Source organism: Halomarina salina (genome assembly GCF_023074835.1).
Classification (GTDB): Archaea; Halobacteriota; Halobacteria; order Halobacteriales; family Haloarculaceae; genus Halomarina; species Halomarina salina.
On the sequence record NZ_JALLGW010000006.1, the window covers coordinates 1 to 57185 of the forward strand.

53 protein-coding genes (1 of these 53 running past the window's edge) are annotated in these 57185 nt (G+C 68.8%); 28 read left to right on the forward strand and 25 right to left on the reverse strand.

Annotated elements, in window-relative coordinates; all coding sequences use genetic code 11:
- Positions 1–208: 208 nt before the first annotated feature.
- Positions 209–757, reverse strand: coding sequence for a DUF7344 domain-containing protein (locus MX571_RS21600; RefSeq protein WP_247421565.1), 549 nt, complete (start codon positions 755–757; stop codon positions 209–211).
- A 298-nt stretch (positions 758–1055) separates the two neighbouring features.
- Here MX571_RS21600 and MX571_RS21605 point away from each other — a divergent pair, with 298 nt between their 5' ends.
- From MX571_RS21605 to MX571_RS21635, 7 genes are all read left to right on the forward strand, one after another.
- The gene (locus MX571_RS21605; RefSeq protein WP_247421922.1) at positions 1056–1334 is read left to right on the forward strand and encodes a PadR family transcriptional regulator; all 279 of its coding nucleotides are present in this window, start codon (positions 1056–1058) and stop codon (positions 1332–1334) included.
- A gap of 89 nt (positions 1335–1423) precedes the next feature.
- A complete protein-coding gene (locus tag MX571_RS21610; protein WP_247421580.1) occupies positions 1424–2428 on the forward strand; it encodes a DUF8471 domain-containing protein in 1005 nt (334 codons plus the stop codon).
- Positions 2429–3261: 833 nt separating this feature from the next.
- Complete coding sequence (locus MX571_RS21615) at positions 3262–4302, forward strand: glycosyltransferase (RefSeq protein ID WP_247421583.1); 1041 nt, start codon at positions 3262–3264, stop codon at positions 4300–4302.
- A 142-nt stretch (positions 4303–4444) separates the two neighbouring features.
- Entirely contained in the window at positions 4445–6733 is a 2289-nt protein-coding gene (locus MX571_RS21620) for a hypothetical protein (RefSeq protein ID WP_247421586.1), read from the forward strand.
- A 107-nt stretch (positions 6734–6840) separates the two neighbouring features.
- The gene (locus MX571_RS21625; protein WP_247421589.1) at positions 6841–9870 is read left to right on the forward strand and encodes a right-handed parallel beta-helix repeat-containing protein; all 3030 of its coding nucleotides are present in this window, start codon (positions 6841–6843) and stop codon (positions 9868–9870) included.
- Positions 9871–10170: 300 nt separating this feature from the next.
- Positions 10171–11451 carry a nucleotide sugar dehydrogenase gene (locus MX571_RS21630; protein WP_247421593.1) on the forward strand — a complete coding sequence of 427 codons (1281 nt, stop codon included), beginning with the start codon at positions 10171–10173 and terminating at the stop codon, positions 11449–11451.
- A complete protein-coding gene (locus MX571_RS21635; RefSeq protein WP_247421596.1) occupies positions 11448–12527 on the forward strand; it encodes a DUF354 domain-containing protein in 1080 nt (359 codons plus the stop codon). Before MX571_RS21630 ends, MX571_RS21635 begins: the two co-directional genes overlap by 4 nt.
- A gap of 130 nt (positions 12528–12657) precedes the next feature.
- On the opposite strand, the gene MX571_RS21640 is transcribed toward MX571_RS21635, so the two are convergent.
- Positions 12658–13839 (reverse strand): low temperature requirement protein A, encoded by a 1182-nt coding sequence (locus MX571_RS21640; protein WP_247421599.1) that lies wholly within the window; start codon positions 13837–13839, stop codon positions 12658–12660.
- A 112-nt stretch (positions 13840–13951) separates the two neighbouring features.
- Between MX571_RS21640 and MX571_RS21645 the strand changes: the two genes are divergently transcribed.
- The gene (locus tag MX571_RS21645; RefSeq protein WP_247421601.1) at positions 13952–15148 is read left to right on the forward strand and encodes a hypothetical protein; all 1197 of its coding nucleotides are present in this window, start codon (positions 13952–13954) and stop codon (positions 15146–15148) included.
- Positions 15149–15221: 73 nt separating this feature from the next.
- Here the strand turns inward: MX571_RS21645 and MX571_RS21650 are convergent, their stop codons facing one another.
- A complete protein-coding gene (locus MX571_RS21650) occupies positions 15222–15851 on the reverse strand; it encodes a helix-turn-helix domain-containing protein (protein WP_247421602.1) in 630 nt (209 codons plus the stop codon).
- A 152-nt stretch (positions 15852–16003) separates the two neighbouring features.
- Entirely contained in the window at positions 16004–16957 is a 954-nt protein-coding gene (locus tag MX571_RS21655; protein WP_247421604.1) for a glycosyltransferase family 2 protein, read from the reverse strand.
- A 167-nt stretch (positions 16958–17124) separates the two neighbouring features.
- Here MX571_RS21655 and MX571_RS21660 point away from each other — a divergent pair, with 167 nt between their 5' ends.
- Together MX571_RS21660 and MX571_RS22870 are read left to right on the forward strand one after the other, a co-directional pair.
- Positions 17125–18663 carry a lipopolysaccharide biosynthesis protein gene (locus MX571_RS21660; RefSeq protein ID WP_247421606.1) on the forward strand — a complete coding sequence of 513 codons (1539 nt, stop codon included), beginning with the start codon at positions 17125–17127 and terminating at the stop codon, positions 18661–18663.
- Between the two features lie 3 nt (positions 18664–18666).
- Positions 18667–20178 carry a lipopolysaccharide biosynthesis protein gene (locus MX571_RS22870; RefSeq protein ID WP_247421609.1) on the forward strand — a complete coding sequence of 504 codons (1512 nt, stop codon included), beginning with the start codon at positions 18667–18669 and terminating at the stop codon, positions 20176–20178.
- A gap of 75 nt (positions 20179–20253) precedes the next feature.
- Here MX571_RS22870 and MX571_RS21670 read toward each other — a convergent pair whose 3' ends face one another.
- Complete coding sequence (locus MX571_RS21670) at positions 20254–20469, reverse strand: hypothetical protein (protein WP_247421612.1); 216 nt, start codon at positions 20467–20469, stop codon at positions 20254–20256.
- 231 nt (positions 20470–20700) lie between these two features.
- On the opposite strand from MX571_RS21670, the gene MX571_RS21675 reads away from it, so the two are divergent.
- The 6 genes from MX571_RS21675 to MX571_RS21700 all read left to right on the forward strand — a co-directional run bounded on the left by MX571_RS21675 (position 20701) and on the right by MX571_RS21700 (position 27424).
- Entirely contained in the window at positions 20701–21663 is a 963-nt protein-coding gene (locus MX571_RS21675; protein ID WP_247421615.1) for a sugar phosphate isomerase/epimerase family protein, read from the forward strand.
- 86 nt (positions 21664–21749) lie between these two features.
- Complete coding sequence (locus MX571_RS21680; RefSeq protein WP_247421617.1) at positions 21750–23270, forward strand: glycosyltransferase family 39 protein; 1521 nt, start codon at positions 21750–21752, stop codon at positions 23268–23270.
- A 179-nt stretch (positions 23271–23449) separates the two neighbouring features.
- The gene (locus MX571_RS21685) at positions 23450–24433 is read left to right on the forward strand and encodes a glycosyltransferase family 2 protein (protein WP_247421620.1); all 984 of its coding nucleotides are present in this window, start codon (positions 23450–23452) and stop codon (positions 24431–24433) included.
- A 69-nt stretch (positions 24434–24502) separates the two neighbouring features.
- Positions 24503–25576 carry a Gfo/Idh/MocA family protein gene (locus MX571_RS21690; protein WP_247421622.1) on the forward strand — a complete coding sequence of 358 codons (1074 nt, stop codon included), beginning with the start codon at positions 24503–24505 and terminating at the stop codon, positions 25574–25576.
- The gene (locus tag MX571_RS21695) at positions 25573–26439 is read left to right on the forward strand and encodes a DUF362 domain-containing protein (RefSeq protein ID WP_247421625.1); all 867 of its coding nucleotides are present in this window, start codon (positions 25573–25575) and stop codon (positions 26437–26439) included. Before MX571_RS21690 ends, MX571_RS21695 begins: the two co-directional genes overlap by 4 nt.
- Positions 26432–27424: an NAD-dependent epimerase/dehydratase family protein gene (locus tag MX571_RS21700; protein WP_247421628.1), complete on the forward strand. Its 993-nt coding sequence runs from the start codon at positions 26432–26434 to the stop codon at positions 27422–27424. The genes MX571_RS21695 and MX571_RS21700 overlap by 8 nt, the downstream gene beginning before the upstream one ends.
- 408 nt (positions 27425–27832) lie before the next feature.
- Here MX571_RS21700 and MX571_RS21705 read toward each other — a convergent pair whose 3' ends face one another.
- The 4 genes from MX571_RS21705 to MX571_RS21720 form a co-directional block, all read right to left on the reverse strand.
- Positions 27833–28318 carry an ArsR/SmtB family transcription factor gene (locus MX571_RS21705; protein ID WP_247421632.1) on the reverse strand — a complete coding sequence of 162 codons (486 nt, stop codon included), beginning with the start codon at positions 28316–28318 and terminating at the stop codon, positions 27833–27835.
- A 334-nt stretch (positions 28319–28652) separates the two neighbouring features.
- Positions 28653–30470, reverse strand: a complete 1818-nt coding sequence (glmS, locus tag MX571_RS21710; protein WP_247421635.1) for a glutamine--fructose-6-phosphate transaminase (isomerizing) — start codon at positions 30468–30470, stop codon at positions 28653–28655.
- A gap of 205 nt (positions 30471–30675) precedes the next feature.
- Positions 30676–31287 carry a DUF7344 domain-containing protein gene (locus tag MX571_RS21715; protein ID WP_247421651.1) on the reverse strand — a complete coding sequence of 204 codons (612 nt, stop codon included), beginning with the start codon at positions 31285–31287 and terminating at the stop codon, positions 30676–30678.
- Between the two features lie 399 nt (positions 31288–31686).
- Positions 31687–32607 carry an NAD-dependent epimerase/dehydratase family protein gene (locus tag MX571_RS21720; RefSeq protein WP_247421654.1) on the reverse strand — a complete coding sequence of 307 codons (921 nt, stop codon included), beginning with the start codon at positions 32605–32607 and terminating at the stop codon, positions 31687–31689.
- Positions 32608–32749: 142 nt separating this feature from the next.
- On the opposite strand from MX571_RS21720, the gene MX571_RS21725 reads away from it, so the two are divergent.
- Both MX571_RS21725 and MX571_RS21730 read left to right on the forward strand, forming a co-directional pair.
- Positions 32750–33943 (forward strand): FG-GAP repeat domain-containing protein, encoded by a 1194-nt coding sequence (locus MX571_RS21725; RefSeq protein ID WP_247421656.1) that lies wholly within the window; start codon positions 32750–32752, stop codon positions 33941–33943.
- Between the two features lie 139 nt (positions 33944–34082).
- Positions 34083–35891, forward strand: a complete 1809-nt coding sequence (locus MX571_RS21730; protein WP_247421658.1) for a right-handed parallel beta-helix repeat-containing protein — start codon at positions 34083–34085, stop codon at positions 35889–35891.
- A 57-nt stretch (positions 35892–35948) separates the two neighbouring features.
- On the opposite strand, the gene MX571_RS21735 is transcribed toward MX571_RS21730, so the two are convergent.
- The 6 genes from MX571_RS21735 to MX571_RS21760 form a co-directional block, all read right to left on the reverse strand.
- Entirely contained in the window at positions 35949–36104 is a 156-nt protein-coding gene (locus MX571_RS21735; RefSeq protein ID WP_247421660.1) for a hypothetical protein, read from the reverse strand.
- Positions 36105–36239: 135 nt separating this feature from the next.
- Entirely contained in the window at positions 36240–37073 is an 834-nt protein-coding gene (locus tag MX571_RS21740) for a YqcI/YcgG family protein (protein WP_247421664.1), read from the reverse strand.
- A gap of 254 nt (positions 37074–37327) precedes the next feature.
- Positions 37328–37666, reverse strand: a complete 339-nt coding sequence (locus tag MX571_RS21745) for a hypothetical protein (RefSeq protein ID WP_247421665.1) — start codon at positions 37664–37666, stop codon at positions 37328–37330.
- Between the two features lie 49 nt (positions 37667–37715).
- The gene (locus tag MX571_RS21750) at positions 37716–37898 is read right to left on the reverse strand and encodes a hypothetical protein (RefSeq protein ID WP_247421667.1); all 183 of its coding nucleotides are present in this window, start codon (positions 37896–37898) and stop codon (positions 37716–37718) included.
- Between the two features lie 100 nt (positions 37899–37998).
- Complete coding sequence (locus MX571_RS21755) at positions 37999–38205, reverse strand: hypothetical protein (protein WP_247421669.1); 207 nt, start codon at positions 38203–38205, stop codon at positions 37999–38001.
- Positions 38195–38401 carry a hypothetical protein gene (locus tag MX571_RS21760; RefSeq protein ID WP_247421670.1) on the reverse strand — a complete coding sequence of 69 codons (207 nt, stop codon included), beginning with the start codon at positions 38399–38401 and terminating at the stop codon, positions 38195–38197. Before MX571_RS21760 ends, MX571_RS21755 begins: the two co-directional genes overlap by 11 nt.
- 245 nt (positions 38402–38646) lie before the next feature.
- Between MX571_RS21760 and MX571_RS21765 the strand changes: the two genes are divergently transcribed.
- Positions 38647–39543, forward strand: a complete 897-nt coding sequence (locus tag MX571_RS21765) for a M48 family metallopeptidase (RefSeq protein WP_247421672.1) — start codon at positions 38647–38649, stop codon at positions 39541–39543.
- A 21-nt stretch (positions 39544–39564) separates the two neighbouring features.
- Here the strand turns inward: MX571_RS21765 and MX571_RS21770 are convergent, their stop codons facing one another.
- On the reverse strand, positions 39565–40146 hold the full coding sequence (locus MX571_RS21770; protein ID WP_247421673.1) for a DUF502 domain-containing protein: 582 nt from the start codon (positions 40144–40146) through the stop codon (positions 39565–39567).
- 99 nt (positions 40147–40245) lie between these two features.
- A complete protein-coding gene (locus tag MX571_RS21775) occupies positions 40246–41550 on the reverse strand; it encodes a 5'-deoxyadenosine deaminase (protein ID WP_247421675.1) in 1305 nt (434 codons plus the stop codon).
- Positions 41551–41722: 172 nt separating this feature from the next.
- On the opposite strand from MX571_RS21775, the gene MX571_RS21780 reads away from it, so the two are divergent.
- The 3 genes from MX571_RS21780 to MX571_RS21790 all read left to right on the forward strand — a co-directional run bounded on the left by MX571_RS21780 (position 41723) and on the right by MX571_RS21790 (position 44030).
- Complete coding sequence (locus MX571_RS21780; RefSeq protein ID WP_247421677.1) at positions 41723–42034, forward strand: hypothetical protein; 312 nt, start codon at positions 41723–41725, stop codon at positions 42032–42034.
- Between the two features lie 91 nt (positions 42035–42125).
- Positions 42126–43100, forward strand: a complete 975-nt coding sequence (locus MX571_RS21785; protein WP_247421680.1) for a mechanosensitive ion channel family protein — start codon at positions 42126–42128, stop codon at positions 43098–43100.
- A gap of 123 nt (positions 43101–43223) precedes the next feature.
- Positions 43224–44030 (forward strand): DUF8054 domain-containing protein, encoded by an 807-nt coding sequence (locus tag MX571_RS21790; protein ID WP_247421683.1) that lies wholly within the window; start codon positions 43224–43226, stop codon positions 44028–44030.
- Between the two features lie 57 nt (positions 44031–44087).
- Here the strand turns inward: MX571_RS21790 and MX571_RS21795 are convergent, their stop codons facing one another.
- Positions 44088–44333: an AbrB/MazE/SpoVT family DNA-binding domain-containing protein gene (locus MX571_RS21795; RefSeq protein ID WP_247421686.1), complete on the reverse strand. Its 246-nt coding sequence runs from the start codon at positions 44331–44333 to the stop codon at positions 44088–44090.
- A 127-nt stretch (positions 44334–44460) separates the two neighbouring features.
- Complete coding sequence (locus tag MX571_RS21800) at positions 44461–45858, reverse strand: hypothetical protein (RefSeq protein WP_247421689.1); 1398 nt, start codon at positions 45856–45858, stop codon at positions 44461–44463.
- Between the two features lie 204 nt (positions 45859–46062).
- Here MX571_RS21800 and MX571_RS21805 point away from each other — a divergent pair, with 204 nt between their 5' ends.
- The gene (locus tag MX571_RS21805; RefSeq protein ID WP_247421706.1) at positions 46063–46653 is read left to right on the forward strand and encodes a metal-dependent hydrolase; all 591 of its coding nucleotides are present in this window, start codon (positions 46063–46065) and stop codon (positions 46651–46653) included.
- A gap of 45 nt (positions 46654–46698) precedes the next feature.
- Here MX571_RS21805 and MX571_RS21810 read toward each other — a convergent pair whose 3' ends face one another.
- Positions 46699–46938 (reverse strand): hypothetical protein, encoded by a 240-nt coding sequence (locus tag MX571_RS21810; RefSeq protein ID WP_247421743.1) that lies wholly within the window; start codon positions 46936–46938, stop codon positions 46699–46701.
- Positions 46939–47175: 237 nt separating this feature from the next.
- On the opposite strand from MX571_RS21810, the gene MX571_RS21815 reads away from it, so the two are divergent.
- On the forward strand, positions 47176–48357 hold the full coding sequence (locus tag MX571_RS21815; RefSeq protein WP_247421747.1) for a tyrosine-type recombinase/integrase: 1182 nt from the start codon (positions 47176–47178) through the stop codon (positions 48355–48357).
- An 81-nt stretch (positions 48358–48438) separates the two neighbouring features.
- Here MX571_RS21815 and MX571_RS21820 read toward each other — a convergent pair whose 3' ends face one another.
- Complete coding sequence (locus MX571_RS21820) at positions 48439–49578, reverse strand: glycosyltransferase (protein ID WP_247421750.1); 1140 nt, start codon at positions 49576–49578, stop codon at positions 48439–48441.
- Between the two features lie 184 nt (positions 49579–49762).
- On the opposite strand from MX571_RS21820, the gene MX571_RS21825 reads away from it, so the two are divergent.
- Positions 49763–51031 (forward strand): glycosyltransferase family 4 protein, encoded by a 1269-nt coding sequence (locus MX571_RS21825; RefSeq protein ID WP_247421753.1) that lies wholly within the window; start codon positions 49763–49765, stop codon positions 51029–51031.
- A 116-nt stretch (positions 51032–51147) separates the two neighbouring features.
- Here the strand turns inward: MX571_RS21825 and MX571_RS21830 are convergent, their stop codons facing one another.
- Complete coding sequence (locus MX571_RS21830; RefSeq protein WP_247421757.1) at positions 51148–52068, reverse strand: glycosyltransferase family 2 protein; 921 nt, start codon at positions 52066–52068, stop codon at positions 51148–51150.
- A gap of 103 nt (positions 52069–52171) precedes the next feature.
- Here MX571_RS21830 and MX571_RS21835 point away from each other — a divergent pair, with 103 nt between their 5' ends.
- From MX571_RS21835 to MX571_RS21845, 3 genes are all read left to right on the forward strand, one after another.
- Positions 52172–53431, forward strand: coding sequence for a DegT/DnrJ/EryC1/StrS family aminotransferase (locus MX571_RS21835; RefSeq protein WP_247421760.1), 1260 nt, complete (start codon positions 52172–52174; stop codon positions 53429–53431).
- Complete coding sequence (locus tag MX571_RS22875) at positions 53428–54468, forward strand: Gfo/Idh/MocA family protein (protein ID WP_247421763.1); 1041 nt, start codon at positions 53428–53430, stop codon at positions 54466–54468. Before MX571_RS21835 ends, MX571_RS22875 begins: the two co-directional genes overlap by 4 nt.
- 87 nt (positions 54469–54555) lie before the next feature.
- Positions 54556–54714, forward strand: a complete 159-nt coding sequence (locus tag MX571_RS21845) for a DUF7563 family protein (RefSeq protein WP_247421766.1) — start codon at positions 54556–54558, stop codon at positions 54712–54714.
- Between the two features lie 30 nt (positions 54715–54744).
- Here the strand turns inward: MX571_RS21845 and MX571_RS21850 are convergent, their stop codons facing one another.
- The 3 genes from MX571_RS21850 to MX571_RS21860 form a co-directional block, all read right to left on the reverse strand.
- Positions 54745–55500, reverse strand: coding sequence for a nucleoside phosphorylase (locus tag MX571_RS21850; RefSeq protein ID WP_247421768.1), 756 nt, complete (start codon positions 55498–55500; stop codon positions 54745–54747).
- 209 nt (positions 55501–55709) lie between these two features.
- Complete coding sequence (locus MX571_RS21855) at positions 55710–56498, reverse strand: methionyl-tRNA formyltransferase (RefSeq protein ID WP_247421770.1); 789 nt, start codon at positions 56496–56498, stop codon at positions 55710–55712.
- A 79-nt stretch (positions 56499–56577) separates the two neighbouring features.
- On the reverse strand, positions 56578–57185 hold the final stretch of the coding sequence (locus tag MX571_RS21860; protein ID WP_247421772.1) for a class I SAM-dependent methyltransferase. 1297 nt of this gene lie beyond the right edge of the window; the window shows 608 of its 1905 coding nt (coding positions 1298–1905); the start codon falls outside the window, past its right edge — the gene reads right to left on this strand; the stop codon is at positions 56578–56580.

The following is a 57185-nucleotide window of genomic DNA, read 5'->3' on the forward strand; positions in this document are numbered from 1 at the left end:
GATAGCGTTCGACTGCTCGTCGCTACACTACGGCCGTCGCTATGCCGGGGTCGTCGATGCGCCACGCGCTCGAGCATCTCGCGTGGTGGATGCAGTCGCGTGGTGGATGCAGTCGCGTGGTGGATGCAGTCGCGTGGTGGATGCGGTCGTCGGCCCGACGGCTCTCGGGGGTCTCGACGTCGTCAGAGAAGCGGCCGGGGTACTCGAACTACTCGAGGTCCTCGAGTTCGAGGAGGTCGCGGTCGTCGCTCGACCGCCGGGTGACGAACTGGAAGCCGACCAGCGCGAGCAGTCCGAGCGCGATGACCACCGCGGCGATGGCCGACGGGACGAGGTTTATCGCGACGGCACCGAGGAGGACGACGGCGACGGCGCTCAACCCGACGTAGTACCAGGTGAAGTCGCGGGTCTCCTCTTCCTCGACGGGGAGATACCGGACGATCTCTCCGGCGCGCTCGGTCAGCGTGACGGTGCCGTCGTCGCGGTCGTAGTCAGCGATGTCGAAGTCGTCGAGCTTCGGCAGGTGCGTCTGGTAGAGCGAGACGTAGACGCGTCGCCGCGCGGTGTCGTCGAGGTCCTCGATGGGAATCTCGTTCTCCCAGGCGGCGATCTGTCCGGCGAGTTCGTCGATGGTCGCGGGCTCCGTGCGCGTGTACAGATAGTACAGGATGTAGCGACGGCGCGAGTTGCTCAGGATGTTGAACGCGTCGTCGAGCGCCAGTTCCGACTCCTCCGACATCAGCGTCTCTCGGTCCATCTGGCCCCGTACACGGAGCACCCCCCTCGTTCAGCTACGCTTACAGCACCGCCGCCTTGCGCGTACGGTGCCGTCGTCGTCGTCAACATGCTATTTACTCGGGTACGTAATCCCTTTGTTACGGACCAGCTATTAGACCCCGCAGGGACCCTGGAGCGGGTGCCTACTCCGATTCGTCCCGGTTAGCGTGACCCTCGCAGACGGTTGCACCGGTGAAACCATGCGGTGGGTCAGCGAACTGACGATTTACTTGGTGACTAACAAAATCGGTTATCCGATATTTTAACATGTCATGCAGATATTCGACCTGACGGGCTTTCAGCGTGACCTGCTGTACGTCATCGCTGGGCTGGACCAGGCCTCGGGCCAGTCCGTGAAAGAAGAGCTCGAAGCGCACACCGGTCGCGAGATCACCCACGGGCGACTCTACCCGAACCTCGACGTCCTCGTCAACCGCGAGCTCGTCGAGAAGGGACAGATCGACCGCAGAACGAACTACTACGCGGTCTCGGACTCTGGGATGGAGGCGCTCCAGAACCGCCGCGACTGGGAAGAGCAGTACCTCAGCTTCGACTGACGGCGCGATAGCAACCGTATAACAATGCGCCACAGCGGACTCGGTAGTATCATGACGTACCTTCCCCGCCGGAACGGAGGGCTGCCCCCGTGAGCGCACGCCGTTCGCGGGCGTCGGCGATTCCGTTCGACCTCATCCTCGTCCTGCTGTATCTGGGGCTGGTCTACGGACTCTTCACGTCGAATCTACTCGGTTCGCCGGGGAGCACGCTCCGCATCCTCGTCACACTCCCGTTGCTCGTGTTCGCTCCGGGGTACGCGCTCGGCGCGGCCGCGTTCCCCCACGCACCGTCCGGGGAGCGACGCGGCTCGCTGCTCGACCGGGTCCGGGAACGCCCCACCGGCATCGACACGACCGAGCGGGTCGCGCTCGGGTTCGGCCTCTCGCTGACGCTCCTCCCCATCGTCGGCGTCCTCGTCGCGTTCGAGACGGGGCCGTTCACCGCGGACACGTCCATCGTCGCGCTCTCGGGCGTCGCGGCGCTGTTCACCATCGTCGCGGCGATCCGACGCTGGCGGCTCTCGGCCGAGGAGCGCTACGGCCTCCCGTTCGGCGTCTGGGCCGACTCCATGGGTCGGTCACAGGAAGGGTCGGGGACCGACGTGCTCCTGTCGGTGGGGCTGGGTGTCTCGGTCGTCCTCGCGCTCGCCGCGGGCGGGTTCGCCATCGCCTCGCCCCTCGACGGCGAGCAGTTCAGCACGCTCGGGGCGGGTCACATCAACGACGAAGGCGAGTTCGTCCTCGGTCCCAGCGAGGAGCTCACCGAGAACATCACCGCCGGGGAGACCGTCGACTCGGCGTTCCTCGTCAAGAACGACGAGGAGCGGGCGACCGAGTACACCGTCGTCGTCCAGATCCACCGCGTCGACGACCAGGGGAACACGTTCCAGAGCAGCGAGATCAACCGCTACCGACAGACGATCGAACAGGGAGCGACGTGGATCAACCCCCACCAGGTGACGCCCCGTATCCAGGGGACGAACGTCCGCATCGTCTACCTCCTGTACGCCGGGCCGGTCCCGGCCGGTGCGAGCACCGCCAACGCGGACGAGTACGCGTTCCACGCGATAAACGTCACCGCGGGCGACGAGTAACGCGGCGCTCCCTCGTCTGCGTCCGTCCACAGTCCGCCACAGTTCGCTCCGCTTCGCTCGCACCGTTCTCGCGCCGACTCACTCCTGTTCAGTCGCTTCTAGCCGGTCGCTCCAGCGTTCATCGCTCCACGGACCCGGCGCTCCTGACCCCCTCGACGCGTTCCGTGAGCCGCCGCTGTGACCACCGCCGGCTGATACGTCCAGGTGGGCCTCCCTGCCGTTCCGTCTCCCCGTGGCCCCGTCCTCGCCGCTGCTCGACGCCGTGAGGGTCGACACGACGGACAGCCGCAACCCCGAGCGACCGCCGGGCGCTCGCTCCCTCGACCGACGACGGTACCGGACTCCCGTTGTACCGGACCGCTGTGGTACCGAGTCACTGTCTACCGTGCGAGCGTTACGACCACCCGACGACCGGTGGTCGAGGGGAACCGACGGCCGTTCCAGGGTGTGTCGACCCGTGGTCGCTCCCGTGTGCTCCGTAGTCGTCCGGAGATGGGGGGTCTGTGGACCGTTCACGGTGTCTGACGTGCGTCGGATAGTTTGGGGTTAACGGATGTTTGACGGTCTCTGTGGCCTACTTAGGCGGTGACCTGTCTCGGTTTACTACATCCCTATCCAGCGGCCGTCTTCGGCGGTTTCGACTGCAAGTTCCACATAACAAAGCGTCACACGAGGGTGTAGACTAGTAGCTGAACTCGGCGCCCCACGGGCGTCGAGGTCTACCACATCCATGCAGGACGCACACGAACTACGAGAGACGACGGGGAGCGACCGGCCACACGGCACTGTCGCCCACGACGAGCTTGCTGCCGTGCAGACGGCAGGTGGTGGCCGTGTACCGTAACCAGTCCATCGGGGTCGTCGTCCCCGCGTACAACGAGGCTGGTCTCGTCGGCGACGTCATCGAGACGATGCCGACGTTCGTCGACCGCGTGTACGCCATCGACGACCGCTCGACCGACGAGACGTGGGCCGAGATCCGCGCGGCCGCCGAGCGCGTCAACCGCCAGCGAGCGGGTAGCGGCGCGGACTCCGACCGAGAGTCGGAGTCCGAGGCGGCTACCCCCCTCGCCGACGGTGGCGTCGCACACGACGGTCCCGTGGTCCCCCTCCGGAACGACCGGAACATGGGGCGCGGCGCGAGCGTCAAACGCGGCTTCGAGCGCGCGCTCGCCGACGGCATCGACATCGTGGCGATGATGGACGGCGACGGCCAGATGGACCCGCAGGTGCTCGACCACCTCCTCGACCCCATCGTCGAGGACCGCGCCGACTACACGAAGGGCAACCGCCTGATGGCGGGTGGTGGCTGGGCCGGGATGTCCCGGTTCCGCCTGTTCGGGAACCACATGCTCTCGTTCCTCACCAAGTTCTCGACGGGCTACTGGGAGGTCGGCGACTCACAGAACGGCTACGCCGCCATCTCCAGCGACATGCTCCGCCGACTGGACATCGACGGGCTGTACGAGGACTACGGCTTCGAGAACGACATCCTCGCGAAGCTGAACCTGCTCGACGCGCGGGTCGCCGACGTCCCGCACCCGGCGGTGTACGGCAACGAGACGAGCACCATCCAGTACGAGACGTTCATCCCGCGCGTCTCGGTACTGCTCGCGTCGAACTTCGGCAGACGCGTCCGCTCGAAGTACCTCCAGGGAGGGTTCCACCCGGTCGTGCTCTGCTACCTGTTCGCCGTCGTGGCCCTCCTCGTCGGGCTGGTCGGTTCGGTTTACTCGTTCGTCGTCTGGGCGCAGGGGTCGCTCGGCCCCGCGCTCGTCTCCTCGGTCGTCTTCCTGGTCGGTGGCCTCCTGCTCGTCACCGCCCTCGCGGTCGACGTGCGCCTGAACTCCCACCTCGCGGTCGACGGGGAGTGACCGACCGGGACGACCCGTGCGTGCCGGTAGCACGGGTACACGGTCGGTACTGACGGACCGTAGACCGTAACGGCTGCGTAACAAAGCGACCACATCGTCTCTGACACCGATAGCAAATGACAGCGACCCTCCGGAGCGAACGATGAAGTACGAGGACTCGGCACGCCGACGCCGCTCGAAGCTGCTGCTCATCGTCGGCTTCCTCGGGCTCGCGCTCGCCATCGTCCGGGCGCACTTCGCTCCCGCAACCGGGTACGAGCTCTCCATCTACGGGGCGACGCCCGTCGAGGTCTGGATCGGCGTCGCGATAGCGCTGCTCGTCGCCGTCGCCGTCACCGCCCTCCGACCGAGAGGCTGGCTCGTCCCGACGAGTCTCGGCCTCGCCATCCTCGCCACGGCGACGGTCGTGTTCATGCCGACCATCCGGGGGTACTACGCCTACGGACGCGCCGACGAACTCACACACATGGGCTGGGCGCGTGGCATCATCAGCGGCGAGATGGGGGCGATGGACATCTTCTACCCCGGCGGTCACACCTCCGTCGGCCTCATCCACGCCGTCACCGGCATCTCCATCCCGCACTCGATGATGCTGCTCGTCCAGCTGCTCGCGCTCGTGTTCCTCGTCTTCCTCCCGTTGACGGTCCGGACGCTGGTCGACGACCGCGCCGGGACGGCCATCGCCACGTTCGCGGCGTGCATGTTCCTGCCCATCACGAACATCTCGACGTACCTCACGTTCCACCCGTACACGATGACGACGCTGTTCTTCCCCGTCATCCTCTTCTTGCTGTTCGAGTACCTCTCGCGGCGCTCGCGCGGCCTCGCGAACGGCGTGACGGCGACCGGGCTGTTGCTGTTCGTCGGGGCGGTCGGGTCCATCCTCTACCACGGCCAGGTGGCGCTCAACATCCTCATCCTGTTCGCGACCATCGCGCTCGCCCAGAAGTTCTACCAGTGGCTCCCCGGGGGGAGCACCTTCGCCGACGCGCGGTCGCTGGCCGTCCCGACAGTGCTGTTCGGCGCGTTCTACGTCGTCTGGGCGTCGCGCTACCAGATCGTCTACTCGATGTTCGACATGGTGTCGACCTCCGTCCAGAAGTGGGTGGAGGGAGAGGCCGGGGCGGGCGGGGGCAGCGTCGCCAGCACCGGCGACTCCGCCTCGAAGGTCGGTATCAGCATCATCGAGCTGTTCATGAAGCTGTTCTTCGTGAAGACGGTGTTCGTCGCGCTCGCGGCCATCCTCGTGCTGGTCGCGCTCGCGGGCCGCCTCGACGACGGGCCGGAGGACCGCAACGAGGCCATCACCTACTTCGCGTACGGGGGGCTGGTGCTCGGGCCGTTCTTCCTGGCGCACTTCCTCGGTGACGTCTCGAAGTACTTCTTCCGGCACGTCGGGTTCGCGATGGTCATCGCGACCATCCTGGGCGTGGTGATGCTCCACTCGTTCTACCGGGCCATCGCCGGCGGGAAGTACGACGGCGCGCTGCGGGCCGTCGCGGCCATCGCCATCGTCGGCGGGCTGTTGCTGTCGCTCATCGTCGTGTTCCCGTCGCCGTACATCTACCTCCCGTCGACCGGCACCACCGAGGCGGTCCACGACGGGTACAACACGTCGTTCGCCTACAACGCGAACGACACCCGCTGGAACGACATCAGGAGCGGTCCGGGACGGTTCCAGGACGCCCAGCGCACCAGCGGCGTCGTCCCGTGGGGCACCGTCACCGAGAAGAACCTCATCGCGGACAACCTGACGTCACACTCGCCGTATCCGTACTATCTGTCGATATCGGCGTTCAACTATCAACGGGAGGTGGACGCCTATCGGGGCGCGACGTTCTCGAAGGAGGCGCTCGACTCCATCTCCGACGAGGACGGCGTCAGCAGAGTGTTGAGCACCGGCGTGCGGAGTGACGACGGCACCCGTCTGGACAACGGACTGGTGGTGTACTACGTCGACTCCAGCTACCCGCCCGACCGGGGCTCCGACGACGACGCGTCGGCCAACGACAGCGGCGGCGAGGGCCAGCAGACCGAGGGCCCGTCGACGCAGCAGACCCAGTCACAGCCGACGGAGACCCGCACGCCCATCCCCGAGGTGACGCAGGCTCCGCCGTCGACGTCGACCCCGGCGGCCGGGAACGGCACGGCGACGGGTGGCGGGACGACTGCCGGCGGTGGCGGGAGCACCGACGCGGGCGGTGGCGGCACCGGTGGCGCGCAGACCACGACTGGCACGACCGGCGGCGGAGGCGGTACCGGCGATGGAGGCGATGGAGGCAGCACCGAGACGGGTGGTGCCACGACGACGGCTCCCTCCGGCGGGACGACCACCGCGCCGAGCACGCCGACCGGGACGACCACGGGGACCGACGGCGGGAACACGACCGGGTCGTTCCTCCCGTTCGGCGGTCTCCTCGGGGGGATTTAAGCTCGGTCGTCGCCCCCCGTCGGGAACAGACGTAGCTGACTTCTCCGGGCCGTCTAATACCATTACACAGAATCTTTATACGGGTAAGGGTGTGCTTTCAGGCCGTAATGGCACACGATGCGGCACCCGAACCGGACAGCGAAGAAGTCGCAGACGAGGCGACTGTAGAGGACAGTAATTCACTGCTTAACAGGCGCTCGTACATGAAGCTCAGCGCGGCGGCAGCGGCTGCGATGGGGACGGCGGCCGTCACGGGGACGGCCAGCGCGGCGACCTCCCGACACGGCATCTCCTTCGACCGCGTCGTGAACGCGGTCGAGGATCTCGGCTGGGACCCCGACGGGAACGACCCGATCGACGTCCCGACCGACGAGGGCCTCCTCATCGAGGTCCCGCCCGGCGAGTACGTCTTCCCGCTCAGCGGGAGCGAACCCCACTGCGTCAGCGGCGACCTCCGCCGCTGGGGCATCCGCGGGCTCGGCGACAGCCGGAACGACGTGACGTTCCGGACGGCGTCGGGCGACTCGGGCTACTTCATCCGCTCGGGGTACAACTCCGAGGGACTCCTGCTGGAGAACTTCGAGTTCGACAACACGGGCGACCACACCGGCGGCGACATCGGCAACTGGCTCCGGGCGCAGGACAAGCTGATGGTGAAGGACATCGACCACGTCGGCTTCTCCGGCCGCGAGCCGTACTGCCGCTGGTCGATCCTGCCGGAGATCAAGAGCGAGAACGGCTCCGGTCGCATCGTCAACTACACCAAGACCGGCCCCTCCGTGTTCGCGGGCCACGGCGCCTCCGACGGCGCGGGTGGCGTGTTCTCTCACGACGGGCTCCTCACCTTCGAGAACTGCGTCATCGCCAACCAGGGCGGCGACGGCGGGCTCTACACCGGGAAGCACAACGGGAAGATCGTCTACGACAGCTGTGAGTTCCGCAACAACGACATGGCGGCCATCCGGGCCGGTGCGGGCTGTGAACTCCGGAACTGCCTCGTCGTCATCGACTGGGACAACGCCCACCCCGACAACGTCATCGACGACCAGAAGGAGCCGACCGGGACGGCCGGGCTCTACCTCTCGACGGCGGAGTACGGGAAGTCCGGCGGCGGCGTCTACAACTGTAACTTCGTCTTCAAGTCGACGTACTACAAGGGGATGGCCGGCATCCACGTCAACAACTCCGACGGGAACTTCGACATCCACGACACGCGCATCCAGGTCGACTTCGACCGGATGCCCGCCATCTGGGGCGGCAATCCCGAGGACCAGCGGTTCAGCAGCCACCAGACGCCGGAGAAGCCCTGGGGACTCGACATCCGGAACGTCAGCATCACCGGCTCCGGTAACATGCGTGGCGACGGCGCTATCTTCATCGAGAACCGCCACGGGACGACCATCGCCGACTCGTGCATCCAGACCCCGAACGCCGACGGCGTCCACATCAGCTCCGCCCGGAACTGCACCATCGAGAACACGAACATCAACGCCGGTGGTCGCGCGACGGTGTTCGACAACAGCTCCGTCGACACCAGCGGCGTGACGAAGAACGACAGCTGTCCCCTCCCCGACACGTCGTCGCCGGTCGGCTCCGGCGGGTCCGACGACGGGACCGAGGAGACGGAGTCCCTGCGGACCCGCCTCGTCGTGGCGGCCGACGAGAACATGCGCTACCACGTTCGCGGTCAGAACACCCAGGTGGCCAGCGACAACGAGGGGCCGACGCCGACCATCGACACCGACGACGACGGCGCGTACGGCGCGCTGGTGGCTGGCGAGTCGGTCGCCCTCACCATGGACTCGTACAGCGTCGCGCGCATCGAACCGGAAGGCGGCGCGACGCTGACGCTCGACGGCGACGTCCTGCCCCCCGAGGAGTACGGGACGATGTCGACGCCCGCGTGGGAGGTCGGCGAGGACGTCACCATCCCCGAGGAGACGTCCGACAGCGAGTCCGCGGACGACGTGTCGGGTAAGCGACTCGCCGTGACGGCCGACGCGAACATGCGCTACCACGTTCGCGCCGAGAACACGCGCGTGGTCGACGACAGCGACGGCTCGACGCCGACCGTCGACGTCGACGACGGCGGCGCGTACGGCGCGCTCGAGTCCGGCCAGTCGGTCGTGTTCGCGGTCGATTCGTTCAACGTGGCCCGCGTCGACCCCGACGACGGGGCAACGCTGACGCTCGACGGCGAGGTCGTCCCCCCCGAGGAGTACGGGACGATGTCGACGCCCGCGTGGGAGGTCGGCGAGGACGTCACCATCCCCGAGGACTCGACCGACCTCGAGTGGGGTGACCTGCCGGGTACGCTCCTCTCCATCGCGGCCGACGACGACATGCGCTACCACGTCCGCGCCGCGAACACTCGACTGGTCAAGGGTGCGCCCGGCCCGACGCCGACCGTCGACATCGACGACAACGGCGCGTACGGTGCGCTGGCGGCCGGACAGACGGCCTACCTCCTCGTCGACTCGTTCAACGTGGCCCGCGTCGAACCGGGCGACGGCGCGACGCTGACGCTCGGCAGCGAGGTCATCCCGGTCGAGGAGTACGGGACGATGTCGACGCCCGCGTGGGAGGTCGGCGAGGACGTCCCCATCCCCGAGTCCGAGCCGCTGCCGAGCGACACCGTCAGCGTCGTCGGTCTCGGCGACGCGGCGACCTACCAGTTCACGGTCGAGGAGGACGTCGTCCCGAACCCCGACAAGGGGACGCTCGACGACCAGGACAACATCTCCGACCGGAGCGTCGAGGGTGCGGTCACCACCGGCACCGACAGCTACCGGTTCGCCGGGGACATCACGCACTTCGAACTGCTGGGCGACGCGGCCGTCTACGTCAACGGCGAGCAGGTCAGCCCCGACCTGCTCGGGACGGACCAGGACGCACGGCTGACCGACCTCATCGTCGTGGACGGCACGGGGAAGAGCGGTCGCTGTGACTACGAGTTCTCCGTCGACGGTCAGGTCGTGAAGAGCCCCGAACTCGGCAGCGTCGAGGCCGAGGACACCGTCGAGGGCGGGGCGGTGACCGGCACCGTCGAGGGCGAGCGCGACGCCTACCGCTTCTCCGGGATGCTCACCGGCTTCAACATGGACGGGTCCGCGACCATCCGCTTCCGGAGCGACTGACGTCGTCGGGCCGCCGTTTCGGCCGTCGACCGGTCGACGGGTGCCGCTGTTACGACCACCATAACGCCGTTTTCACCGGTATCGCCCCCAGCAGCGACGGCATTCGAGGCGGGGTGCACCGACGGCTGACGGTCAGCGTATCGGTAGTTCACCGGACACTGCGGCCGAATATCACGGTTGTTCCCCTCGACAGGCGAGTCATAACAAAGGGCCGGTCTGCCGGATATACATTCAGATGACGATGTCACGGCACTCCCTTCTGACGCGTCGACAGCGGGTATCTCCCGCGGAGGGTCGACGATGACTACGGTGTGTGTTCACGGGCTCGGATACGTCGGCCTGCCGACGGCCGCGCTGCTGGCGCACAACGGCAACGAAGTCGTCGGCTACGACGTCGACGAGCGGAAGCTCGACCGGCTCCACCGCCGGGAGCTCCGCCTCGGCGAGGCCGACCTGGAGCGGTACATCGTGGAGGCGCTCGACGACGGGACGCTCGTCCCGTCGAACACCGTCGAACCGGCGAACGTCCACGTTATCTGCGTGCCGACGCCGCTGGACTTCGACGCCGAGCGCGCGGACCTCGAGTACGTCCTCTCGGCGGCGTCCGGCATCACGGACGTCCTGCGCGAGGGCGACACGGTCATCCTGGAGTCGACGGTGCCCCCCGGAACGACCGAGGGACCGCTCCGGGAGGCCCTCGAGGAGTCCGGTCTCCGCGCCGGCGAGGAGTTCCACCTCGCGTACTCTCCCGAGACCGTCCTGCCGGGGAACATCCTGGAGGAGCTCCGGACGAACGACCGGTTCGTCGGCGGTATCGACGACGCCTCGACGGACCACGCCGTCGCGCTGTACGAACCGTGTATCGACGGCGACGTCAACCGCACGCCCGACGCGACGACGGCGGAGTTCGTCAAGCTCGCGCAGAACGCCTACCGCGACCTGAACATCGGGTTCGCGAACGAACTGGCGAACATCGCGAAGGACTACGGCGTGAACACCCGCGACGCCATCGCGCTGGCGAACCGTCACTCCCGCGTCGACATCCTCCAGCCCGGACCGGGCGTCGGGGGCCACTGTCTCCCCGTGGATCCGCTGTTCTTCGCGCACGACTCGGACTCGCTCGACCTCATCTACAGCGCCCGCCGCGTCAACGACGGCATGTCCGAGTTCGTCGTCGACCTGCTCGAAGAGCACCTCGGGACGCTGGAGGGGAAACGCGTGGCCGTCCTCGGCGTCGCGTACAAGGCGAACGTCGACGACACGCGCAACTCGCCGGGGCTGAAGCTCGCGGGCGAACTCCAGCAGGCGACGCCCGACCGCGCGCTCGCCGACGGCGGCGCGGCCGTCGAGACGCGCCTCTGTGACCCGCTGGTCGACGACGACCGCCTCGACCTGGTGAGCGTCGACGAGGCCGTCACGGACGCCGACGCCATCGTCGTCACGGCCGACCACGACGTCTTCCGCGACCTCGACCCGGTCGAGACGCGCGAGAAGATGCGCGGCGACCTCCTGCTCGACACGAAGGGCACGATGGACGCCGACGCGTGGGACGCGGCGGGCTTCGACGTGGTCGGGCTATGACGGTCGCCGAGTCGTCGACGCCCGCGGAGAGCCGCTGGCAACGCGTCTGGATCGACCTCGCCAGCCCCTCCCACCCGTTCTTCTTCAAGCCCATCGCGGACGGCCTCGACCGACCGACGGTCGTGACGGCCCGCGAGAAGACGGAGACGGTGCCGCTGGCGAAGGAGGCGGGCTTCGACTTCACCGTCCGCGGGAAGGACTACGACAACGAGTGGCTCCGGACCGCGGGCGTCCCGCTCAGGACGCTCCAGCTGTCGGCGCGGACGCCCGACGCGGACGTCTCGCTCTCCCAGCGCAACGCGATGTGCGTCCTCGCCTCGAAGGTCCACGGCATCCCCTCCATCCACTTCACGGACAACGACATCACCTACTACCTCGACACGCCGCTGGTCGAGGAGGGGTTCAACTACTTCCGGGCGATGGCGACGGCTCACGTCGTCCCCGACGCGTTCCAGCTGGCCGAACTCACCGACTACGGCGCGTCTCGGGACTCCATCCACACCTACGACGGGTTCAAGGAGGAGGTCTGCGTCGCCGACTTCGAGGCCGACCCCGACTTCCTCGACCGCCTCCCGTTCGACGACTACGTCGTCGTCCGTCCCGAGGCCATCGGCGCGGCGTACGTCGACCTCGAACCGGAGGAGTCGCTCGTCCCGGACGTCATCGACCGGGCCGTCGACGCCGGGATGAACGTCGTCTACCTGCCGCGCCGACCGGGCGACCGGAAGCACGCCGCACCGTACTCGACGGACCGCGTGTTCGTCCCCGAGGAGCCGCTGCCGGGCCTGCAGCTGGCGTGGCACGCCGACTGCACGCTCACCGGGTCGGGGACGATGGGCCGGGAGGCCGCCGCGATGGCCAAGCCCGCGGTGTCTTTCTTCCCGCACACGATGCTCTCGGTCGACCAGCGCCTCGTCGAGCAGGACCGGGTGTTCCACTCGCGGGACCCCGACGAGATTCAGGCGTACCTCACCGGCCTCTCGAAAGCGGACGTCGAACCCGACCTGGACCGCGCCCGCCGGGTGCGCGACGAGGTCGTCGACATCACCGACGGCGTCATCGACGACTGCACGTAACCGGCCTCACGGCACATCTCGCGGTCTCTTCTGCGCCCTCGACGACGGTCTCCGAACGGCTCGCACCGAGCGGGTCGCTCGCGCCGAGTCGTCGCTGCCGGCGACACGGTCGAGCGGCGGTCCACGTGGGCTAGCTGGACTTCGCGTCGCCCACACGGAGGCGGTTCCGGTGTTCCGACCACACCGTCTCGTAGACCACGAGTCCGACGAACAGCGCCGTGAGACTGGCTAACGACGCCGCTGCGGGGATGCGAACGACGACCGAGACCGACGCCACGGCGACGACGCCGACGACGACGCGGAGGACGCTCGCCGTACCGTGGTCGCGGTACTTGAACGCGCTGTGGCCGAACAGGTAGAGACCACAGCCGCCACAGAGTGCGACCGCCGGGACGACGCCCAGCGGGTCGCCGGCGTGTGCGATGGTCTGTTCGATGCCGAGCGCGACGAAGATGATGCTCCCGACGATGGGCAGGTGGAGGTAGCTGTAGGAGTCTCGCGCCAGCACGGCCCGACCAGTGGGCGGCTCTGCCGCGAGGCGTTGCTCGGCGGCGAGGACGACGTAGTCGAAGTAGAGCCACCAGAACGCCATGACGAGGACGATGCCGAGCAACGCCGTCAGCACGACCCCGAGGTCGAGGACGAGGTCTTCCGCGCCGACGCCGATGGCGATGAGCGACTCGCCGAGCGCGATGATCATGATGAGGCGGTGGCGCTCGACGAAGTGCCCGGCACGGACGTGGAACCCGTCGACACCGCGAACGAGGACGATTCCGTAGTCGATGGCGATGGCCAGCCCCCAGAGCGCCGCCTGGACGGGACCGTCGAGGAATCCGGCGACGACGAGCAGCGCCGGTCCACCGAGGAACCCCGGTGCGACCCGGCGCACCGCGCTCCGGGTCTCCGGTGGGGCGACGACCGTGTAGAGGGCGAGGTGGAGGAGTCGCACCACGACGTACGCGAACCCGAAGAGGACGGCGTCGTCGCCGAACGCGTCGGGGACGGCGAGTGCGACGAGCAACATCGCCGCCATCGCGGCGAGGACGACCAGCCTGGCGGGGAGTCTCGCCTCGGCGTCGACGGCGCCCGTTAGCCACGAGTAACAGACCCACGCCCACCACAGCACGGCCAGCAGCGCGGCGCCACGGGCGAGTCCGCCCCACGTGAGGTGGTGAGCGAGGTAGCTCGATACCTGCGTGAACGCGAACACGAACACGAGGTCGAAGAACAGTTCCAGCGGCGTCACGGCCTGCTCCCGTTCGTCCGCCCCGGAGACGCCACGCTCGGGCGATACGGTGGTGTCTGTGCTCATCGGTCTCTACTCACACAGTGGTCGCTCAGTTGGATAAGCGCCGCTCTCTCCGTGGGGGTCGTCCGTGGAAGGCCCCACTTACCAAAGCACGGGGTGGCCGTAGCCTCGGGCGATGCAATCAGTCCACCGTCCGTCCTCGGGCGAGTTCGACCCCGACGTGGTCCGCGACTATCTCGACGAGGCGCTCGCGTACGCCCAGCGCGAGGACTACGCCGGCTGGGACCCCTACGACGGGCTGACCAGCCCCGTTCTCGACCCGTTCGCGCGCAACACGTTCACGCGCCTGGTCTGCATGCACGGCGTCCACAAGTTCCCCGCCAACCTCCGCCCGCTGCTCGGCATCGAGAAGCGACGCAACGCGAAGGGCATCGCCCTGTTCGCCACGTCGTACCTCGACGCGTACGAGGCGACGGGCGACGAGACCTACCTCCAGAGCGCCGAGTCGCTGCTCGAGTGGCTCTGGGAGAACCGCGCCATCCAGTCGGACAACCCGTCGTGGGGCTACCCGTTCGACTGGCAGAACTCGAACAAGTTCTTCCTCCCCGAGTACTACCCCTCCATCGTCGCCAGCGTGTTCGTCGCGCAGGCGTTCGTCCGCCACTACGACCTCACGGGCGACGAGGAGTCCCTGGAGGTGGCCGACGGCACCTGCCGGTTCATCATGGACGAGATCAACCGCGTCCAGGTCCGGGAGTTCGAGACGTTCGCGTACACCCCCTACGACGACTACGTGGTCATCAACGCCAACGCGCTGGCCGCGAGCCTGCTCGCCGTCGTCGGCGACCGGACGAGTACCGAAGAATACGGCGAGCGCGCCGACGAGGTGATGGCGTTCGTCCTCGACGTCCAGGACGAGAAGGGCGCGTGGTACTACTCGGAGCCCTCGGACCAGTCGCACCTCTCGCACGACAACTTCCACACCGGGTTCGTCCTGGAGTCCATCCACGACTACCTCGAGGTCTGCCCGGACGAGGACCTGCAGGCGGGCTACGAGAACGGGATGCAGTTCTACCGCGAGGAGCTGTTCGACGAGGGCGGGAAGCCCCGCTTCGAGTCCGACAAGCGCTACCCGCGGGACGTCCACGCCTCCGCGCAGGCCATCCGGACGTTCGTCAAGGACGGCTCCCCCGAGAGCCTCGCGCTGGCGGCCGACATCTTCGAGTGGGCGATGGCGAACCTGTTCGACGAGTCCGACGGCCACTTCTACCGGCGACGTGGCCGCGTGCTCAGCGACAAGACGCCGTACATGCGCTGGAACCAGGGCTGGATGTGCTACGCGCTCGGGACGGCGCTCGCGCACGCCGCCTGAGCAGTCGGTCCGGCCCTCCTCTCGCCAGTCCGCTCCTGCCGTCGTTTCGAAGTCACCCGAGTCGTCGGTCCGGTCAGTCGACCCAGAGCGTCGCCTCGACGAGGTTCCCGACGCCGCGACGGAGGCGCTGTGACACCGCTCGCGGGCTGATGTCGAATCGCTCGCCGAGGTCCGCGAGCGTCGCCGTCCGCGGGGTGCTGTAGTAGCCCTGTTCGTACGCGGCGACGAGCGTCTCGCGCTGGATGGCGGTCAGCGCGCCTCCGACCGACCCGGGGGTAGCTCCGGCCTGCCGGTTTATCTCGATCGGAATCGCCCGCTCGGACGCGAGTCGTCGGAACTGCGTCAGGTCCCGGCTGTTCGCGGCGCGGACGCGGAACCGCCACACGCGGTCGTCGCCCGCGCCCGACAGGAGGGTCAGCCCCGCCTCCTCGAAGGCGTCGAGCAGTTCGGGGCCGGTGCCGGCGGCGGCGTCGACCGAACAGCGCAACCCGCCGTCGACGCGCTCCTCGCAGGTGACGTGCTCCACGCCGCGGTCGGCGAGGGCGTCGAGGTAGGCGTCGGCGTCGTCGGTCCACACCCAGACCGCGAGCGGCGACTCTTCCTGGACCGTGCGTTCGAGTTCGATGCGGGCGTCTCCGACGCTCAGTGCCCATCCCAGTCGAAACTCGCCTGGAGGGACGGAGACCGTACTGACCACACTCATGGTCAGCGGATCGACTGGTTTCGGCAAACCGCTTGTCCCGTAATGAAAAGGGGTGCGGGACCCGGCCGTCCACCCCTACCCCGAATGAGTAGGTGTGCCACGAGTTGTCAACTTCGACTCTCGTCCGTCGCGGCGAGCGACGTCCCCCGCCGTCACGCGCCGTCGGTCGCCCGTCGCCCGGCGACGGCCCGCTTCACCCGCTGGAGCGTCCGGAACAGCGGTCGGCCGCCGAGCGACACCGCCAGCAGCAGGTAACCCTCGTGGTCCGTCGGGTCGGTCCGAATCGCGCGGGCGGCGAACCGGCGGGCGTCGTCGTAGTGGCCCGCTTTCAGCGCCGACCCCGCGACGGCCGTCGCGCGCCCCGCGACGAGTCGCCGCTCGACGTCGGAACCGTAGTCGGCCGCCAGCGGCCGGAACGTCTCGACGAACAGCGGGTACGCGACGTCGCGCTTCGTCTCGAAGTCGTCGGTGATCTGCTCGTGGTCGCCCATCCGGTGGACGACCAGCGGTTCCCGCACCGACACGACCTGGCCGTGTCGCGACAGGCGGATGGGCCACTCGCGGTCCTGCCAGCAGGGGAACCGCTCGTCGGGGAGTCCGGCGGCGTCGACGGTCGACCGACGGACCATCAGCGTCGAGAACGTGCCGAACGGGTCGCCACACAGCAGGTCGACCGTCGCGTCGCCCGAGACCTGGGGTCGAAGCACGTGCGTCACCTCGCCGTGGGACTCGTAGCGCAGGCCGGTCGCGACGAGGCCCACGTCGGGGTCCTCGAAGGCGGCCACCTGGCGCTCGACCTTCTCGGGGAGCCAGACGTCGTCGTCGTCGATGAACGCGACGAACTCGCCGTCGCTCGCTTCGATGCCGGTCGACCGGGCGGCGTTCGCGCCCTGGTTCTCCTCGTGGCGGACCACCCGGAGCGTCCGGTCGCCGGTGTCGACGCCGTCGAGTTGCGGTTCGACGGGCGACGGCGAGCAGTCGTCGACGACGACGAGTTCGATCTCGTCGTACGTCTGGTCGACGACGCTCTCGATGGCCTCGGGGAGGAACTCGGGCCGTCCGTACGTCGGGACGACGACGCTCACCAGCGGTGCCTCCTCGCTCATTACTCGGGGATGGTGACCTATCGACTTGGTTAGGGGGAGCCTGTCCCCACGGCCACGGTGTGACACGGTCTCGGGCCACGCTGGCTTAGGAGTGGTATAACAATGGCCGGCCCTACGGAGTATCGAACAATGACTGGTACGTACGGCGCGATGGACGTGAGACGGGCATGATACGCCGACTCCTCCGTCTCGTCCGAGGCGCGCTCTCCCCCGGTGACGGGCTGACGGAACGCACCGTCAAGGGCGGGATGTGGGTGGCGGCGCTCAACGTCACCGACCGGATGCTCCAGCTCGTCCTGATGGTCATCCTGGCGAACCTGCTGGGCGCGGCGGAGCTGGGACTGTTCGGCGTCGCGCTCGTCGTGATGAGCGGCGTCAAGCGGTTCTCCGAACTCGGCATCAATCAGTCGCTCATCTACGAACGCGAGGAGAACGTCGACCACATGCTCAACACCGCGTGGCTGCTCGACACCGCGCGGTCGGTCGCCGTCTTCCTCGTCCTGTTCCTCATCGCCCACCCGCTCGCGAACCTGCTGAACGCGCCCGACGCCGCCATCCTCATCCAGTTCATCGGTCTCGGGCAGGTGTTCATCGGGCTGCGCAACCCCGGCGTCGTCTACTTCGAGAAGGACCTCCAGTTCCACAAGCAGTTCGGCTACATCATGTCGGGGTCGGTCGTCCAGTTCGTCGGCGCGATCGCCTACGCGATGTACGTCGAGGAGACGGCGATGGCGCTGGTGGCCGCGTTCGTCGCCAGCGACTTCGTCCGGATGTCCGCCTCCTACCTCCTCCACGACTACCGGCCGAGCGTCTCCTTCGACATGGAGTCCGCCCGGAGCATGATCCACTACGGGAAGTGGCTCACGGCCAACTCCATCCTCTACTTCCTCTACAGCGAGGGCGACGACCTGCTCGTCAGCGGCTTCCTCGGCCCGGCGTCGCTGGCGTTCTACCAGCTCGCCTACCGCTTCTCGAACGCGCCCGCCACGGAGGTCACGCACGTCATCTCCAGCGTCGCGTTCCCGGCGTACTCGAAGGTCCAGGACGACACGAAGGCGCTGCGCGAGGGGTTCCACCGCACGCTCCAGATGACGACGTTCCTCTCGTTCCCGCTCGCGATGGGCATCTTCGCCATCACCCCGGCGTTCGTCGAGGCGTTCCTCGACCCCGAGTTCGAGGCGATGATACTCACCATGCAGATACTCGCGGTCTTCGGGCTGATGCGCTCGATGGTGGCGACGTTCGGGCCCGTGTTTAAGGCGACCGGTCGCCCCGACCTCATCGCGAAGTTCTCGCTCCTGCGGGTCGTCCTGCTCGCCATCGGCCTCCCGCTCGTGCTGTGGCAGTACGGACAGCCCGGCGGACTGCCGTTCGGGCTGACGGGCATCGAGGGGGCCGCGCTGGTCATCCTCGGCGTCCAGATCGTCCCCATGACGGAGCTCGACGTCCTGTACGCGACCCGGATCGTCGAGACGAGCTACGCGCGCATCCTCCGTGACGTCGCCTACCCGCTCGCCGGGAGCCTCGGGATGGCCGCCGTCGTCCTCGGCGTCGACGGGGCGCTCGACGTCGCTCCCGTCGTCGAGTTCTTCGTCCTCGCGGTCGTGGGGGCCGCGACGTACGGCGTCGCCGTCCTCGTCCTCGACAGACTGGGCTGGGGCGTCGGCAGGAACGTTCGAACGATGGTCGCCTCCATGTCCGGGTGAACAGTGGGGCTACGCTCACTCCTCCGGCGGCTCGTCTCCACCGACGGCTCGCTCGCCTCGCGGACGGTCATCGGCGGCATCTGGGTCGCGATGACCAACGGCGGGGCGCGGGTGCTCCAGCTGGTGATGCTGGTCGTCCTCGCGCGACTGCTGTCGCCCGAGGAGTTCGGGCTGATGGGCATCGCGCTGCTCGTCATCGCGGCGCTCACGCGGTTCTCACAGCTCGGGCTCGACCAGGCGCTCATCCAGCGCCCCGAGGAGAACGTCGACGACTACTTCGGGACGGTCTGGATACTCAGCATCCTCCGCGCGCTCGTCATCGGCGGCGCCGCGTTCCTCTCCGCACCGTACGTCGCCGACTTCTTCGGCGAACCGCGGGCCGTCATCGTCCCGCTCCTCTCGCTCATCGCGCTCGGGCCGATCGCCCGCGGGCTGGAGAACCCCGCTGCCGTCTACTTCGAGAAGGACCTCGAGTTCCACAAGCAGTTCCTGCTCGTCGTCTCCCGCGCGGGGACGCGCGTCACCGTCTCCATCGGCTACGCGCTGTACGACCCGTCGGTGTACGCGCTCGCGTACGGCTACGTCGCCGGGTACACCGCCCAGACGGTGTTCTCGTACATCCTCGCCGACCGGTGGTTCCGGCCGTCGTTCGACCTCGAGAAGGCCCGCGAGCTCATCGACTACGGGAAGTGGCTCATGGGGTCGGGTATCCTCTCGTACCTCTACGGCGAGGGTGACGACGTGTTCGTCGGCCGCGTCCTCTCGACCCAGGCGCTCGGCTACTACCAGCTGGCCTACCGGCTGTCGAACGCGCCCGCGACCGAGGTCGCACAGACCATCTCGAAGGTCGTGATGCCGGCGTACTCGAAGATACAGGACGACATCCCCGCGGTCCGCGAGGGGTTCCGCCGGACGCTCCGGCTCTCGACGCTCGTCGCGTTCCCGCTCGGTATCGGCATCATCGCCGTCGCCGACCCGTTCGTCGCGACGTTCCTCGGCTCCCAGTGGGGACCGATGGTCCTCCCGATGCAGGTGCTGACGCTGTACGGCCTCCTGCGAGCCCTTCGGACGCCCGCGGCACCGCTGTTCAAGGCCCTGGGCCGCCCGGACCTGATGACGAAACTCCAGGTCGTCTCGCTCGTCGTCATGGCCGTCACCATCTACCCGCTGACGGTGACGTTCGACCTCGGTCTCGTCGGGGCGTCGCTGGCGGTCGTCCTCTCGGGGGCCGCCTACCTCCCGCCCGCCGCCATCGTGACGAGGCGACTCATCGACGAACGCCTGCGGACGCTCGTCGTCGTCCCGATGTACCCGGCGGTCGCCAGTCTCGTGATGGGTGCCGTCGCCTACGGGGCGGGGCAGGCCGTCTCCCAGGCCGTGGGCATCCCGGCCGTGACGTTCGTCGTGACGACGCTCGTCGGGATGGTCGTCTACCCGGCGGTGCTGTTCGCGCTGGAGTGGCAGTTCGACTTCGGACTGAACGAACTCATCAGACAGGTCAGACAGGGTATCTGAGCCGGACGGCTCCACTCCGGTGAGCGAGACGCCCGCGCGGTGACTGCGTCGCTCCGCCACCGCTCCGTTCGGTCACTACTTCTCCGTCACGTCGCTCCGTGACCGGCGCGTCCGGCGGTCGCCGGCGACGCCGACCGCGACGGCGTACGACAGCGTGACGCCGACGACCCACGCCGAGAGCGCGAGCAGGCCGTCGTCGGCGGAGAGCGCGAGCAGCGGAACGACGACGACGCCACAGAGGACGATCGCCGCGAGCGTGACCAGTGCGTCCGTATCGAGTGGTCGTGGCATACTCGTCGATTCGATGTGTAGTGATTAAGTTAGATACTCTCTGCCACGATCGCTCCGGCTCCGAAGGGTGGGTCGACGCCGGACGAAACCGATAGCCTGCGTCGAGTCGGGGACGTCGGGCGGCGGGTCGTTAGTGGTCGGTTGGCGACGTGTGACGGCTCGTACAGGGACCCAGTGGCGCTATAGGCTGGCTATTACAATGGCTTCGGGAACGGATGGTCAGGATATGACGTGTCTCGACGACGGGCCGCTCCCGGCCGGATGGAGGGTCAGTTCGTGAAGCCGGCCATCCAGCTGTACTCGCTCCGTGACATCGACGAACCGCTGCCGGACATCATCCGGCGGGTCGGCGACGCCGGGTTCGACGGCGTGGAGTTCGCCAACCGACTGCCCGACGCCGACCCCGACGACGTCGTCGCCGCCCTCGCCGAGGTGGACGTCGAGCCAATCGGTGCGCACGTGAGTCTCCGGGAACTGGAGGCCAATCCCGCGGGCTGTGCGGCCCGCTACGCCCAGGTAGGCGTCCGGCGACTCGCCATTCCACACCTCCCGCTGGCGCACTACCGGACGCCGAAACGCGTCGACGCGCTCGCGCGCCGACTGGACAATCTGGGCGCTCGACTCGCCGACCACGGCGTGAACCTGGTCTACCACAACCAGGTCCACGACTTCGTCCCGCTGCGCCGACTCTCGCTGCTCGAACGCGTCACGACCGCGGTCCACCCGTATCCGAGTGGCGCCGGCAAACCACGGACCGCCGTCGGCCTCCTCGGCGACCGACTACACGACTCGCTCACCTCGCTCGACGCCATCGTCCCCGTCGAGCGGACCGCGTTCGGTCGACTCGTCGACGCCACCGACTCGGAGTACGTCTCGTTCGAGGTCGACGTCGGTGCGGCGACGGCCGCCGGCCAGGACCCCGTCTCGGTGCTGGAGTTCACCGGCTCGCGGACGCCGCTCGTCCACTTCAAGGACACCGCCGTCGACGGCCAGCACGGGCCGCTGTCGGAGTGGCGCTCCGTCGACCCGACGACCGGCGACGTGGACTTCGAGGCGACGCTCGCGTCGGCCAGCGACCTCGGTGCGGAGTGGGCCGTCTTCGAACACGACGCCCCCGACGACCCGGTGCTGGCACTCAGGCAGGGTGCGGACACGCTCGTCCGGTCGGTCCAGGCCGCCAGCCCGGACGCGTAACGGTCGGCACCCGGCCGCCGGACGTGTAATTTCGGCAAATAGTTTGTAACCCATAACTATGGGGCTAGCATCGCGAGGAGGTGGTAATGCGATGGGACCGGTCGCTGGACTCCCGGCACGCGCTGCTCGGTATCGTGCTGGTCGGGGCCGCAGTTCGCCTCTACGGACTGGGCGTCGAGAGTCTCTGGACTGACGAACTCATCACGCTGGAGTTCGTCCGGCGGTACTCGACGGTCGAACTGCTCGTCGAGGTTCCACTCAACCAGCCCCATCTCCCGCTGTACTACGTCCTGCTCGACCTCTGGATCGGCGTGTTCGGAACGTCGGCGACCGCCCTTCGACTGCTCTCGGCGCTGTTCAGCATCCTCGCGATTCCGCTGCTCTACCTCCTCGGACGTGACCTGTTCGACGGGACGGCCGGACTGGTGGCCGCGCTCGTCTTCGCGCTCGCGCAGTTCCACGTCTACCACGCCCAGGAGGTGCGGATGTACAGTCTCGTCGCGCTCCTCACGGCCGCCTCGCTGTGGCTGTTCGTCCGCCTGTTCGAGGACGGGGCGATGCGCGGCACCGCGGCCGCGTACGTCCTCGCGACGCTCGCACTCCTGTTGACCCACCCGTTCGCCGCTCTGGTCGTGTTCGCCGAGGCGGCCTACGTCGTGTTCCGGGTCGCCACGGGGCAGTGGGTCCCCCGGTCGCTCACCGTCGGGACGGCCCTCGCCGGCGTCGGTCTCGTCCCGGTCGCCGCCATGGCGCTCCATCGGGTCGGACTCGGCGGGGCGACCTCGACGCCGTTCCCCTACATCCCGCAGCCGACGCCCACGATCGTCGCGGAGGTCGTTCTGCAGTTCTTCGCGCAGACCTCCATCCTCCTCGCGACGCTGTTCGTCGGTGTCCTCGTGGTCGGGACCCTGACGCTCGGGCTGACCGACGGCTGCGTCTCGAAGTCGGTGTCGCGCTCGCCTCGTGCGACGGTCCGGGGGCTCCGCGAGCGCGTCTCCCTCTCCTCCGAACCGGGCGTCGAACTGCTCGTCGTCCTGCTGCTGGCGACGTTCGTCCTCCCCATCGTCGTCTCGTTCGTCCTCTTCCCGGTGTTCTGGCCGCGATACGTCCTCCCAGCGTCGCTCGGCCTCTATCTTCTCGTCGGCCGCGGCGTCTCGCGCATCCAGCGGCCGCCGCTCCGACTGATGCTGGTCGCCCTGTTGCTCGTCGGTCTCGTCCCCGTGACGGCGTACGACCTCACGACGGACACCCACGAGCAGTGGGACGAGGCGACCGCTCACATCGAGGAGGAGGCCTCCCCCGGCGCGCTGGTCATCGTCGCCGACCAGATCACCGAACGAGGGGTCGAACACTACCGGACCCGCTCCGACATCGAGGTCGAGGGGGTGGTCGTCGCCGGGTCGGGCACGGGGCGGGAGCCAGCGACCGACGCCGAGATACGAGCACTGATGCAGGGTCACGACGAAGTGTGGTTGGTGCTCTCTCACACGGATTCGTCATCTGACCGACGTCTCAGGAACCTCGTCGGCGCGCACCGGGACCAAAAAGCTGAGCGTAATTTCCTTCAAATCGACGTATACCACTACGAACGGGGGAATCAGGAGTGACGGACCGTTCGGACAGCAATCCTGAAGATAACCCCGCAAGAGTCGGTTGCAACAGTTTCGTCGCCTCGGGAGCGTCTGATGGCTCTAAACCCCGAGGTGGCGTTGAGGACGATACGACAGGGGCAGGCGACCAGGACCCGGTCGGGGACCGGGAGGGGTCGCCACTCGTCGGCACACGCATGAGCACAGTACACGAGGTTCAGAGGGCCGAAGGTGAACGAACAGTCGAGCAGGCAGTCGAACGAGCGTCACTCGACGCGCCGTTCGTCTCCGTCATCGTACCGGTCTACAACGACCCGGACGGGCTCCGGGACACGCTCGACGCACTGACCGACCAGACGTACGACCGCGAGCGGTTCGAGGTGCTGGTCGTCGACAACCGGTCGCTCGACGACACCAGAGCGGTCGCCGCCGACTACGCCACCCGCCACGAGAACGTCCACGCGCTCGACGAGCGCCGCCGTCAGAGTTCCTACGCCGCACGCGTCCGGGGGATTCGCCGGGCCCGCGGCGACGTCCTCGCGTTCATCGACGCGGACATGACCGTCGACGCCGACTGGCTCGAACGCGCCGTCGACCGGATGGACGAGGACGACCTCGACTACATGGCGTGCAACGTCGAACTGTACGCCGAGGACGGCGAGACGCTCGCCTCGAAGTTCAACGAGATGAACGGCTTCCCCATCGAGAAGTACGTCTCGCAGCTCCACTTCGCGCCGACGTGCTGTCTCCTCGTCCGCAAGGAGGTCATCGACGAGGTGGGGCCGTTCGACGCCCGGTTCGTCTCCAGCGGCGACCGGGAGTTCGGGCAGCGCGTCCACGACGCGGGGTTCGACATGGGCTACGCCGACGACGTGCCGATGTACCACCCCACCCGGACGTCGCTGAAGTCGCTCGTCAAGAAGGCCGTCCGCATCGGTCGCGGCAAACACCAGATGCGACGGCTCTACCCCGAGCGCTACGGCCACCCGAAGCTCCTGCTGTTCTACCCGGGGCTGTACGCGCCGGAACTTCCCAGCCAGGTCAGCAGTTCGGTGTCGGGCTGGGACGACCTCGACCGGGAGGAGAAGCTCCGGTTCTTCCTGTTCGCCAACGGGCTGAAACTGGCCCGCGCGTACGGATCGGTCCGCGAGGCGATCGAGCGGACAGTAGCCAGCGAATAACAAGATAGCGAACACGCCTCCCCTGCAGTATGGAGCCGACCGATTCTACTTCGATACGTGGTGAGCGCCGTGGATGACCTCCGCGTGGGGCTGCTCGGTGCCGGGAACATCGGCACCGTCCACCTCCAGTCGACCCGCGGCATCGACGGTGCGACCGTCGTCGCCGCGGCCGACGTGGTCCCCGAGAACCGCACACGCGCCGAGAAGCAGGGCGTCGAGCGGACCTACGAGGACTACACCGACCTGCTGGCCGAGGAGGACATCGACGCCGCCATCGTCGCCCTGCCGCCGTTCCTCCACGCCGAGGCCGCGACGGCGGCCGCCGAGGCCGGCTGTCACGTCTTCGTCGAGAAACCGTTCGCCCGCACCGCCGAGGAGGGCCAGGGGATGGTCGACGCCGCCGACGAGGCGGGCGTCTCCATCGGCGTGGACCACACCATCCGCTACCAGCCCGAGGTCCAGAAGCTGAAGGAACTGTACGACGCGGGTCGGGTCGGCCACGTGCCGCTGGCCTCCATCGCCCGCATCAACAACGGGCCGTTCAGTGCGCCCCCCGCCCGCGAACCCATCTCGGGGTGGATGCTCGACCCCGACGCGACCGGTGGCGGCGCGCTGATGGACCTCGGCGTCCACCTGTTCGACGTCCTGGAGTGGTTCTTCGGCGACCTGACCGTCGAGTACGCCCACGTCGACGCGTCGATGGACCTCCCGTTCGAGGACAGCGCGCTCGTCGTCGTGAGCACCGAGGCGGGCACGCAGGCGACCGTCTCCGCCGGGTTCTTCCAGTGGGAGACGCCTCCGGACATCACGGGCTACTTCCGCCTCGAGGGCGTCGCCGACACGCTGCGCAGCGAGGACCACATGCCCGGCCAGTTCATGGCTCACGCCGCGAAGTCAGCGCTGGAGAACGTCGCCAAGCGCGCCCGCGGCCAGGAGCCGGCGTACTTCAAGCCGACCTACTACTACCAGGCGCACTACCGAGCCCTGAAGGACTTCCTCGACGCCGTCGCGGCTGGCGAGGAACCGCCGGTGAACGGCGCGGCCGGCCTGCGGATGGTCGAGCACGTCGAGACGGCCTACGAGATGGCCGAGGGGACCGCGGTCGCCGACCGCGTCGGCGCGAACGTGGAGGCGGACCGATGACCGACGCTCCGCGCGTCGTGGGCCGCCGGACGGACGTCAACGGCCCCGGACTGGCCGGGGCGGTGACGGACCTCGTCGCCGACTGCGGGCCGGAGCTGGACGACGTGCTCGTCCTCCCGGACTGCCACTACCCGTACCACCCCTCGACCGGGATGGTGACGAACCCCGACGTCGTCGAGGCGCTCGTCGAGACGCTCGCCTCCACGACGGACGTGACGCTCGCGCTCCCGGACTCCGAGTACGTCGACGACGCCCCCTCGCTGCTGGGGTACGACGGGCTCGCCGACCGGACCGGCGTCGAGACGCTCGACCTCGGGACGTGCGACACCGTCGAGCGGACCGTCCGCATCGACGACGTGCGCCACCACGTCGAGGTCCCGCGACCGCTCGACGAGCAGTCCGTCGTCGCCGTCCCGACGCTCCGGGCCGACCCCGGCCTCGCCGCCGCGATGGTCACGCTCGGCCAGGGGGCGACCGGCTCGCGCGAGACGCGAGATGTCGTCGCCGCGAGCGCCGTGGTCGACCCCGAGTTCGTCCTGCTCGACGGGACGTACACCTACACCGGCGCACCACACAGGGGGCGGTTCCTCGTCGCGGGCACCGACGCACCCTCGGTCGACCGCGCCATCGCCCCCATCGCGGGGCTGAAACCGAAGCAGGTGCCGTACCTGCGGCCGTTCGGCGTCGGCCGGGAGGCCATCGATGGCCTCCACGCCGAGGAGCTGGCCGCCGAACTGCCCCACGAGGACACCGACCCGAACGGCGGCGAGATGCCCGCCGTGGCGGGCGCGGGCTTCCGCCTCTACGCGAAGGTGACGGGCGACCTCGTCCCGCCGCAGTTCTCGGAGGGCAGCGATGACTGACCGGGCGCTCGTCACGGGCGCGACGGGGTTCCTCGGCGGCCACCTCGTCGAGCGGCTCGTCGCCGACGGCTGGGACGTCACCGCCACGCGCCGCGAGGGCAGCGACACGAGCGCGCTCGACGGTCTCGATGTCGAGTGGGCCGAGGCGGACGTGCTCGACGCCGACGCCGTCAGCGACGCCGTCGAAGGCCACGACCGGGTGTTCCACCTCGCGGGCATCGGCCTGCAGGCCGCCGACGCGCCGGTCGTCGAACGCGTCAACCGCGACGGGACCGAGAACGTCCTCGCCGCCGCCCACGAGACGGGCGTCGAGCGCGTCGTGTTCACCTCGACGGCGGGCACCCGCCGCCGGGCGAACGGTATCGCGACCGAAGCGGACGTCGCCGACCCCATCGGCGCGTACCAGCGCGGGAAGGCCGCCGCCGAGGACCGCTGCGACGAGTACGGCGAGCAGGGCCTCGACGTGGTGACGGTCCACCCGACGTCCATCTTCGGCTCGCGCGACGAGGAGTTCACGGGCCGCCTGCTGCGGATGGCGTCGGACCCGAAGCTCGCCGTCCACCCGCCCGGCGGGGCGAGCTTCGTCGGCGTCGACGACGTCGTCGACGGCACCGTCGCGGCGATGGAGCGCGGGACGGCCGGCGAGCACTACCTGCTGGCCGGCGAGAACCTCCGCTACGACGAGGCGCTCGACGTCATCGCCGAGGAGATCGACGGCCACGCGCCGCTGGCGCAGGTTCCCCCGCAGGCGATTCGCGCGGCGGGACCGGTCGTCGGCGTGGTCAACCGCGTGCTCGGAACGCGGATGTTCCCGTTCGACGCCGAGATGGCGCGGCTCTCGACCCAGGAGCTGTTCTACAGCCCGCGGAAGGCCCAGCGCGAACTCGACTACGACTACGCGCCGCTCGCGGAGCTCGTGCCCGAGGCGTGGGAGTGGTTCCGCAGTCAGACGACGGACGTAGCCGAACCGGCGAGTGTGGAGTAGGGAGGTTCGGAGTGAGTGAGCGCTAGCGAGCGAACGAGAATCTCCGATAGACGAACGGTGACCGCAGGGAACCGTGAGGAGTAGCGCGAGTCGAGCGAGAGCGAGAATCTCGGAGAGAACGAACGGCGACCGGCGGAAGTCCTCGGGCGATTCGAACGGTGAGCGTCGCGAACCGTGAGCGAACGAGCGCGGCCGCTCTGGTCGTCGCTCTCCGGTATGAATGGGCTTCCCAGGCTCGCAGAGCACGAAGTTTTAGTTGGCACACGAACTGGCACGCGAACCGGGGAAGCTACCCGTCACTTTCGTCTTGCGGATATTAAGTCTTCGCCCGAAAAAACCCGGCCGCGTCGCTCCTCGGGCCGTTCGGAGGTTCGAGAATGAAGTGGATGCGACGCGCGTCGTCGGTGGTCAGTCGTCGTCGGCGCTGAGTTCCATGTCGTCGGCGTCGGTCCGCTGGTTGAGCTCCGCCCACACCGTGAGGAACTCGCTGAACAGCGTCTCGGGGAGTCGCAACTGGAGGTCGACCACGTGTTCGTCCAGGTCGCCCTCGGCCGGTTCGACGACGGTGAACGTCGGGAGCGGCTGGTCGTCGTCGCGGGCCGTCGTCTGGACGCTGATCCCGTTGTCGTCGAACGCGACGTCGACGTTCGACACCGTCGTCGTGTACTCCTTGCCGCCGGAGACGGTGCGCGCGTCGATGCGGGTCCGTTCTTCGAGTATCCCAGCGCTCATCAGTCGGTTGAGCCGCCGGTAGATGGTCGCCTCCGACACCTCACACAGCGTCGCCAGTTCGCCGACGCTCCGCGCCTCGATGGCGCAGGCGGCGAGGATGGTCCGCGAGACCTCGTCGCCGAGGTGGTCGAGCATCTCCGCCGCGTCGGTCTCGTCGGTCACAGCCCCCTCCAAAGCGGTCGCCTCGGTGCACTCGCTGGACATCTATCCGTCATATCGTCCACCGTTGGTACGTATGTGGTCATAGTATTGTACGTCTGTCATGACACTCGACTGGGTAGTGTAGGGGGACGCTGACGGCTACCGTCTCAGTTAGTGCGAACGGTGATAAATGGCGGGGGCGCCCCCATTTCGAGGGTATGGTGTGTCTACTCGGGGGTGAGTGGAGTCGAGCGGGACGGTGACCGTCGTCGCGACTACTGCAGCGCCTGCGAACGCGGCGTCGAGTCGAGCAGCGCTCCCGACTGCGCACGGCGACCGCACACGCCGACGTGCGTCACTCGACGGTGACGCTCTTGGCGAGGTTGCGCGGCTTGTCGATCGGTCGGCCGAGCTGGTCGGCGGCGTGGTACGACACCAGCTGGAGCTGGATGTTCGCGAGGACGCCGGCGACCTCGGGGTGGGTGTCGGGAATCGGGAGGAAGTAGTCGGCGAACTCCACCTGGCCCTCGAGGCTCTCGGGAGCGACGACGATGACGGGCGCGCCGCGCGCCTGTACCTCCTTCAGGTTGCTGATGGTCTTGAGGTCCTCCTCGCCCGTGATGACGCCGAAGACGGGCGTGTTATCGGTGACGAGCGCGAGCGGACCGTGTTTCAGCTCCGAGGCGGCGAACCCCTCGGCGTGCTCGTACGATATCTCCTTGAACTTCAGTGCACCCTCCAGCGCGACGGCGCGAGCGGGGCCGCGACCGAGGAAGAAGTAGGCGTCACAGTTGTACAGCGCCTCGGCCACCTCGGCGGCTGGCGTCTCGTCGAGCACCTGCTGGACGTCGCCCGGCAGGTCGCCCAGCCCCGACAGCAGGTCGCGGACCTCGGCGCGCTGGACGCCCGTCGAGTCCTCGGCGATGCGCTCGCCGAGCAGGGTGAGCGCGACGACTTGCGAGGAGAACGTCTTCGTCGCGGCGACGCCGATTTCGGGACCGGCGCGGATGAACAGCGACTCGTCGCACTCGCGGGTCACCGACGACCCGACGACGTTCGTCACGGCGAGCGTTCGCGCGCCCGCGTCACGGGCGCGACGGACGGCGTTCATCGTGTCGGCCGTCTCGCCGGACTGCGTGACGGCGACGACGAGCGTGTTCTCGTCGATGGGTGCCGGGCAGTCGGCGTACTCCCCGGCCATGTAGGCGTTGGCCGTCAGCCCGCGGGCCGTCAGCTGTGCAGCGGCGTACATGGAGGCGTGGTGGGAGGTGCCCATCGAGACGAACTGGACGCGCTCGACGTCGGCGAACGACGCGTCGTCGAACTCCTCCAGCGAGACGTGCCCGGCGAACGTCTCGATGCGACCGTGGATGGTCTGCCGGAGCGACTCCGGCTGTTCGTGGATCTCTTTGAGCATGAAGTGCGGATAGCCCGACTTCCCGGCCGCCTCGGGCTCCCAGTCGACCGTGTCGACCTCGCGGGCGAGCGGTGCACCCGCGAGGTCGGTGATGTCGTAGCCGTCGGGACGGACGGTGACGATGTCGCCGTCCTCGAGGTAGACGACGCGGTCGGTGAACTCCCGGAACGCGGGCACGTCGCTCGCGAGGAAGTACCGGCCGTCGGCCTCCCCGAGGACGAGCGGCGACCCCTGTCGGGCGGCGTACACCTCGTTCTCGCCGTCGACGAGACAGGCGATGGCGTAACTGCCCGAGAGCTGGTCGACGGCCGCGCGGAACGCCGCCTCCGTGGACTTCCCGGCGGTCAGCTCCTCCTCGATGAGGTGGGGGACGACCTCGGTGTCCGTCTCGCTCTCGAAGCGGTGGCCGCGCTCTTCGAGACCACGGCGGAGCGTCTCGTAGTTGTCGATGATGCCGTTGTGGACGACGGCGACGCGACCCGTGCAGTCCTGGTGTGGGTGCGCGTTCTCGTCGGTCGGCGGGCCGTGGGTCGACCAGCGCGTGTGGCCGATACCGATGCTGCCGGTCGGTCGGTCGGTACCGAGCGCCTCGCGCAGGCGTTCGAGGCGACCCTCTCGCTTGACGACGTTGAGGCCGCGGTCGTCGGGGACCGCGATGCCCGCGGAGTCGTAGCCGCGGTACTCCAGGTTGCCGAGTCCGGTGAGCAGTCCGCCGACGGCGTCGTCACCGCCGACACACGCCGTAATTCCGCACATCAGAGGGCCTCCAGAGCTGTGTTCGTCGACGAGTCGTGCTCGTCAATCGTGCGCCAGATGAACATTGTTATCGACGAGAGCAACGGGACAGGCGGCCTTTGTTACGTACCGGTTATCTGGCGAGAAGGCTCGAAGGAATAGCCGGTAGCCACGCGTTACACGACGGAACGGTACCGCCGGACCCGGTTAGTGGCGTGCTGGCGGGTCAGGACGTCGTCTCGCTCGCGAACCGCGAGCGGAGCGCGCCGACCGACAGGACGTCCGCGAGGTCGCCCCCGGAGAGCTGGGCGGCCGTCACGGCCAGCAGGGCGACGGTGCTCAGCAGCGCCCACGCGACGCCGGGAACGGCGGCGAGCGGGCCGAGACCGAGGACGCCGACGGGGACGAGCGCGCCGACGATCAGCGCCGTCGCGAGACTCGCCGTCGGAAGGTCGTCGGGTTCCGGGTCGTTGGCCGTCAGATACGGCGTCAGTTCCTCGGCGGCGTCGTTCAGTTCGACGGTGCCGCGGTGTTTGTCGAACGCGACGATGCTCGCGTCGTCCATCTTCGGGAGGTGACACTGGTACAGCCCGATGTAGACGCGCTTGCGCTGGGACGAGGAGAGCGCGGCGACGTCGACGTCGTTCTCCAGGGCGGCGATGTGTTCGGCGAGTTCGCCGATGTTGGCCGTGCCCTCGTGCTGCCAGAGGTACTGGAGGATGTCGCGGCGGCGACGGTTCTTCAGAATCTCGAACACCGTGTCGAGCGGGAGACTGGACGGTTCCTCGACGACATCGCTCTGTGCGTGCGTCTGCGCCGTAGTGTTGGATATACTCATATGTTCCACCTGTGGCTGGCCGCAGCTGGCTGCACCGACGCGGCGCGAACGTTCGCCCGCGTTAGACCGTTAAGCCGACCGTTTCGGGACGTTATCCGCCCCGATACGGATCGGACTGCGTGCATCCCCACGATGCTGCGTCAGTGGTAGCTACATATGCTGTGACAAGCTTAATAAGTAACTGATTTATGCAACCTGTGCAATCTGGCCCGCCAGACGTTGCACGCTGTGCGAATCTATTCATAGATACGTGAATTTAACCCGCCAGTCCGCGGTCGGTTAACCCGAGTAAATCGAACGATAGGAGCCCATAGCTCCGGAAGTTCCTCGGTGATCACCGAGAATTGTCAGCTAGCTGGTGTTATGTCGGCACGACAGTCCTCACAGTCGATGCGTCGGTCAGCGGGCTGGCTGACGAACGAGTCCACCCAGGCCCTCGCGCAGGGTGACGGTGGGCTCGAACCCCAGGGACGCCTTCGCCTTCGAGATGTCCGCCCGACTGGCGTGGATGTCGCCGGGGCGTTCGTCGACGTGGACGATCTCCGAGCGCGACCCCGAGAGGTCGCGGATCAGTTCTGCGAGTTCGAGGATGCTCACGCTCCGACCGGTACCGATGTTGTACGCCTCGCCCACCTCGTCGGTCGTGGCCGCGAGCAGGTTCGCCCGGACGATGTCGCTGACGTGGACGAAGTCGCGGATCTGCGAGCCGTCGCCCTCGACGGTGATGTCCTGCCCGGCACAGGCCTGTTCGAGGAACGTCGTGATGACGCCGCTGTACTCCCCGCCGGCCTGTCGCGGGCCGTAGACGTTGAAGTAGCGGAGCGCGACGGTCTCCAGTCCGTAGAGGTCGTGGTAGAGTCGCGCGTAGTGGTCCCCGGAGAGTTTCTCGACGCCGTACGGCGACTGGGGCGTCGTCGGCTCGTCCTCCGTGACCGGCACCTCCGTCGGGTCGCCGTAGATGGCCGTCGACGACGCGAGCACCACGCGTGCGTCCGCAACGCGTGCACGCTCGAACACCCCCAGCGTCCCGGCCGTGTTCACCTGGTGGCTGGCGATGGGGTCCTCCACCGACCGCGCGACGCTCGCGTTCGCCGCCTCGTGGAAGACGAGGTCGACCCCCGCCATCGCCTCGTCCAGCGTGTCGGGGTCACAGAGGTCACCGCGAACAAGCGTCGCGTCGCGGTGCAGGTTCTCCGCTCTGCCCGTCGAGAGGTCGTCCAGTACCCGCACGTCGTTCGTCTCGGCGAGCGCCTCGACGAGGTGACTCCCGATGAACCCGGCACCACCCGTGACGAGCACCGTCCGACCAGCGATATCCATACTACTCGGCTAGCCTACGGGGCAGTTTCGTTATAGACGCACTATCCCCACTGTCGAATGATTGTCACGAGGGTCGAGAATCGGCTTCCGGTCGCGCTTTAGTCCGGTTATTACCATACACCTTCTAGCCGACCGTCGAGATATGCAGACACCGGACCACGAGTCCACGACCGGTGACGCGCTCCGTTTCCGTCACGAACGCGTCGACGACAGCCCTCCCGTCGGCCTCCTCAGTACGTGCGAACCGACCGACCTGACCGGCAACGGCCGACCGGACGTCATCGTGAGCGGTCTCGGTGCCCGTCCCGAGCTCTCCGTCGCGGGCAAACGCATCCTCGTCCGCGAGCTGCCGGGGATGGAGGCGCTGTTCCAGCGCCTGGAGACGCCCGTCGTCTGGTACGAGAACCGCGGGCCGGGCGACTGGGAGCGCCACGCGCTCACGACCGACCGCGACCTCCACCTCGACGTGGGGGCGTGTCTCGCCGACATCGACGGCGACGGCCGAACCGACTTCCTCGTCGGCCAGGGGTACGGCCGCTCGGACGTCTACTGGTTCCAGCAACCCGAAGACCCCCGCGAGGAGTGGCGCAAGTTCCTCGTCACCGACCGCTTCCAGAAGTACCACGACCTGCTGGTCGCGGACGTCGACGACGACGGCGACGAGGAGCTGATCGGTCTCTCGCAGGAGGCCGAAACGGTGTTCTACTACGACGTCCCCGCGGACCCGACGGTCGAACCGTGGCCCGAGGCGAACTGCCACGTCGTCGACGAGGGCGTCGACCTCGAAGGACTGTGGGTCGGCGACATCGACGGCGACGGCCGCTCGGAACTCGTCGCCGGGCCGCACGTCTACCACCGCACCGACGACGGCTGGGAGCGCGAGGTGGTCGCCGATGGCTGGGAGAAGACGCGCGTCGCCGTCGCGGACCTTGACGGCGACGGCGAGCCGGAACTCCTCCTCAGCGAGGGCGACGCACCGCTGTACGGCACACACCCCGGCCGCGTCGGCTGGTTCGACTACGACGGCGAGACGTGGACCGAACACCTGCTCGCCGACGAACTGTACTGCCCGCACAGCCTGCAGGTCGGCGACCTGACCGGCGACGGCCACCAGGACGTCCTCGTCGGGGAGATGGCCCACCGCCACAACGACGACCCCGTGCTGTACGCGTTCGTCAACCGCGGCGACGGGACGTTCGACCGGCAGGTCGTCGCCGAGGGCGTCGAGACCCACGAGGCGAAACTGGTCGACGTGGACGGCGACGGCCACCTCGACGTCGTGAGCAAGTCCTACGGCCCACGAAAACACGTCGACGTCTGGTACAACGTGGACTGACGACTTCGTCCCATGGTATCGTAACACATACCGGTTCTTCTCGCCGGTTATGAACTGGTAGCGCTACCGCTAGTTCCTGTTTTAGGCATTATATCTCCATCTAACAATACCGGTCGTTCGTAATAGTCGCGTCCGCAGGATGACAACTAAATCCCTCGCGGTCGCGTTCGCCGCCCTGACGGTCCTCTCCGGTGTCGTCGCCGGCGTCGCCGTCACCGGGACGGCCGCCGCGGCCCCCTCCGACGTCTCGTCGTGTACGGTCATCGACGAACCCGGGGAGTATCGACTGACGACCGACATCACCAACGAGAGCACCTCGAGTTGTATCGAGATCGAGGCCGAGAACGTCACGTTCGACGGCGACGGTCACACCATCGACGGCGTGGACGGTGACGGGAGCGGCATCCTCTCCGGGTACGGGGAGGACGTCGTGAAGAACGTCGTCGTCCGTAACTTCGAATCCGGCCTGGTCGTCAACACTAACAACGTCGACGTTCAGGATAGCGTCTTCGCCGACAACACGGTCGGCGTCCAGGCAATCATGGGCGGCGGCGTCTTCGAGAACGTCACCGTGACGCGGAACGTCAACGGCGTCGAGTCGACCGGGGCCCTGACGTACCGCGCGAGCAGCATCGTCGACAACGAGGAGAACGGCATCGAGGGTGGGACGTACGCCGACCCGACCCTCGAGGGCAGCCTCGTCGCCGACAACGGTGAGAGCGGCATCTCGGTCACCGACGGTACCATCACCAGCGAGAACACCACCTACCGGAACAACGGTGGCTACGGCTTCACCATCGCTCTCGGGACCGTCGACTCGACCGACGACACCATCGTCGACAACGCGGCCGGTGGCGTCCACAGCAGCGGTGAGACCAGCCTCGACGGAACGACCGTCGAGGACAACGGCGGGAACGGTATCGACAGTACCCAGACCGACCTCGGCTACACCGGTCTCGACGTCACCGACAGCGTGATTCGCGGCAACGACGGCGACGGCGTGCTGGTCGGTCTCCCCTACGGAAGCGCGGAGATCCACGGCAGCGTCATCGCCGACAACGCCGATCTCGGCGTGAACAACACCGGTTCCGAAGTGGCCAACGCGACGGGTAGCTTCTGGGGCGCGAGCGACGGTCCCTCCAGCGCGGACGACGAGGACGCCCCGTTCGCGGACCCCGAGACGGGAGCCCTCGCGAACGGCAGCGGTGACGGCGTCAGCGAGAACGCCAGCCAGTCGGGCGTCTCGAACGTCCACTTCGATTCGTACCTGACCGAGAACCCGTTCGCCGACGACGGTGACGACGGGACCGACGACGGTGACGACGGCACCGATGACGGTGCAGACGACGGCCAGGACGACTCAGACGACGAATCGAACGAGTCGGACGACGGCACCAGCGGTGACGACGGTGCCAGTGACGGTGACGATTCCGAGAACGACTCGGATGACTCCGACGACGATGCTGACGACGGGCAGAACGGCGACGACGGCCAGAGCGGCCAGGACTCGCCCGCCTACCAGATCGACGTCGCGACGGGCGACGTCATCGAGCAGCTGGGTGTCGACGGCGACGACGCCGACGACGCACCCGACTTCTACGGCGAACAGGGTCGCCTCCTCCAGGCGACGACGATGACCGCCGACGGTGCGGTCACCGGCGCGTACGCGGTGCCCGACGGCGAGGTCACGAAGTCCCTGAACGGCTGTGCGGTCAGCTACGAGGCGGTGAGCTACGACGCCTCCAGCGGCGAGGTCACGCTCGACGTGAGCGTGAGCGACGACGCGAACTGCGAGGACGTGACGCTGACGCTCGCCGGGTACGAACTGCCCGGCGACGACACCACGTTCGTCCGCGAGCACGCGGACGGCCAGGAACTCGTCGACCACCGGACCGTCACGCTCGCATCCGGCGACGACACGACGGTCACCATCGACCTCGACGGCTGAGAAAGCACAGAGAACGGACGACCGACCTTTTCTTCGACGCTCGACGAGGAGCGACGCTCAGCGCGATTCGCTCAGGTCGACACAGGACTCGGGGGCCGCGCGCATCCACCGGCCGACGTCGACCGCGCCCTCCTCGGGCGTCGGGTCGTGGAACAGCAGCTGGCCGTCGTCTGTCTGGGACGCCACGATGTCGATCGGTTCGTCGTCGGCCACTCGAACGTCGGGTTCACTCGCTTCCATGACTGTTCATATGGTAGGACTGTAAGGACTTAGGAAACGACGGGCTACCCGCTCCCTACACGATGTTCACGAGCGACTACCGTCGGCTTCGGGCGTGATAACGAGGGGCTACGGTCGGGACGTCTCCAGAAGTGTGGCGAGACGCGGGTCGAACTTCGGGTCGATGCGGGGGTGGTCGCGGGTGACGGTCATCGGGCAGTCGTCGGGGGCCTGTGACTCGTCCTGGCTGAACAGGTACTGGGGCCACTCCAGGTCGCCCTCGACGCCCCAGTCGCCCAGGTCGGCGTGGGGACAGACGCCGTCGTAGGACTCCAGTCGGTCCTGGATGACGTCGCGGGCGTGCTGCCCGGCGTCGGTGTCCGCGGTGACGCCCAGGTTCTCGAACAGGGCGCGGGGCTGGAACGTGATCTCCAGGCCGACCGGGCAGTAGCGGCTCGTACGCTGGTCGTAGAACGGCGCACGGCACGTCGGGAACATCGGGACGCCGCCGAAGGAGAACTCCCACTCGCTGTCGTCGGGGTCCGTCGGGATGTCGTCGGGCCACGGGGCCGGGTCGTGGACGTGGAGGAACTGGAGGACGTGCCAGAGCGCCTCGTGGTAGTCGGCCTCCGTCCGCACGTCCGGTGAGGGCCGGAAGAACGTCACCAGCGACGCGCGGTCGGAGTGGTCCTCGTAGATCTGCAGATACTCGTACAGCGTGTCCCGCAGGCCGAGCAGGGCGTCCCGGTCGGTCATCGACGGGACGGCGGTGTACAGCGGGTCGCCCGCGCGCACCGACTCGCTGCCGAAGTGGCACGGGAACGGTGTGTCGTTTCGCTCGCCGAGCAGGCCGTCGCGGAACGTCCGCCAGTGGTCGGCCAGCCACGCGGGCGCGTCGTCGGCCTCGGCCCGCGCCGCCATCGTCGCCTGGTCCTGCAGCGCCCCCTCCCCCGGTTCGTTCATGGTCTCACTCGGGAGTCGTCGAACTTGTGACCATCGGAGCGCGCGTCGAGCGGGTCCGAGCGAGGCAGTCGACGGCGACGGGAGCGTTCGAGCGCGAACGGTGCACGACCCGAACAGCCTCGTAACTATTGACATCGTACAGACAGACGCGGCGCGTACGCGTCGCGTCAGAGGCGCGTCAGAGGCGCGTCAGAGGCGCGTCGGGGCCCGATAGCCGGGGGCCGTACCGGATTTTTCGAGAACGGCCGGGAGAATCAGAGGACGAGCAGGTTCGTCACGACGGCGACGCCGACGCCGACGAGCACGAAGCCGAGGTAGAGCAGCAGGTTGAGCCGGATGAGCGAGAGCGCGCCGCCGATGGAGTCGTCGCGGGTGACGCTCGCGCCGCTCGCGGCGGCCACCCGGCGGTGCAGTCGGACGTGGAGCGCCGCGTACACCGCGATGATCAGTGCGAACACGCCGAGGGTCGCGAGCACGAGCAGCGACTCGCGCAGGACGACGCCGGCCACGAGTGCGACGACGGCGACGACGAACACGACGTTCATGCCGAGGCTCAACTGTCGAGCCGTGGCGATGTCTGCATCGTTCGACATACTCAGACGGTCACCCAACGTTCGGCATAGCGGTTTCGGTCTCGCCCGCCTACGCCACCGGTGTGGTGGCACAGGCGAGGACCGAGAGCAGGAACGCACCTACTCCACCCGCCAGTGCGACGGCGAAGGGGACACCCGCGCTGGCCGAACTCGCGAGTGCCGTCGCCGCCACGACGAGCGGGACGGTCGTGGTCGCCGAGAGGTCGTTCGTGGGCGGGGCCGGTCGGCTCACGCCGACTACCCCTCGTCCGGTGCGACGCGCTCCTCGTCGTCACCCTCGCTGCCGCTGCCGCCGTCGCTCGGCGGGAGTGGCGTGTCCGAGGCCGACGGCATCAGCACCAGTCGACGACGTCGCAGAGGAGGTCCTCCTCGACGGTGAACCACTGCGTGGCGAGCGCGGCCCCCTCCGCTTCGGGGTCGTACACCGTCACGACGCCGTCGTCGGTCGGGTCGGGCGCGTGTGCGAGGTCCCGCTCGGCGGTCGGTTCGACCGCCGTCGTCGAGACGCCGTCAGCGCCGTCCGTGCCGTCAGTTCTCATCGTTCGCGAGGGGGCCGTCCTCGGCGTACTCGACGCAGGCACGCAGTTCGGCGGCGATGGTCTCGACGCGGTGGGAGAACTCCGCGGCGTCGTCGTCCGTGACGATGCCGCCGGTCCACAGCTCCTCGACGAGCGATTCGAGTTCGGTTTCGGTGCGATCGATGTCGTCCAGCAGGGTCGTGTCCTCTCGGCTCATGACATCCACTGCTCGTCACCCTGTCCCCATGTCGATTACAGGTACAGACGTTCGACCCCCGCTCCGGCGGAGGCTACGTGTATAGCGCTCTCCTCGGCCACGTGCAATTCTCATGGACGCGACAGTAATCCTCCGAGGATAGTCCCGCGAGACGGCTCTCGCGGCGTCTCGGTGGGGGAACACCGCGAACGCCCGACGGCGTGGTCGTCGACAAGCGTTTTCGCGTGCTGCACGTAGGAGCGGACATGCGACTCGCCGTCCGTCTCGCGCTGGCGGTCGTCGGCGTGGCCGTCCTCGCGACGTACCTCGCCGGTGCGGTGCTGGTGACCGCCCTGCTCGTCGACGTCGCTCGCGGCGTCGACCCCGCGACGTTCCTCGCCTCGTTCGCCCTCCTCACGGTCGCGCTGGGGTATCTGAGCTACCGCACCGGGACGGCCCGCGTCCTCGCGGGCATCGACGCGAGTGACCTTCCCCGCGAGCGCGCACCGCGACTGTACGCCCGCCTCGACGACCTGTGTGACCGCATGGACCTCGACGTTCCCCGGCTGATGCTGGTCCGGACGCGGACCCCGAACGCGTTCGCGCTCGGTAGCACGGTCGTCCTCGACCGCGCGCTGTTCCGTCTGCTCTCGCTCGACGAACTGACGGCCATCCTGGCCCACGAACTCGCGCACGTCGAGCGCCGCGACGGCCTCGTGAGTTCGCTCGTCTACAGCCTCGCACAGACGCTCGTCGGACTGCTGGCGCTCGCGCTGTTCCCGGTCGCGCTGGTGCTGTCGGGGGTCGCCCGGGCGACCGCGCTGGCCGCCGGACAGCCACTGGACTGGCGGACGACGCTCGCGGGCCGGGTCAGGACGCGCCTCGACAGGCTGGTCGCGGGCCTCCTCGTCGCGAGCTCCGCGCTCGTGATGGCGCGCTCGCGTCGCCGGGAACTCGCCGCGGACGACCGCGCCGCCGAGGTGACGGGCGACCCGATGGCGCTGGCGCGGGCGCTCGCCCGCATCGAGGGGCCGACGTGGCCGTTCGTCCGCGAGGAGAGTCCGATGTCACGGCTGCTCGCGACCCACCCCGACACCGACGAGCGCATCGAGCGACTGCGCGAGCGGGCGGACCGGACGGCGACGCGTATCGAGATACGGTGACCGGCGGACTCGGCGACGGCCTCACTGCTCGGTCTCCCGTGACCCCTCGTCGAACTCGTCGCCACTGGAGAAGCCACAGGAGATGATGCGGATGAGTGCCGCGGAGGCCGACTCGTCGGCGTCCTCGACGCGGTCGGGGTCGGCGGCGACGAGCATCCCGGAGGTCGGGTCGGGCGCGCCGGGCAGGAACACCATCACGTCGCCGTCGGGCGCGCGGACGCCGGTCCGGAAGCCGGTCATCCACTGGCCGGGCCAGGACTCCACCTTCACCGGTTTCCGGGTGCGCTCGTCGTTCGCGAGCAGTCGCCGCGTGGTGAACTTCGCGGCGTTGTAGACGACCCGGAGGACCGGCAGGCGGTTGGCCGTCGCGTCCATCGCGTCGTCGACGAACGGGCCGAGCGCGGTGCTCATCACTCGGCCCACGGTGATGACGACGCAGACGAACCCGATCACGACGAGGGCGACGCGGACCGGGGCGGGGTAGCCCTCGGGCACCCCGAGGGAGGCGACCCACGTGTACAGGATGGCACAGACCGCGACGACGAGCGCGACCGGCACGACGAGCGCCAGCCCCCGCACCATGTCGCGTCGCCACGATTCCATTGCCAGCGGAAGGGACGGGGACGGCAAGGGGGTTTCGGTTACCTCACTGTGTTCCGAAACGATCCGTGAAGCGGGTCGCTCGTCGGCGCTCGCTCGGATTCAGTCCGCGGTCGGCAGGCCGCTCGCGACCTCTCGCGCCTTCTCGCGGATGGCCGCCGCGTCGCCGGTGGCGAGTTCGCCGTCGTCGTACAGCACCTCGCCGTCGACCATCGTGAACCGCACGTCGTCGCCGTGAGTGGCGAACACGAGATGCGAGAGGACGTCGTGGAGCGGCGTCGCCCGCGTCAGGTCCGTGGTGAGCCCGACGACGTCGGCCTTCCAGCCCTCGCGGAGGCAGCCGACGTCGTCGAATCCTGCAGCAAGCGCGCCGTTGCGCGTCGCCATCTCGAACACCGTCCCGGCGGGCGTCGCCGTCGGGTCGAGCGCCTCGACCTTCTGGAGCAGACTGGCCTGGCGCATCTCGGTGAACGCGTCGAGCGTGTTGTTGCAGGGCGGCCCGTCGTTACCGAGCGCGACGTTGATACCCCGGTCGAGGTAGTCGACGACCGGCGCGACGCCCGAAGCGAGTTTCATGTTCGAACTCGGGCAGTAGGTGACGTGCGTTCCCGTCTCGGCGAGCACCTCGCGTTCCGACTCGCTCGTGTGGACGCAGTGAGCCAGCACGACGTCCTCGCCCGTCAGCCCCACCTCGTCGAGCCAGTGGACGTTGCGCATCCCGGTCTCGGCCTCGACGGCCGCTATCTCGTCGCGGTTCTCCGAGGCGTGGGTGTGGATGCGGACGCCGTCGTTGGCGTCGGCGATGTCGCGGACGCCGCGCAGGCACGCCTCGGTGCAGGAGACGGCGAACCGCGGCGTGAGCGCGTACTGGATGCGCCCGTCGTGCGTGTCGTGGTGGCGGTCGACGAGTCGCTTCGACTCCCGCAGCGCGGCGTCGGTGTCCTCCTCCAGCCCGTCGGGCGAGTCCTTGTCCATCAGCACCTTCCCGATGCGCCCGCGGATACCCAGCTCGCCCGCCGCCTCGAACGCCTCGTCGGCGTGGTTGACCGAGAGGTGGTCGACGACGCCCGTGACGCCGGATTCGAGACACTCCAGGTAGCCCAGTTCGGCGGCGACGCGCATCCCCTCGGCGTCGAGCGACGCCTCCATCGGCAGGACGTGCTCGAACAGCCAGTCCAGCAGTGCGGTGTCGTCGGCGATGCCCCGCCCGAGCGACTGGACGGAGTGGACGTGCGCGCCGACGAGGCCCGGTGCGAGCACGTCGAACTCGCGGCGCTCGTGGTCGGGGTAGCGGTCGCGGAGGGCCTCGCGGTCCCCCACGGCGGCGATGCGGTCGCCGTCGACGACCACCGCGCCGTCGTCCACGACGGTCGTCGCGTCGGCGACGACGGTTCCCTGTAGTAGCATTCCCTCACGGTGTGAGAGCCGCGGCCGAAATAGTCCGTCGGTTCGCTCGCGAGGGACGTCGGGAGGGTCGACGAGCGTCGAGTCGGACACTTCTGCCGGAACCGAGCCGCACGCGTAAGCACCCCGCGTCGGCAGCCCACAGGCAGAAACGTCCGAGCCTCTAGCTAGTGGTGTGGCTGACTCAACGACACAGACCGGGGAGCAGGACGCCCCCGGCGAGCGACTGACCGGTGACCAGTCCGACTCGCAGCGCGAACCCGGCCGCAACGAGTCGATGAACCAGAGCCAGCGCGAGAACCTGACCGACCTCGTCCGGTCGGGCGACCCCATCGCGCTGGCCGCCATCGCCTCGGTGGCGCTCTCGCTGTTCACGTTCTACGGCCGGAAGAACAAGCAGCAGGGCATCTTCGTGGGCCTCTGGGCACCGACGCTGCTCGCGGTAGCGAACTACGTCGACCGCCGGGCGAACGAAGACGGAAACTGAACCGCGGCCGACGACCGACCAATTTTTGCCGACAATCGCCGGACTGCGCGGCCCCAACGCCGAAGAGTGAGGCGCGCGTCGTGACCACCAGATGAGCGGGTTGTGGACGGTCCAGTCCGGCAACGAGTCGGAGAACGGGACCACGACGGACGGGGACGTCAGTCAGGTGTTCCAGCCCGACGAGGTGGGGCCGGTCGGGCGAGCGCTCCGGGAGTGGGGCGTCCCGCCGGGGTACGCCGAACCCCTCGGAGCCATCGTGACTTTCCTCGTCCTCCTGGCCCTCTTCTACGGGGCTGTCCGGGTGGTCGTCGTGCCGGTGGCCGACCGCGCGTTCGCCGCACGGGGGCTCAAACGCAACGCGCGGCGACCGCTGTTGCGACTCGTCCGTGTCGTCACGCTCGCCGTCGCGGCGGCCGTGGCGTTCGCCGTCGCCGGCTACGGCGGCCTGCTGTCCGGGTTGACGACCATCGGCGCGGCCGCGACGCTCGCCGTCGGCTTCGCGCTGAAGGACCTGCTGGCGAACTTCGTCGCCGGGGTGTTCATCTACGCCGACCGGCCGTTCCGCATCGGCGACTGGATCGAGTGGCCCGCCTCCGGCGACCTGCCGAACGCGGGCGTCGTCACGGACATCACGTTCCGCGTGACCCGCGTCCAGACGTTCGACAACGAGTTGCTGACGATTCCGAACAGCAAGCTCACCAACGACGTCGTGATGAACCCCACCGCCCGAGGGAAACTCCGGGTGAACTTCGAGTTCGGCATCGGCTACGAGGACGACATCGACCAGGCGACGCGCATCATCGTCGAGGAGGCCGAGCGCCACCCGGACGTCCTCGACCTGCCCGAGCCGATGGTGACGCTCTCGGAGAACCCGCTGGCGGACTCCTACGTCGGCCTCGTCGCGCGGTTCTGGATCGAGAACCCCAACCGCGGGAAGTACCTGCGCGTCCGCAGCGAGTTCGTCAAGGCCGTCAAGCAGCGCTTCGACGCGGCCGACATCGACATCCCGTACCCACAGCTCGACGTCTCGGGGTCCATCGAGACGCGCGGCCCGAGGCGGCGCTGACGGTTCACCGGGCGCTCACCGTCGGGAGACGGCTCGTCGTTACCGACCTGTCGCCGTCGCCATCGTTCGTTTCCCCTCGCGACGAGCGAAACGTATACGGCCCGGTCGCCGTACAGTCGGGTGATGGAGTCACGCTTCGTCGAGTTCGTCGACTCGCTCCGACAGCCCGAGTACACCGGCGAGAACCGCTGTCTGCCGTGTACCGTCGTCAACGTCGCCATCGGTGCGGTGCTGGCGCTCGCGGCCGGTCGTCGCGACCGACGCCTGGGGACCGCCGTCGCCGTCGGGTCGGCCGCCTGCATCTACCTCAGAGGGTACCTCGTACCGGGGACGCCCGAACTCACGAAGCGCTACCTCCCGCGGCGCGTGCTGCGCTGGTTCGGCAAGGACCCGCTGCCGACCGTCGACGTGGACCCCGACCGCGGGTTCGACGACCCGGCGACTCTCGAACGGACGCTGCTGGCGGTGGGTGCGCTCGAAGAGACCGCCGACGGGAGCGACCTGCGACTCACCGACGCGTTCGCCGAGCGGTGGCGGGGGGCGATGGCCGATGTCGACCGGGAGGCGGTACGGGGGCGGCTCGCGGCGGCGCTCGACTGCGACCCCGAGCAGTTCGGGGCGCGGCAGGACGGCGTCGTCCTGCGTGCCGACCACCGCGTCGTCGCGCAGTGGCCCTCCGAAGCGGCGCTCGTCGCCGACGCCGCGGCCGCCGACCTGCTGGCCGAGCGTATCGACGGATGGGGGGACTTGGCGACCGTCCAGCGGACCGTCTTCCTGAGCGGCCTGCGCCTGTTCGCCGAGGACTGCCCGGACGGCGGCGGCGTCGAGACGGACTCGGACGTGGTCGAGTCGTGCTGTTCGCAGGTGGACGTCTTTGTCGTCCGCTGTGCGGACAGCGGGGAGCGACTGCTCGAACAGCCGGTGGAGTGAGTCGGCGGCAGAGCGGTCAGCGCCACGTCGCGGGTCGAACGTGCTAGCTTCGATTCGTTACTCGACACCCCACGCGTCGTGGTCGGTCGTCGCGTCCGTCTCCGCGTCGCCATCGTACCCCTCGAACGAAGCGAACGTCTCTCCGTATCGGTGGTCGATCTCGACGTGGACAGTCCCGTCAGCTTCGAGAGCCCAACGGAGGGCGTCGCCATCTTCGATGTCGAGTTCACGTCGGATTCGCTCAGGGATGGTGACCTGCCCGCTCACGACCTCGCTTTCGGCCTCGACCCGGTCGCCGCTCATACACTCGGTACGAACGCTGTGGAGTAACACACTGACGCTCTACGCCGGGCGATACTCTCTGTTACCAAGCGTCAAAACTATCCGAACTATCCAAACCGCCCAAACCAGTTTTGCTAGCTCGTCGCGTTCAGGCGACGACGGGCCGCGAGATGATCCACAGCGAGAGCACGGTGTAGCCGACCATCACGACGACCAGCGGGAGGTGGCCGCGTCTGGCCGCTCGCTGCGACCCGTAGCGTTCGACGGCGGCGAGGTGGGCGGCGACGACGGCGAACACGTGCCCGAGGACGACGAGGACGACCTGCGACCCCCAGAACGCGGGCACCGAGAGCCAGCCCAGCGGGTCCGGTACCGCGACGCTCGCGACGGGTGCGAGCGACACCTCGATGAGCGCCGCCGTCTGGGCGACGACGGCGGGGTAGGTGTGGGCCACCTCGTACGCCGCCGCGATGGGAATCACGGTGGGTGCGAACCGTCGGAGCCCGTCGGTCAGGTCCCGCGGTTCGCCGTCACCGCCGAGCAGGTCGGCGAGGGCGACGGCGAGCGCGAACGACGCGACGAACAGCGCGAACCCGAGGAGGTAGAGGGGTAGCGACGTCGCCGGGCCGGTCCCGAGGGCGTCGCGGGTCGCGAACAGGATAGACTGGAACTCGGGCGTCTCGACGAACCCGTCGAAGCTGACCGTGTAGACGGCGGCGACGACGAACGCCGCGAGCGCGAGGTCCGCGACCGGCGGGACGCAGCCACGCCACGGCGGGCGCAGCGTGGCGCGATAGTGGCTGCCGTCCCGCGTCCACGTCACAGGGGCGACCCGACCGAGCAGGGCGTAGAACGCGCCCAGCGGGTCGGCGTGCTCGACCCACGAGCGACCGAAGACGACCGTACCGACGACCATCACCCCGGCGTACGCCGCGACGACGACGGCGGTGAGTCGCGGCGACCGCGTGATGCCGGGCGTCAGGTTCTCGACGACGCCGACCAGCGCGAGGAATCCGACCAGCGCGGGCCACGCGCCCAGTCGCTCGGGGTAGTCGAGCGAGGGGAGCGGCCCGCCCTCCAGTCGCTCCAGCGCGCGGTAGAACGTGAGCCACGGGGCGAGGACGCGCCACGGCGTCCCCAGGAGGACCGAGACGAGTGCGAGGCCGTGGACCCAGACCAGCCACGTCAGCAGCGTCGCGACGTTCTCGGCGGCGACCTGCCGACCCGTGAGTCCGACCCAGCAGACCGCGACGACGCCGAGCAGGAACCCCACGCTCGCGACGGCGTGGACAGCGCCGACGAGCGACGCGGGGAGCGCGAGCGACCGGGCGGGTCGCTCGCGGACGGTCGGCGTCCGCTCGGTGACCGCCAGCCACCCCGCGGTGAGCGCGACGGTCGCGCCCGCACCGGCGAACAGCGACGAGAGCGGCAGCGGCGCGGCGAACCGCGAGTCGCCGACCTCGTGAGCCGCGACGAGGTCGGGACCGACGACCAGCGTGACCGCCACGACGGCGAGGAGTGGGAGGTGGCCCGACCGCCAGTTCATGGAGCGAGTCGGCGGCGTCCGCCGAAAAGCGACGCGATTGTCCACCGTCGGCGGCTGCGAATCCGTCGCGCGAGCCGTGCTACCACATCGAGAGCGGGCTTCTTATCCGTGGACGACGAACTGGGCGGGTGATGACCGAGTCCCTCCCACCGACCGACGTATCGTCGGCCCGCTCCCCCTCGTTCGGCACGGAGGGGCGCTGAGATGTGGCCCTGGGAGCACCTCGCGGTCGGCTACCTCGTCGTCGCCCTGGCCCTCCGGTTCGGGTGGCACCGCTCGCCCGACGCGCTGACCGCCGTCGCCGTCGCCGTCGGGACGCAGTTCGCCGACCTCGTCGACAAGCCGCTCGCGTGGCAGTTCGACGTCCTCCAGAGCGGGACGTCCGTCGCGCACTCGGTGTTCGTCGCCGTCCCGCTCTCGATACTCGTCGTCGCCGTCGCGTGGCGACTCGACCGGACCGTCGTCGGGGCCGCGTTCGCCGTCGGCTACCTGCTGCACCTCCCCGCGGACGCGATGTACGGTATCGTCTACGGCAACGGCATCGAGTTCGAGAGCCTCCTCTGGCCGCTGGTCAGCGGCGGGAGTTCGGACTACGGCTCGTTCCTCCAGAACTTCACGTACTACCTCACCAAGTTCGGGGGCGTCCTCGACAGTCCGCGCGGCCTGGGCATCCTCGCGTTCGAGGTGACGCTGCTCGGGAGCGCGTTCGTCCTCTGGGTCGCCGACGGCCTGCCCGGTATCCCCCGCATCGGCCGACCACGGGGGCCTGGTGGGCGGCGTATCGAACACCGCTGACCGCCAGACGGGAGGCCCACGCACGGCCAGCGGACTCACAGGAGGTCACGCGTCCCGTTCGTACGGGAGCGCGAGCCACCACAGGTGGCCGCGACCCTCGACCTCCAGGTGGTCGACGACCCCCTCCTCGACGAGTCGGTCGAGGCGTTCGACCACCTCCGCGTGCGGTCTGTCGGACGCTCGTACCAGATACTGGGTGTTCACGACCGGCATCGGGGCCTCGCGGATCGCGTCGACGAGTCGCTCGTCGAACTCGTGTGTATCCGGTCGGTTCTCGGGCACCATCAGCGAACCTTCGCGCCGGACGCACTTGGCGACCCTCACCCGACCGATTCGCTGAGAGTCGTCCGAGAGAACGTATCGCGCCATACGATTTATAGACGGTACAGAGCCGTCGAACCGCGTCTCTGCCCCCAGAGGCCTGGAATCCGGACGGTCGCGGTAGCGACCCATCCACTTTGCTGTAGAACAACACAACCAAGTGGTTTTACCAGCACCCCCGCCCTCGGGTGAGCGTAGACGATGGAAGGCGACGAGAGGCGGGCGATACGGGGGCACGAGGTGGGAGACGAGACGACGCAACTCCAGTCGGCGGTCGAGCGCTACCTCCGCTCGAAGTCCACCAGTCGAGACGAGAACGGCGACCCGACCGGGACGTACGTCGACGCCGCCGGGTCGGAGCTCCGGCGGTTCGTCGCGTGGCTGGACGCCCGCGACCGCGACCTGAACGACCTCGCGGGCGACGACGGCCCCCTCCTCTTGCGTCGCTACGCCGAACGGCTCGACGACCGCGTCACGGCGGGCGGTATCGCCGGGTCGACCGCGACCACGTACTTCTCGTACGTCTCGGGCTTCCTCACGTACTGCGTCCGCGACGGTCGCCTCCCGACGAACCCGGCGCTGACGACCACCGCCCGCGAGGCGGTCCCGGCCGACGACTCGGCGCGGGCAGACCAGCAGTTCTGGACGAGCGAACAGCGCCGCCGCCTGGTCGCGCACGTCGACCGACGCGCCGCCGACGCTATCGACGAGCACGGGTTCGACGCCCGCGTCGAGGCGCGGGACCGCGCGCTCGTCCGGATGCTCGCCTACGCGGCCGTCCGCGGCGCGGAGGTGCTGCGCCATCCCAAGGACGACCGCGAGGGACGCCAGGGCGTCCGCTGGTCGGACGTCGACCTCGACCGCAACACGCTGCGCGTCCTCGGGAAAGACCAGCGCCTCGGCCCCGTTGCCCTCCCGTCCAAAGCGGCGGTCGGCGTCGAGCGCTGGCGGGCCGTCCAGCGCCCGCCGAGCGACGACTGGCCGGTGTTCCCGACCGACCACGCCCCCTCGAAGTACGCCGCCGTCCGCGCGGCGCTCGGCGAGGAGACGGACGTCGCTGCACTGGCCGACGAGGCCGGCGGCATCGACGCCTTGCTCCGCGAACGCGACGTCGCGCCGCCGGCGCTCACGACCGAGGGCGCTCGCTCGCTGCTGAAGCGACTGACCGCCGACGCCGGTATCGCGGTGGACGACGAGGCGGGCTACCTCCAGCTCCACGGCGCGCGCCGGGGCATCGTCGGCGAGGTGTACCGCCGCGACCGGGGCGACGCGCAGGACCTCGCCCGACACAAGGATCTCTCGACGACCCACGAGGCGTACCAGCACATCGACGTCGAGGAACAGACCGAGCGGTTCGACGCGCATCTGGAAGATATCGACTGACCACTCCGACCGACCATTCGAGGAGGGACCGATGCGGTGCGGTCGCTCGGTAGTGAGAGAACGGATTCCGAGGAGACGCACTCAGTCGAACGCTTCGCGCAGTTCGGCCTCCGGTTCCCAGAGGCCGTCGGCGCTGGTGAACTGGAGCGCGAGGCCCGCGTGGAGCAGCGACACCTGCGTGTCGAACAGCGCGTAGAACGGCTGGAGCGGGCCGAGCGCGTCACGGGAGCCGACGGCGACGAACGCGGCGAGGGCGGCGGGGAGCGCCGCGCCCGCGACGCCGAACGAGAGCAGCGACCCGACGGTGAGGACGGTCAGACCGAGCGCGAGCAGCCACGGGCCGACGATCATGAACAGCCAGTTGAACGGCAAGACAGCGCGACCGTACCAGCCGTGGCGACCCAGCGCGCTGGCCTGCCGGGTCAGGAGGCGGATGAGCCCCATCGCGCGGCGGTCCTTCTGGGTGCGGCGCTGGCGGAATCCGGAGTGAGCGGCCTCGGAGTAGCGGACGGCCGGGTCGAACACGACGCGGTGGCCACCGCGCCGGATGCGGAGCGCGAGTTCGGAGTCGTCGGCCAGCGAGTCGCTGTCGACGGGAACCACGAGGTCGCGGCGGAACGCCGAGAACGGCCCGTGGAAGATGAACGTCGAGTCGAGATGGGATTCCAGCGTCTGGATGTGGCCCTGGATGCCCCGGTAATCGGACTCCACCTCGCTCCCGCCAAGCACCTCGCCGGTACGGCCGGTGACGCCGCCGACTGCGGGGTCCGCGAAGTTCGCCATCGCTTCCCGGAGCGCGTCCGGGGCGACCGTCGAGTCGCAGTCGGTCTTGACGATGATCTCGTTGCTCGCGGCGGCGTACCCCTCGTTGAGCGCGACGGCGAGCCCCTTGCGGGACTCCTCGCGGATGACCCGGACCGTCGGGGCGTCCTCGACCCCCTCGAAGTACGACGCGACGATGTCGGGTGTCCGGTCGTCGCTCGCGTCGACGACGACGAGTTCGAGCTTCTCGCTCGGGTAGTCGAGCGCCGCGACGTCCGCCAGTTTCCGCTCGACGATGCCCGCCTCGTTGTACGTCGGCAGCACGATGCTCACCGTCGGTTCGTACGGCGCCTTCTCGATGGGCGACCCGCTCGGTCGGAACCAGGCGTACACCACGCCGAACAGCAGATACGGCACGGCAGCGACGACCAGCAACGCGACGCCGAGTTCAACCAGCACGGACCGCCCCCTCCCCGGAACGCTTCATAGCCGTCCTTCGAACGTCAAGCTCCTTGCTACCGACAGACTACTCGCTTCGAGTTACGCTGTGAAACATTGCAAGCAGTGACTACTACCAAACCAGTTACAATTAGCAGTGGTATAGCAAACCCCCCACGGGCAGTGGCTATGGACGATTGCGTCCATGCACGTCGGGATGGTACTCAGGGGGGCGTTTCCGCACGATATCCGCGTCGAGAAGGAGGCCCGGTCGCTGCTCGCCGGGGGCCACGAGGTGTCGCTGTGCTGTCTCGCCCGCGAGGACGCCGACGAACCGCTCCAGGAGGACGTCGACGGCGTCGACGTCCGTCGCGTCCCGCGGGTCGAGCGCTACTCCCTGCCGTACCGGACCGCGAAGACCGCCCGATTTCTGCTGACGCTGACGGACGTCGTCTGGCGGCGGGAACTCGACGCGTTCGTCCGCGAGACGGGCGTCGACGCGCTGCACGTCCACGACCTGCCGCTCGTCCGGACCGCCCAGTCGGTCGCGGACGACCACGACCTGCCGCTGGTCGCCGACCTCCACGAGAACTACCCGGAGGCGGCCCGGCAGTGGCGGACCGGGATGGGCCTGCCGCGGCGAGCCGTACAGGAGGTGTTCACGCCGTACCGACGTCTCAGGCGGCTCGAACGGGACTGCGTCCGGCACGCCGACCACGTCCTCGCGACGACGCCCGAGGGCCGGACGCACTACGTCGAGGACTGCGACGCGGACCCCGACCGCGTCACCGTCGTCTCGAACACCGTCGACCTGCGGACGTACGACACCGACGCCGACCCCGTCGAGGGGTACGACGACGAGTTCGTCGTCGGCTACGTCGGGAGTTTCGGCCCGCACCGCGGCCTCGAATCGCTCGTCGACGCGATGCCGGCGCTCGTCGAGCGGGTGCCGAACGCCCGACTCCTGCTGGTCGGCGGGGCGGGCGACGCCGCCTACGACCGGTCGCTCCGCGAGCGAGCGGCCGCGACGGGCGTCGACGAGCGTATCACGTTCACCGGGTGGGTCGACGCCAGCGAGGTCCCGCGGTACGTCGCCACCTGCGACGTCTGTGCGGTGCCCCACGCCCGGAACCCGCACACCGAGACGACCGTCCCGCACAAACTGTTCCAGTACATGGCGTCGCGAAAGCCCGTCCTCGTCAGCGACGTGGCACCGCTGGCACGCGTCGTGACCGACGCGGACTGCGGCGTCGTCGTCCCAGCCGGGGACGGCGAGGCCGTCGCCGCGCGACTGACCGACCTGGCGGGCGACGCCGCACGGCGCGCCCGCCTCGGGACGAACGGCCGCGCGGCCGTCGAGAAGACGTACAACTGGGAGCGCGAAGGTGGCCAGCTCGACCGTGTCTACCGGCGTCTCGCCGGGCGAGACGAGGAGCGCACTCCGTCGACGCGTCGGCGCACCCGGCGCGCCTGACCGGACGGGTGGTCGAGCGACTCGGCGGGGAGACCGTCGGGCGATACTGTCAGCAACGTTTGTTGTAAATTAGACCGTTACACGGAGACAGTCGTCACGACCGGAACGACGACGGACTACGCCGGGAACACGCCGTCCCGGACGCGCCTGGCGGCCGAGAGCCCGCGTTCGCCGAACGGCGACACCGCGAGCAGGGCGAGGTGGTCGCGCGTCGGGTGGAGGCGGGCGGCCGTCGCGAACGCGGAGACCGCCGTCGACGTCTCGCCGGTGGCCAGCGCCGCGAGGCCGCGTTCGCGGGCGGCAGCGGCGTCGAACGCCTCGGCGATGCCCGCCGCCTCGATGTCCTCGCGGTACTTCTCGCCGACGCGGTCGCGCGCACGGACGTCGTAGCCGGGCGTCCCCGTGACGTTGTCCCTGTGGTGCAGGCGCTCGGTGAGCGTCTCCGAGACGTACGCGAACTTCCAGCGCTTGGCCAGGCGGATGGTCAGGTCCCAGTCGCAGGCGACCGCGAAGTCGGTGTCGAACCCGCCGACGGCGCGGACGCACTCGGTTCGAAGTAACTGACTGGAGTGAGGCAGTACCTGCATCCGCAGGAGCACCTCGGGGTACACGTCGCCCTCGACGCCGGTCGCCACGCGCTCGACGACCGCCCCCGTCCGCTCCTCGGTGATGACGCCCGCGGTGTACGCGCCGCAGTAGTCGTCGCCGTGCTCTGCGAGGGCGTCGAGCTGGCGCTCGACCTTGGTCGGTCGCCAGCGGTCGTCGTCGCCGAAGACGCCGACGTACTCGCCACGTGCGGCGTCCACGCCGCGGTTCATCGTCGCCGGGATGCCCCGGTTCTCCTCGTTGTGGAACACGCGAACGCGGTCGTCGTCCGCGTACCCCGCCAGCACCGCTCTGGTGCCGTCGGTCGAACCGTCGTTCACGACGACGACCTCGCAGTCCTCGTGGCTCTGTGCCAGCACGCTCTCGATAGCCCCCTCGACGTAGTCGGCGCGGTTGTAGGTCGGAATCACCGCGCTCACCAGCCCCTCCATACCCGCACCACCCGACTCGGGGCCATTGCTACCCGCTGCATACCGGCGATAACCGTCCAGTAGAGAGGAGGTAACAAACACCCTAGGTGTTCAGTCATCGGTAATGACCGACCAGGATGAGTCTCACGACGCGCGCGCAGGCGTCGCGTTCACCGACATCTACGTCGACGACGACATCGTCGACCGGGTGAGCGACACGCTGCGCAGCACGCGCTACGTCAAGGGGGAGCGCGTCGAGCGATTCGAGGCCGCCTTCGCCGACCGGTGTGGCACCGACCACGCCGTCGGCGTCAACAGCGGCACGGCCGCCCTCCTGCTGTCGATGCAGTCCGCCGGCATCGGCCCCGGCGACGAGGTGTTCGTCCCCGGCCACACGTTCTTCGCCAGCGTCAGCCCCGTCCTCCACCTCGGCGCGACGCCCGTCTTCGTCGACGTGGACCCGCGAACCTGCACGATGGACCCGGACGACCTCGCCGCGAAGGCCGAGCGCGCCGAGAACCCGACCGCCGTCGTCCCGGTCCACCTCTACGGCCAGCTCGCCGATCTGGACGCGATTCTCGACGTTGCCGACGACCACGACCTCACCGTCGTCGAGGACGCGTGCCAGGCGCACTTCGCCACCCGCGACGGCCACACGGCCGGCGCGTCCGGCGACGCCGGCGCGTTCAGCTTCTACCCCTCGAAGAACATGACCGTCGGCGGCGACGGCGGCATGCTCGTCACGGACGACGCCGACCTGGCGACTCGCGCCCGCCGACTGCGCGACCACGGCCGCGACGAGGAGGGCGTCCACCGCGAGGTCGGCCTCAACTACCGCATGAGCGAGGTGAGTGCAGCAGTCGGCCGCGAACAGCTCGACCGCGTCCAGGAGTGGAACGACGCCCGCGCCGCCGCCGCCGCCCGGTACGACGGCCTGCTGGCGGCCGTCGACGGCGTCGAGACGCCGACCGTCGCCGACGGCGCACAGCACGTCTACCACCTCTACGTCGTCCAGGTCCCCGCCGCCGACCGCGACCCGCTGCGCGACTACCTGGCGGCACGGGACATCGAGACGGGCGTCCACTACGAGACGCCGGCCCACCAGCACCCGGCCGTCGCCGAGCGCGTCGGCGACGTCAGCCTGCCCCGGACCGAGGCGCTCTGTGACCGCATCGTCTCGCTCCCGATGCACCCGCGCATCGCACCCGAGGACGTCGAGACGGTCTGTGCGGCCGTCGCGTCGTACTTCGAGGGAAAACAGGGAGGCGTCGCCGAGTCGGAACCGGACGACCCAGCCGACTCCGGCACGACCGAGTCCGACCCCGAGGAGCCGACCGACACCTCGCCAGCCCGCACCGACGGCGGTCGAGAGGAGTCGCAGTGAGCCGCGACTACGCCGTCATCGGGACGGGCTACTGGGGGTCGAACCACGTCCGCGTCGGAGCCGAACTGCTCGACGAGGGTCACCTCGACTCGCTGACCATCTGCGACATCGACGAGGAGCGGGTCGTGGACCTCGCGAGCAACCACGGCGTCGACTACACCACCGACTACGCGACGCTGGCCGACCGCGGCGTCGACGCGGCCGTCGTCGCCGCCCCCTCGCCGACCCACCGCGCCATCGCGACCGACCTGCTGGAGGCGGGGGTCGACCTGCTCGTCGAGAAACCGCTCGCGCTGTCGAGCGACGACGCGTGGGCTATCGTCGACGCCGCCGAGCGCAACGACCGCGTGCTCGCGGCGGGCCACATCTTCCGGTACCACCCCGCGCTCTGCGACCTGAAGCGGCGCATCGACCGCGGCGAACTCGGCGACGTCCGCTACCTCAACACGAACCGGTTCGCCTACCGCGCGCCCCGCCCCGACGCCGGCGCGCTGTTCTCGCTGGCCGTCCACGACGTCGACATCTACAGCTGGCTGCTCGACCGCGACCCCGAGCGCGTCTACTGCACGCTGGACGCGACCGTCCGCGACGGCGTCGACGAGACGGCGACGCTCACGCTCAGCTACGGCGACGGCACGACCGGCGTCGTCAACGAGTCGTGGAACGTCCCCGTCTTCGACAAGCGCCGGGACCTCACCGTCGTCGGCACCGAACGCTCGGCGCACGTCGACTACCTCCAGAACACCGAACTCGAACTCCACGACGCGACGATGGTCCGCGACGGCGACGCGATTCACGCCCGCCAGGAGGGGAGTCGCGTCCACGAGACCGCCGCCTACGAACCGCTCCGCGCCGAGATCGAGGCGTTCCTCGAGTCGTGCGAGACACGCGAGCCACCGCGCGGGTCCGGCCGCGTCGGGGCACGGGCGGTCGAACTGCTCGAACGCGCCGCGGAGTCCGCCCGGACGGGACAGGCCGTCGACGTCTCGCTCGGGACGCGCCGCCCCGCTGACGCCCTCGCCGAACGGTCGCGCTAGCGGGTGGGTCCGACGGGATGCTATACTGTTAGTTGGTAGCCTTATCGTCCATCCTACAAAGTTGTAGGTACCGAGTTGGTGACACTAATGCCCCAATGTACACACTGCAGCGGCCACATCTCCCAGCGGTTCATGACGGTCTTCGGCGACGAGAACAGCCAGGTCTACGCCTGCCCCAACTGCTCCGCGAACGCGGGTATCGCGGAGGTCGCCCGTCTCCGCGCCGGGACGAAGTGGCAACAGTGACGACGGACGGACGATAGTCGATTCTTGTGGTCAGGACACCGTGACGTACGCCGACAGCGCCGCAGCCGTCGGGTCGAGTAGTTCAACCAGATTGTCCTCGCTCTCGGGCACCCAGCCGTCGGGGTCGAGGTAGTCTCCGACCTCGTGGACGGTCGCCGTCGCGACACCCCGATAGCGACAGACCGCCCAGAGCGCCGCCGTCTCCATACACAGCGACAGCACTCCCTCGTCGCGGTAGTGACGGAGTTCGGGGAGCGTCTCCCGGTACATCGCGCTCGTCGTCCACGTCGGTCCACGAGCGGTGTCGACACCGGCGCTCGCAAGCGACTCGTCGAGCGCGTCGACGAGTGTCGGTGTCGGCGCGACCGGGTCGTCGTGGTCGAGGTAGTGGTACGAGACGCCCTCGTCTCGAATCGCGCTGGTCGGGAGGACGGCCGTCGTGGGGTCGAGGTCGGACTGGAGCGACGCACCCCCGCCGAGGTAGACGACTGCCTGCGCCCCGGAGGCGACGACGTTCTCAGTTACGATGGCCGCGACGGGCGCGCCGATACCGACCTCGTGGACCGGGACGTAGCCGACCGAGTCGGAGAGCACGAGACAGCGCTGGGAGCGCACGATGTCGACCGTCTCGACGGCACGCTCCTCGACGTGGTCGGTCAGGTGCGCCTGGAAGCCAAGCAGAATCGCTGGCGGGAGGTCGGGAACGCCGCCGCCCTGTGCGTCGAGCGCATCCCTGGGCGAGAACAGCGCCTCTGCACCGTGTTTCTCGGGGTAGTTCGGAATCATACACCCGTGGTCGAAACGGCCCGAGAAACCGGTTGCGGGAGTGTGCTAGGAGCGAGCACCACACACGAATGTCCGTGCGTCGTATCGGGAACACGACGCGTTGGCGATTCCAGCGTTCGCAGAACACCGGCGACAGGTGTCGCCTCCCATCGTCGTGGGTCAGACCGTCACAGGCAGGAACCCCGATAGCCGACCAGCCGGTTGGCTGATCAGTCGTGGTCGAGCCACGACGCCGTCAGGCGGATTCGGTTGCCGTCGAGGGTCGTGTACGCCGGTTCGAACGGCGGGAAGTCGAGCGCGCGGATGAGGTCGTAGGTGTCCTGCCGGACCACCGGGTCGTGACTGACGAGGCGTTTCGCGGGAATCTCCTTGCGGTCAACGAGGCTGTCCTTCGCGTGGAAGTACCGCGGGCCGTCGAACTCGTCCTGTGGCGTGCCCATGTCGTCTATCTCGCCCGAGACGATGTGCGGGAGGTACTCCTCGAACAGGTCGACGGAGGCCTCACAGACCTTCTCGTAGAGGCTTCGCGCCGTGTCCTCTTCGGTGATGGGCGCGAAGTTCCGGCCGATGACGGCCCCCGCGTCGACGTCCTCGACCATGACGTGGAGCGTCGTCCCGTGTCGCCAGTGGTCGTCGGCGCGGGCGTTGAGGATGGAGTGGCTGAACACGTTCGACCCACGGTAGCGGGGCAGTTCTGCCTGGTGGAGGTTGAGCGCCAGGCGCTCGGGGTGGTCGAGCAGCTCCCCGTCGAGGATGTTCGGGTAGTAGACGCTGAGCAGGTAGTCGATCTCGTGCTCCAGCACGCGACGCTCCTCGTCGAGCGTCGCCACCTCGTAGCCGTACTCCAGGGCACGCTCGTGGACCGACCCGTCCCACCAGCCGTCGTGGTCGCGGGGGTAGGTGACGACGAGGTCGACGTCGACGTCGGGGTGGTCGTGGAGGCGAGCGAGGCAGGTCTCGCCCAGCGGGTGGCTACCGAAGAACGCGACGCTGGTCATGTGCGTCCCCTCCGGGGAGACGACGGAATGACTGTCGGTTCGGTGCTGGGGAAGAACACGCTCGACGGCTGATGATCGGTCACTGCTCGCCCCCTGACCCGGCGCTCGTCCCCGGCGTCCGACTGGTCGTCGCAGCGGCGGGCGTGGGCGGCGCGACGCTCGCCGGGCCGTCGACGCGTTCGCGCTCCAGTTCGAGCAGGTTCGTCAGCGCCATCAGGTGGGAGCCGACCTCGTACGCGCCCTTGAACTGCTGGTCGGGGACGTCGATGCGGCCGTCGGTAGTGACGAACCGGAGCGGGACGCCCAGGCCGCTCTCGGCGGCGAGGTCCGTCCCGCGGTCGTTCGCGCCGTCCAGCCAGCGCATCGCGCGGCCGAGTTCGGCGTCGTAGTCGCGCCGTCCCCCGGCGGCGTAGTAGTGGGCCACCGCGTTGACGAAGAACGTCTGGTGACAGGCGTAGAGGAAGTCCCAGTGCGGCCGGCGGTCGGTCCTCCCGAGTCGGCGGCGGAGTTCGAACCCCCACCGGGTCCATCGATCGGGGTCCTCCCAGACGAACGCGCCGTCCTCGCGCATCCGGTGCTCTATCGTGTAGTCGAGGACGGCCGCGACGTTCTCCAGGTAGCCGGGGCGGTCGGTCACCTCGATGGCCCGGCAGAGCCCCCAGAGGGCGTACAGCTGGTTCTGGTGGC

What these genes read in the sequence shown, in the direction of transcription:
- MX571_RS21640 (WP_247421599.1), bottom strand. Translation starts at nt 13,839, where the DNA reads ATGAGCACAGACACCACCGTATCGCCCGAGCGTGGCGTCTCCGGGGCG.
- MX571_RS21725 (WP_247421656.1), top strand. Translation starts at nt 32,750, where the DNA reads ATGCAGACACCGGACCACGAGTCCACGACCGGTGACGCGCTCCGTTTC.
- MX571_RS21760 (WP_247421670.1), bottom strand. Translation starts at nt 38,401, where the DNA reads ATGAGCCGAGAGGACACGACCCTGCTGGACGACATCGATCGCACCGAA.
- MX571_RS21805 (WP_247421706.1), top strand. Translation starts at nt 46,063, where the DNA reads ATGTGGCCCTGGGAGCACCTCGCGGTCGGCTACCTCGTCGTCGCCCTG.
- MX571_RS21800 (WP_247421689.1), bottom strand. Translation starts at nt 45,858, where the DNA reads ATGAACTGGCGGTCGGGCCACCTCCCACTCCTCGCCGTCGTGGCGGTC.
- MX571_RS21855 (WP_247421770.1), bottom strand. Translation starts at nt 56,498, where the DNA reads ATGACCAGCGTCGCGTTCTTCGGTAGCCACCCGCTGGGCGAGACCTGC.
- MX571_RS21715 (WP_247421651.1), bottom strand. Translation starts at nt 31,287, where the DNA reads ATGAGTATATCCAACACTACGGCGCAGACGCACGCACAGAGCGATGTC.
- MX571_RS21730 (WP_247421658.1), top strand. Translation starts at nt 34,083, where the DNA reads ATGACAACTAAATCCCTCGCGGTCGCGTTCGCCGCCCTGACGGTCCTC.
- MX571_RS21635 (WP_247421596.1), top strand. Translation starts at nt 11,448, where the DNA reads ATGACGGTCGCCGAGTCGTCGACGCCCGCGGAGAGCCGCTGGCAACGC.
- MX571_RS21630 (WP_247421593.1), top strand. Translation starts at nt 10,171, where the DNA reads ATGACTACGGTGTGTGTTCACGGGCTCGGATACGTCGGCCTGCCGACG.
- MX571_RS21785 (WP_247421680.1), top strand. Translation starts at nt 42,126, where the DNA reads ATGAGCGGGTTGTGGACGGTCCAGTCCGGCAACGAGTCGGAGAACGGG.
- MX571_RS21745 (WP_247421665.1), bottom strand. Translation starts at nt 37,666, where the DNA reads ATGTCGAACGATGCAGACATCGCCACGGCTCGACAGTTGAGCCTCGGC.
- MX571_RS21815 (WP_247421747.1), top strand. Translation starts at nt 47,176, where the DNA reads ATGGAAGGCGACGAGAGGCGGGCGATACGGGGGCACGAGGTGGGAGAC.
- MX571_RS21670 (WP_247421612.1), bottom strand. Translation starts at nt 20,469, where the DNA reads ATGCCACGACCACTCGATACGGACGCACTGGTCACGCTCGCGGCGATC.
- glmS (WP_247421635.1), bottom strand. Translation starts at nt 30,470, where the DNA reads ATGTGCGGAATTACGGCGTGTGTCGGCGGTGACGACGCCGTCGGCGGA.
- MX571_RS21625 (WP_247421589.1), top strand. Translation starts at nt 6,841, where the DNA reads ATGGCACACGATGCGGCACCCGAACCGGACAGCGAAGAAGTCGCAGAC.
- MX571_RS21695 (WP_247421625.1), top strand. Translation starts at nt 25,573, where the DNA reads ATGACCGACGCTCCGCGCGTCGTGGGCCGCCGGACGGACGTCAACGGC.
- MX571_RS21650 (WP_247421602.1), bottom strand. Translation starts at nt 15,851, where the DNA reads ATGAGTGTGGTCAGTACGGTCTCCGTCCCTCCAGGCGAGTTTCGACTG.
- MX571_RS21620 (WP_247421586.1), top strand. Translation starts at nt 4,445, where the DNA reads ATGAAGTACGAGGACTCGGCACGCCGACGCCGCTCGAAGCTGCTGCTC.
- MX571_RS21830 (WP_247421757.1), bottom strand. Translation starts at nt 52,068, where the DNA reads ATGGAGGGGCTGGTGAGCGCGGTGATTCCGACCTACAACCGCGCCGAC.
- MX571_RS21600 (WP_247421565.1), bottom strand. Translation starts at nt 757, where the DNA reads ATGGACCGAGAGACGCTGATGTCGGAGGAGTCGGAACTGGCGCTCGAC.
- MX571_RS21685 (WP_247421620.1), top strand. Translation starts at nt 23,450, where the DNA reads ATGAGCACAGTACACGAGGTTCAGAGGGCCGAAGGTGAACGAACAGTC.
- MX571_RS21755 (WP_247421669.1), bottom strand. Translation starts at nt 38,205, where the DNA reads ATGAGAACTGACGGCACGGACGGCGCTGACGGCGTCTCGACGACGGCG.
- MX571_RS21645 (WP_247421601.1), top strand. Translation starts at nt 13,952, where the DNA reads ATGCAATCAGTCCACCGTCCGTCCTCGGGCGAGTTCGACCCCGACGTG.
- MX571_RS21720 (WP_247421654.1), bottom strand. Translation starts at nt 32,607, where the DNA reads ATGGATATCGCTGGTCGGACGGTGCTCGTCACGGGTGGTGCCGGGTTC.
- MX571_RS21825 (WP_247421753.1), top strand. Translation starts at nt 49,763, where the DNA reads ATGCACGTCGGGATGGTACTCAGGGGGGCGTTTCCGCACGATATCCGC.
- MX571_RS21795 (WP_247421686.1), bottom strand. Translation starts at nt 44,333, where the DNA reads ATGAGCGGCGACCGGGTCGAGGCCGAAAGCGAGGTCGTGAGCGGGCAG.
- MX571_RS21845 (WP_247421766.1), top strand. Translation starts at nt 54,556, where the DNA reads ATGCCCCAATGTACACACTGCAGCGGCCACATCTCCCAGCGGTTCATG.
- MX571_RS21810 (WP_247421743.1), bottom strand. Translation starts at nt 46,938, where the DNA reads ATGGTGCCCGAGAACCGACCGGATACACACGAGTTCGACGAGCGACTC.
- MX571_RS21700 (WP_247421628.1), top strand. Translation starts at nt 26,432, where the DNA reads ATGACTGACCGGGCGCTCGTCACGGGCGCGACGGGGTTCCTCGGCGGC.
- MX571_RS21850 (WP_247421768.1), bottom strand. Translation starts at nt 55,500, where the DNA reads ATGATTCCGAACTACCCCGAGAAACACGGTGCAGAGGCGCTGTTCTCG.
- MX571_RS21770 (WP_247421673.1), bottom strand. Translation starts at nt 40,146, where the DNA reads ATGGAATCGTGGCGACGCGACATGGTGCGGGGGCTGGCGCTCGTCGTG.
- MX571_RS21655 (WP_247421604.1), bottom strand. Translation starts at nt 16,957, where the DNA reads ATGAGCGAGGAGGCACCGCTGGTGAGCGTCGTCGTCCCGACGTACGGA.
- MX571_RS21790 (WP_247421683.1), top strand. Translation starts at nt 43,224, where the DNA reads ATGGAGTCACGCTTCGTCGAGTTCGTCGACTCGCTCCGACAGCCCGAG.
- MX571_RS21740 (WP_247421664.1), bottom strand. Translation starts at nt 37,073, where the DNA reads ATGAACGAACCGGGGGAGGGGGCGCTGCAGGACCAGGCGACGATGGCG.
- MX571_RS21680 (WP_247421617.1), top strand. Translation starts at nt 21,750, where the DNA reads ATGCGATGGGACCGGTCGCTGGACTCCCGGCACGCGCTGCTCGGTATC.
- MX571_RS21775 (WP_247421675.1), bottom strand. Translation starts at nt 41,550, where the DNA reads ATGCTACTACAGGGAACCGTCGTCGCCGACGCGACGACCGTCGTGGAC.
- MX571_RS21660 (WP_247421606.1), top strand. Translation starts at nt 17,125, where the DNA reads ATGATACGCCGACTCCTCCGTCTCGTCCGAGGCGCGCTCTCCCCCGGT.
- MX571_RS21835 (WP_247421760.1), top strand. Translation starts at nt 52,172, where the DNA reads ATGACCGACCAGGATGAGTCTCACGACGCGCGCGCAGGCGTCGCGTTC.
- MX571_RS21765 (WP_247421672.1), top strand. Translation starts at nt 38,647, where the DNA reads ATGCGACTCGCCGTCCGTCTCGCGCTGGCGGTCGTCGGCGTGGCCGTC.